Below are 47,331 nucleotides of genomic sequence, written 5' to 3'. Positions count from 1 at the left end.
CCAAAATAAAACCGATGGTTTCAAGTGAGTTTTGGTTTAAAACGTCTATCGTCGTCAAATAAAAGCTCTGTACGCATTGCCCGTCGTTCTAAAATTATTCTTTTGGCTGCAGATGGAAAAACCAATCTTGAAATTGCGGAAGCAWTAAATATCGAACGGGGACAAGTAAGCCRTTGGCGAGTTCGTTATGTAGCTGAAGGTTTTCGGGGAATAGAGAAAGACCTTCCTCGTGGTGGTCGTAACGAATAAGGATAGATTGCGCTTAGCCGCAATCTTATCCGGTTGTTGCACAAGCCCGGATTGATTTAACGAACAGATTGATGCTACGGAAATCGTTCGTTTGACCACTCAAACAAAGCCGGATAATGCTACTCACTGGAGCACTCGCTCTATGGCTGAAGCCGCTGGCATTAGTGCGACAAGCGTGCGTCGCATATGGAAAGCCCATGGCCTTAAGCCTCACCTCGCGATTCCACGTTCACTTTACACCGACATCAGCTTCATGGATGAACATGGTTGAGAGGTTTTTCCGAGATTTAACCACACAGCGTTTACGTCGAGGGGTATTCAAAAGTGTTCCAGAGCTTGTGGAGGCAATAGAGGAATATATCGAAAAACATAACGAGAAGCCCAAGCCGTTTATATGGACAGCCAAGGCTAATGACATACTGGAGAAGGTAGTTCGAGCTAATTGCCGCTTAAGCAGCAAAAAGAACGGCGCACTACACTAGATCACTCTGGTTTCCAAAGTGCAGTTGCGTATAGCGTATCTTTGTCCCATAAACTCTCTTACCTCTTCTTTCACAGTTTCCTGAATTTCTCCCTTACAAACGATGATCGCATCACAAAACAGGTGCCTGTCGTCAAGCTGCCAGATATGCAGCTGCTCTACCTGCTCAATGCCATCTAACTCCCCAATCTTCAATTTGACTCGATCAATATTGATACCTTTGGGAACCCCCTGCATCAGAATACTAATGCAACGCCTAAACAATTTTGTGCCATTGAACAGCACATATATTGAAATTCCCAACGTCGCAATCACATCAAAAATATGCAGCTGATAATTAATCATAAACACTGCTGCAATAATAACCACGAGAGAAGCCACAGAATCAGAGGCACTGTGAATAAAAACCGCATTAATATTGATACTGCCTCGAGCACCGGTCAGATACGTCAGAACGGCCGTTGCCGTATTGACCAGCAAAGCGACACCGGCAATCCAGAGCACAACCCAGCCATCAACATCCGCAGGAGAAAAGTATTTCTCAGCCGCTTCAACGATCAGATAGACGCCCACTGCCAACAAAATCAAACTGTTTGCCAGGCCACCAAGAATATCTGCACGACAATAGCCAAATGTCATGTGTGAATCCGGGGCTTTACGCCCAACCTTTCTGGCGATCAAAGCCAGTAAGATAGAGCCGGAATCACCAAGATTGTGTAACGCATCGGCTATCAAACAAAGGCTGCCCGACAAACTGCCACCAAGCATCTGAACGCCGCTTAACGCTAGCTTTATGATAATAGCGACGCACAATTTGCTGTCATTATCCCCAACACAATGATGAACGTGTTGTGCCATCAATATCTTCTCTTGGTGAAAGAAGCTGGTAATTCTAGTTCACCAGTGAAAATTGACACTCCAGATGCAGCAAAAAACCAAATGCATAACCAGTGTTCAATAGAATGCTTGGTTTTTTATGAGAAATCAGAACATAAAGCCATACCAACACTGTTAAAGAGGCAATTTATGATGTTATATTGTAAATTCCCTTCGCATGTAGACTGATAGATCAACCCCGACTCAGTCAGAAATGGAGGGATAAAGTGACACGGAAGACACTTTTGATTAATAACAATGAATAACCAAAAAAAACAACAACAAGGGTTGCAGTTTCTCAGCAGTTCCTTCAATGTAATATTTGAAGGTAAATAAGCTGTATGGAAGCGACCAAGAAGGAAATGGAAGCTATGCTGGTAGGTACAGTCAAATGGTTCAATAACCCAAAGGGTTATGGCTTTATTCAGGCTATGGAAGAGACAGAGAATCAGGATGTTCTGATCCATTACTCTGTTATTGATATGGAAGGCTTCAAGACTCTGAAAGCTGGCCAGGTTGTCAACTTCGAGATTGGACACGGCCCCAAAGGGCTTATTGCTACAAAGGTTGTGCCGGATGGCAGTAGCAATACTAATGAAGCATCTTCAGGCTCACCAGCCACTCAGGAAGAGTCCGTTTCTGCCTGACAGCATAAAAGCGCTCAGACAGGAACTGAAAGGGTATTCCTCCACAATGATCATCCTTAATGAATAGTCATTGTGGAAATATCTCTATTATGAAAAGAGAATAATAGTGACTATTATATCCTGTCAGATATGCAACAATTGGCAAACCTGACAACAAATAGTCAATCAAGCGATTTTCTTTTGGCCATTCTCTTTTAGCCATTGTCTCACCGTTTCAGCCTTGCATGTCTTCATACCCGCTTATGCGTTAAAATAAGTGGATTATTGATTCATAAATCCAAAACAAGGTAGTACAGTGCAGCTGGACAACGTATCACTTGCTCTTTCGGGCGTTTTTTTTCTATCCTTCCTTACTGCGCTCTTCTGGCTCTACTCAAGATCCATCACAGCCACCGTTCGCCAACAACTTTTTGATAACGAAAAGCGTGCGTTTCTGGGTCAACTGGATATAGCTGTCCATCGTCATCTTTTGATTCTGCCATCCCTTCCTGTGATCGATGTTTTTGAAACCAGCTGGCTAGACAAGTTGTCGCTTACCCTTTGTGCTCAAAGCTACCAGCGCTTTGATTTTACGCTCTACCATCGTAAGAATATGGAAATTGGTTGTGTTATAAACCTGATACCTTATCGTCAAAAGCAAACCGCCAAAAAGTACCGCGTCTTGCGCCAACTGTGTAAGTCAGCTGATTTGCCATTACTGGAATATGAAGCAAAACCCTGGAGAGACATAACAGAACTTAGCCGAACTGTTCTTTCCAGTTGTGGCATTGAAGACAATGATGGTCTCGACTTTGAAATCACCGCCCCCAGAGAAACAGTGAGAGAAGTAAAAGCAATTGTCGACCCAAATTGCCCGAAGTGCAAACAGCCCATGAAGCTGAAAACGCTGACCTCTGGACCAAAAGCCGGTCTAGAATGCTGGGTATGCACCAACTACCCAACCTGCAATGGTGTGAGAAAGGTTCATAGCTAACCTACAGCCAACGTCATTCGATAGAGGTATACACTGTCAGATATTCTCTGGCAGAATGCTCCCAAGAAAACGATGTCGACATGGCATTAGCTATCAACCTATCCATTATCTCTTGATCACGATAAACGACTTCCGTTTGATTCAGACTATTCAATAAAGCAGAAGGGGCTGCAGACCCGAACATAAAGCCCGTCGCCTCCATATTGCCATCCATAAAGCCGGTAACCGTATCAGCAAGACCACCAACCGCTCTGACAATCGGTAACGTTCCGTACCTCATACTGTAAAGCTGATTCAAGCCGCAAGGCTCGAAAAGAGAAGGCATAAGAAAGAAATCAGAGCCCGCTTCAATAAGATGCGCTAAACGATTGTCGTAAGCCTCAATGAACTTGCACTTATCAGGGAAGACCCGTGAAAGGTGATCAAGCTCTTTCGCCACAGCCTGATCACCTGACCCCTGAAGCACCACCTGTATATCCTTCTGCAAAAACTCCCAAAGAACCGGTACAAGGTAGGCAAAACCCTTCTGCTCACTTAATCGGCTGACCATCCCATATATCGGGACCTCGGAATCAACCTTCAAGCGTAAACTTTCCTGCAGCGTGCGCTTACAGATACTTTTCCCTTCTAAATTGTCTATGGAGTATGTAGCCGGCAATAAGGCATCTGTCGCAGGATCCCAGTGTTCATAATCACAACCGTTCAATATGCCGGAAAAATCCTGCTGCCTCCGCTGAAGAATATGAGACAAACCATGGGAGCCTTTTTCGGTAAGTAACTCCTTCGCATAACCGGGGCTGACTGTTGTTATTTTGTCTGAAAAGGCAATACCACCTTTTAACAGATTAATACGGTTGCCCTCTTTAAAATAATCAGGTGTAAAGTACTGCGGATCAATTCCCAGCTTACCCATCATAAAGCCATCAATGGACTGCTGGTAGGCGCCGTTATGAATAGTCATAACTGACCTTGTATTAAAGAAGAAAGGATTACTTCCCTCATGGACTTTCAAATAAAACGACAACAGCCCAGACTGCCAATCATGGCCATGAATAACATCAGGCTGAAAATCCACCATTTCACACACAGGGAGAGCGGCACGGCAGAAAAATGCAAAACGCTCCGCATTATCCCCAAACCCTTCCCCATCGACGGTATAAAGGCCTGCGCGATCGAAGTAGTGACTGTGTTCAATAAAATAAACCGGTATACCCTGAAAATCGCCCTCTCTAATCGCATACCCTGTTCGGAACCATGGGCTTACAATCACTTCGCCAACCCCGACAACATCCGTCGTTAAAGAGTCTAGAGCCTCTCGATAGCCGGGCATCACCACACGAACATCATGCCCAAGCTTTTTCATCCAGAATGCCAGAGCACTGGCAACATCAGCCAGACCTCCATTTTTGACAATACCAGCCAATTCTGAGACGGCTAACAGAATTTTCATTGCAAAAGAGACCTACCTTCGCCGGGAATCATTGCGGGTCATGATTCCTAAATTTGAATCCTTTCATGGCAAATAATAGCAACCATGCACATGATGATTAATTATCCTACGACAGTGAATTAGCTTTTAGTAGCCAAAAGCATGCCCTGAACACCTCCCACAGAATATCAATGAAACGACTGAGACTTATGTCTCAACAACAAAAAAAGCTGGCGCCCGATTGAAGCACCAGCTTACAAACAAGAAAGAATGCTCCAATCAATATTACACGCCGCTGGCCTTAAATACTTCTGCCACCATTGCTTTTGCTTCTTCTTGAAGACTTGCCAAATGTGCCTCCCCGTCAAAGCTCTCGGTATAAATTTTATAAACCGATTCAGTGCCTGAAGGCCGAGCGGCAAACCAACCTCGGTCAGTCACCACCTTCAAACCGCCGATAGCTTCCCCATTGCCTGACGCATGGGTCAATCTTGCTGTTATTGGGTCACCCGCCAACGTGCCCGCCTTAACCTGATCTGGGTGCAATGCAGAGAGCACCGCTTTCTGCTCACTGTTTGCCGGTGCCTCCAATCGCTGATACACCGGCGCACCGTATTTCTGTGTTAGCGCATGATAGTGCTCGCCGGGATCGTTTCCGGTCACCGCGGTGATTTCTGCTGCCAGTAGTGCCATGATGAAGCCGTCTTTATCAGTACACCAAGTACCGCCATCCTTTCGAAGAAAACTTGCGCCGGCACTTTCCTCGCCACCAAAGGCCATTGAGCCTGTTGATAGCCCGTCCACAAACCACTTAAAACCAACAGGCACTTCAATTACTTGCCTACCCAACCCTGCAGCCACCCGATCGATCATCCCACTGGAAACCAGTGTCTTGCCAATGGCTGCATCAGACAACCATAACGGACGATGTGAGTATAAATATTGAATGGCGACAGACAGATAATGATTCGGGTTTAATAAACCATGGCTGCGGGTGACGATACCGTGACGATCAAAGTCCGGATCATTTCCGAACGCAATATCAAAATTATCCTTCAGCTTGATCAAACCTGCCATTGCACATTCAGATGAGCAGTCCATCCGGATCTTGCCGTCTTTATCCAGATGCATAAATGAAAAGGTGGGGTCGACCTTTTTACTGACCATGGTTAAATTCAATCCATAACGCTCAGCAATCGGTTCCCAGTAATAAAGCCCTGAGCCTCCCAATGGATCAACACCGATGTTCAATCCAGAACCTGCAATGGCTTCCATATCCAACACATTTTCAAGATCCGCAACGTAGGGGGTTACATAATCGTATTGGTGCACTTTTCCGCTTTGCAGCGCCTGATTAAACGTCACCCGCTTAATACCGGCTAGCTTATCAGTTATCAAATCGTTGGCACGATGTTCAATCCATTTCGTCGCTTCCGTGCCCGCAGGCCCACCGTGGGGTGGATTGTATTTAAAGCCACCGTCTTCCGGCGGGTTATGGGACGGCGTGATGACGACACCATCCGCCAGTGCTGAATGCTCGCGGTTATAGCAGACAATGGCATGAGAAATAACGGGCGTTGGCGTGTAGCCACGATCTTTATCGATCATGATCTCCAACCCATTGGCGGCAAACACTTCGACCGAACTGATTAACGCCGGCTCAGAAAGCGCATGGGTATCCATGCCCACAAAGATCGGTCCTTCAATACCTTGAAGGTGTCGGTATTCACAAATAGCCTGGCTAATGGCAAGAATATGAGCTTCATTAAACGAGCCATTGGCTGCTGTGCCCCGATGGCCAGAAGTACCAAAGGCCACTTTCTGCTGACTGATGCCCAGATCCGGAGTGTCCAAGGGAATAACAGTGTAATAGTCACTGATTAACCGCGGGATATTGACCAACTGATCGTCGCTTGCGGGTTGACCGGCAAGTGGGTGCATAACCGTTCCTCAATCCATTAAATCAGCCTGCCCACTGCACACAAAACATCGGTGAACACCACTTAGCGACACCAGTAAAAACGCAGGATCGGAGCAGACTCTTCTTAGTTAAAAAAATCAGAATTACAAAAGCAGGTACAAAATATGCAAACATCATACCCACCCGCGGATACCGCGTCATATGCGACAATTGCTGACTTATTTTTATTTTCCTTGAGTGTGATAATTTGCGGTTTTCCCGCCTGTCACTACTGACTAAAAAACAGACACCCCAGTTCACAATATACGACATACCTATACGCTCTGAGCCGTCTACCTTACAAAGTGCGACGCACAAAAAACATCACCATTTTTTTGCCCTATTCTAGACCCTGAACTAAATTCTTAGGAGTCTCCGCAATTGTACGGAGCATTATAAACAGGATTACCTACAATTTTTCGTCGAAGCTGGCTAAACCATTCAGCCTGCTATTTTTAAACGGCGTTTTATTACTACTTACTGCACGGATGGCAGGCCGCACTTTTTACACATTCACACTTGGCTCTCTTTTTTATGTTGCCTTACTCTTTCAACCAGAAGGCGTAAGAGAGAGCCGGAGAACGAAAAGGTAGGCTAAACATGCTCTCCAGGCATTTATCCGAACGCCCTGACAGTACTGAACCACAGTTAAACCCTTTATCCGCTATTGTTGCTTCACTGACTCGGCTGACCTGCCAATGTTGTGGGGTGGTTGCGTTGGCTTCTGCTTCTGCGGGGGCGATGGCTTCCTATAGTGGCGATGATATCGACTTTTCAGCCTATGCGCGCTCCGGTATTGGCAGCACTAACAAAGGTGGCGAGCAGCTGTGCTTTAAAGCGGCCGGAGCTCCTTCAAAATATCGTTTGGGTAATGAGTGTGAAACCTATGCAGAGCTGAAATTTGGTGCCAACCTTTACGACCAGAACGGTATAAAGTTCTATCTGGATACTAATGTCTCCTATGTGACCGCTGGGCAAGCAGACGAGGGGAATACAGATACAACACTCCGCGAGATGAATATTCAAGCGACAAATGTGTTTGGTGATGCCTTACTTGGCGCAATGCTTTGGGCTGGTAAACGGTTTTATCAGCGCCATGATGTACATATGATCGATTTCTATTATTGGAATATGTCAGGGCCTGGTGCGGGTATTCAGAATATTGATATTGGGATGGGTAACTTAGATGTTGCGTGGGTGAGAAACGATAAAGGATCCGACTCAGGCACTACTCCAAAAACAAGCTCTGTAACAACTAACATCTTGGATGTAAGATGGAATGATATCAGATTAATGGAAAATCTCGCTCTAGAGCTAGGAGTCGATTACGGTAAAGGCAGTCCTGAAGATAAAAATCCAATAACAAAAAAAGACGACAAAGATGGCTGGCTACTCACCGGTGAGCTAACTTGGAACATTATGGGCGGAAGTAACAAATTTGTTGCTCAATATGCCACAGATGCAATGACTGCCCCTGGTATCGGTGCTTCTGGGACTGAAATAAAAACCAACAATAATTTTGATGGTGATAAGTTCTGGCGTATCTTAGATCACGGTGCAATCTCTCTAATGCCAAAGCTGGATGTTATGTATGTCGTTGGCTACACAGAAGTGAAGAATGACAAATATTTAGCCACTCAAGATGAAAACAAAATCAAGTGGATAACAGCAGGTATTCGCCCTTCATGGAATTGGAATGATATAACGAGTACAGCAATTGAACTTGGTTATGACCAAGTTAAAACATCGTTTCTGGCAGCTCCCGGTGCAACTAAAGAAAGAGATAAGAAAAGCAAGCTTACGAAGTTCACCATTGCCCAGCAATTCCACCCATCGTTTGGCAATATGGTTAGACCACAGATTCGTGCCTTCGCTACTTATGCAAAATGGGATGACATGTGTCATGGAGGTCCGAAAACATCAACATGTACTTCAGATGGCTTACAGTATGGCGGCTACACAACTCAGAATGAAATCATGAACACCTTTGGTAAGGATACCGATGGCTGGACATACGGTGCTCAAATGGAGATCTGGTTCTGACCTCGTTCCCACGCTCCCGCGTGGGAATGCATACCCCAACCTTCTGACCCCCATAAGCTAAAACCTGCATACCTGCTCACTCACGTATGCATTCCCACGCGAAGCATGGGAACGAGGTTTCTGGAGTCACAAGGTCGGTAACCCAAAGGGGTGCCGACAATCAGTACCTACAAGCCTGCGAGATGTCGGTAATTCTTTGACCTCGTTCCCACGCTCCCGCGTGGGAATGCATACCCCAACCTTCAGAATCCCCACAAGCTAAACCCTGCATACCTGCTCACTCACGTATGCATTCCCACGCGAAGCATGGGAACGAGGTTTCTGGAGTCACGTAGGTCGGTAAGCCAAAGGGGTGCCGACAATCAGTACCTACAAGCCTGCGAGATGTCGGTAATTCTTGGCCTCGTTCCCACGCTCCCGCGTGGGAATGCATACCTCAACCCTCTGAATCCCCATAAGCTAAAATCTGCATGCCTGCTGACTCACGTATGCATTCCCACACGAAGCATGGGAACGAGGTTTCTGGAGTTTTGCGACAGCCTCGGAGCATTGGAACTAGGTGCGTGAGGGCTCTTCAGAGAGCATCAAACACAACCTACCAAACCCCCAACCTCACCTGTTCCGCTTCAAACTTAGCTTGTCGCTTATCCCAATGTTTGAAACGTTTACGACAGTATTCGTCCAACTCATCAAAGGTCTGAAAATACAGCTCACAACCTTCGTCGATGGGGGAATCAAACTCACAGGCTTCATGGCTGTGTTCCCGGCAAATAATAGGCCGGCGTTCATAAATACCACAGCGGTTATCCGGCAATAAAAACTGACAACGGGTCTGGCACAATAGAAACCAGCCATTACTGTCTTTAAAAACATGAACACCCTGATGAGCCACTTGCCAAAGCAACGTATCAAAAGAATAAATCGATCGAGGGGTGTCTATTTCCTGGGTGATATAAGAACAACAAAGGGCAGTGCACTGCTCACATTTGTTGGCTTCGATCACATCCTTGATGGAGATTCGATTAGCCATAATGGGGATTTTTTGAGTTCATCCTGAAATCATTATTTTTATAATACGTTTCAGAGTGAATTAAGCAAACCAATCTATGAATGAAGCAGCGTAGACATCAACGCGAGCTGATAGTTCCAATCATGAAACCATTTTTATAGGAACACGACGAGTGCCCCATGTGCCAGGCTGCGATTCAAACACCCCGGCAACCGCTGCACCACAGTTCTGGCAAGCTCCCTTACCTTCTGAAGCATCAATCCCCCAGACTCCCAACACATACCAATCCCGCTCAAGCAGTACGCTGTTGCATTGGTGGCAGTGCGTGCTGCCGCCTTCACTGTCGTGAACATTGCCCGTATAGGCGTATCGCATATCGCTGTTCAGGGCAATCTGCCGTGCTCTGGTGAGTGTAGAAGCAGGTGTTCTGGCGTGATTCATCATCTTCCAGTCCGGGTGAAACGCGGTAAAGTGAATGGGTACATCCACACCCAGATTTTCAACAATCCACTGGCACATGGCGTGTAATTCCTGGTCGGAGTCGTTTTCTCCGGGAATTAATAGCGTCGTTAATTCAAACCACACCGAGGTTTCGTGTTTTAAATAGAGCAGAGTTTCTAACGTCGCCTGCAATGAAGCGCCGCAGATTTTTTGATAAAAACGTTCCGTGAAGGCTTTTAAATCCACATTGGCGGCATCCATGTATCGAAAGAACTTTTCTCGCGGTTTGTCACACATATAACCCGCCGTTACGGCGACGGATTTCAGATTCCTTTCCGCCGCGGCCTGGGCAACATCAATGGCGTACTCCATAAAGATCACCGGGTCGTTATAGGTAAACGCCAATGATCGACAGCCGGTTTTTGCCGCAACGGCTGCCAGTTGTTCCGGTGAAGCTTGATCTGCCAAGGTGTCCATTTGGCGGGATTTACTCATATCCCAGTTCTGACAAAATTTACAGGCAAGGTTGCAACCAGCGGTTCCAAAAGAAAGCACCGGAGTGCCCGGCAGAAAATGGTTCAGTGGTTTCTTTTCAATGGGATCAATACAAAAGCCGCTGGAGCGACCGTAACTGGTTAACACAATCTGGTCATCTTCACAGGCGCGAACAAAACAGAGCCCTTGTTGCCCTTCTCTCAGTTTGCACGCTCTTGGGCAAACATCACACTGGATTCTGCCATCATCCAATTTATGCCAGTAGTTAGTGATTACATTACCGGCAGGTGTTGTCTCTCTCTGGGCGATCATTGCCTGTGATCCTCAATCCATAAGACTATGATTATAGGTACTGCTATCGACCGCCGTTATTACAGGATGCACGTTTAATTCTTCCAAAACCGGGGAGTTACATCATGAACATTCGCCAACCCGCCGTTGCCGGGACCTTTTACCCCGGCTCGCCAGATACTCTTCAGGAAATGGTCACCACCCTGCTGGCAGAAGCGCAACCGCGAGATCTTTCACCGAAGGTGATGATTGTTCCCCATGCGGGTTTCATTTATTCCGGCCCGGTGGCCGCCAGTGCCTATCGCTTGCTGGAATCTATGAGGGATAAAATATCCAGAGTGGTATTACTTGGCCCTGCCCATCGGGTTGCGGTTCGAGGAATGGCGGCGCCTTCGGTCGAGGCTTTTGCGACGCCACTGGGCAATATTCCATTAGATACAGATGCCATTAAAACATTGAGCGCCAATCGCCACGTGCACATGATGGATAAAGCCCATCAGTTTGAGCACAGCCTGGAAGTGCAATGCCCCTTTCTACAACAATGCCTGAATGATTTTAAATTAATCCCCATCGTGGTCGGTGATGCCTCGCCTCTGGCGGTGGCAGAAGTGATTGATCAACTGTGGGGTGGCGATGAAACTCTGATTCTGATCAGCTCCGATCTCAGCCATTTTCATCATTATGAAGAAGCCTGCATTCGTGATAGCAAAACGGTAAAAGCCATCGAGCAATTAAACGCCAATCTAATGGGTGGTCAGGCCTGTGGCTGCTATCCTGTGAACGGCATACTGACAGTTGCACAGCGTCGGGGGATGGAAGTAATTACGCTGGATGTGCGCAATTCTTACGATACCGCGGGCGAGACTGTTGTGGATAAAAACAGAGTTGTGGGTTATGGCGCTTTTGTCATTCAGTAAATCCCTTTTCAGCAGATCTGTTTTCATTAGATTCCTTGTCAGCAGCCCCCCTTTAAGCAGATCAATGGACGGACGATAAAACTCATAATCAGAAGCCTGAATCAGGAATACTATTTTGCAGATTTCACCATCAGAACATGACAAAAGAGAACTATTGCGCATTGCCCGAAAAACCATCAGCAAAGGGTGTGAAGGTTTTCCACCAGAACTGGAAGCACAAGATGCCGAACAATCGGACTTTTTCAAACATCAGGGCGCTTGCTTCGTCACGTTGCAGAAACAAGGAAATTTACGCGGCTGCATAGGTTCGACTCAGGCTCATCGTGCATTACTGGACGACGTGGTTCAGAACGCCTTTGCCAGCGCCTTTCGTGACCCACGATTCCCTCCGGTAACAGAAAATGAACTCACTGAGATTTCTGTGGAGATTTCCATTCTCACCCCCCAGGAACAAATGCAAATTGACGATGAAAAAGATCTTCTGAAGCAGTTGCGACCAGGAACAGATGGTTTATTAATTCGTAATGCGGATTATTCAGCAACGTTTCTGCCCCAAGTCTGGAAGCAACTGCCAAACCCAAGACAATTTCTTGCGCATTTGAAAAATAAAGCGGGGATGTCGCCGGGCTTATGGCCTAAAGATATGGAATGTTTCCGGTATCAATGTATCAAATTTGAAGAGGCGTAAAGCACGCCTCTTCAAACACTGACGCTTAAATCACTTCAAACAAAAAGTGATTTTTCTTACCTAATTTCACCAAGAAGAAGCGGCCGTACATGGCTTTTTCTGCAGCAAAACATTCTGGCAGATTCATGTTATCTGCCGCGCCGCGAGCCTCACCATTGAAGAATACTGCATTGTTACCAAGGGCATCCTTCACCTGTTTGCCTGATTTCACCATGCCGACATCGGCGAACAGTTGAGTCATGGCTTTTTCTGCCAAACCTTCTCGCTCGATGGTAGCGCTTGGCAACCCATCCTGCTTCAGCTGTTCCATATCCGCCTCAGACAAGCTGGAGATATCACCGGAGAACAGCGCTTCGGTTATACGAATTGCGGCTTGTAAACCGTCCTCACCGTGCACCAGACGTGTGGCTTCACGGGCAAGAATCTGCTGGGCTTCAGGGCGTCCCTGACGTTCAGCATCGGCTTTCTCGATCGCATCAATCTCTTCCATGGACAGGAAGGTAAAGAACTTCAGGAAGCGATACACATCGGCATCTGCCGTGTTCATCCAGAACTGGTAGAACGCATACTGCGACGTTTTGCTCGGATCCAGCCAGATGGCGCCACCTTCGGTTTTACCAAACTTGGTGCCATCGGATTTGGTGATCAGCGGAACCGTTAAACCAAAGGTACGAGCTTTGTTCTGACGACGGGCCAGATCGATACCACCAACAATATTGCCCCACTGATCGCTACCACCGACCTGGAGGGTACAATCGTGACGACGATTCAACTCGGCAAAGTCCATTCCCTGCAGCAACGCGTAGGAGAATTCGGTGAAAGAAATACCGGCACCTTCACGGTTCAGACGCTGCTGAACGGATTCTTTGTTGATCATGGCGTTGACCGAGAAGTGCTTGCCAATGTCCCGGAGGAAATCGAGGACATTCAGTTCTGCCGTCCAATCCAAATTGTTAGCAACGATCGCTCCGCTATTAAAACCAGAAGCATCTCCACAATCGAAGTCGATAAACTGGCTGACTTGGCCTTTGATTTTCTCGACCCAGCCAGAAACCACATCTGGCGTATTCAACTGACGCTCAGCGGCTTTAAAACTCGGATCACCAATCAAACCGGTAGCACCACCCACCAGCGCGATAGGCTTGTGACCAGCCTCCTGAAAACGTTTAAGTACCAACAAAGGCACCAGATGACCCAGATGAAGGCTGTCTGCAGTGGGATCAAAGCCACAATAAAGCACCCGTGGCTGTTCACTGAGATGTGCATCCAGTTCTTCAACCGCTGTGGTCTGCGCGATCAACTGGCGGGCTTGCAAATCATTAAGCAACGGGTTCTGACTATCGGACATGAGCTTTTCCTGCACACAATCAATGTGTTCAACTGGCGCTGAACACTTAAAATCAAGCCGCTCAAAATACAACAAAACGCCTCAAGAACAAATGCCTGCTCAGCAATAATGGAAAAGAAGTAAGAAAAAGAAAGGGTAAAGAGGTCTGTTTTTTGGAAGATAACTCGTGATAAGGCCAGAGTAAACATAGTGTAATGGTCATCATCGGCGTTCTCAGATACTGTTTATGATGCGCACTTATGATGTGAGCCTGATCACACCTTCTGGCACTAGATGAAGGGGAATCAGTAACTTCTCAGACGTTTAGATCAAAAAATGATCTGGATCAGCATTTAACGAAGCTATCCTGACAGATCTTTATGTATATATGACTTCTGAGTTTTTTTATCGTTATAATTTGAATATGTACTATCAGATTTTGCATATTAAACACAGCGTTAACACCTTTAATGAATAAAGCCATCCTTAGAGGCGCTACTCGAACGAATGAGCGCCTGAAACAGTTTCCCAAGCGACACTTGCTACTGGCAAGCTCTGTCGCAATCGGGGTCATGGGAATGATGGCTCTGCTGCCTTCTTCAGACGTTGAAGCGAAGCGTTCCGAAATTCCGATGACCATCGACGGTGTTGAGCCCTCTGCTGACACTCGCCCTCTAACCCTTGGCAACCCTTTTCTGAGCAACAAAGAAGACAGCAAGGCTCAGGAAGAAGCGAAAGCTCTGGCAAAAACAGCCTACGACCCGGAAAAACAACTGGGTCAATGGCACAACGTCACGATCAAAAGTGGTGACAACGTCGCAGCCCTTTTCTCTAAGCAAAGTCTAAGCCCCACCGTTGTTTATCAGGTGGCGAATACACCAAAATACGGTGACCTTCTGGCACGAATCCGCCCTGGCCAAAGCCTGGAGTTTCGTATCAACGATCAGGGCATACTGACCCAACTGAGATATGTGCAGTCCAAACTGGACAGCATCTTCTTCACGAAAGGTGATGAGGGTTATCAGGCCGAGTTGGTATCTCTGTCTCCTGAAGTTCGCCCAACTTACGCCAGTGGAACTATCGAAAGCTCTCTATTTAGTGCCAGTCAGAAAGCCGGTTTATCAGACAACCTGACCATGGAACTGGCCGGTATTTTTGGCTGGGATATCGATTTTGTACTCGACATCCGCAGTGGTGACTCTTTTAACCTGATTTACGAAGAAAAATATCTGGATGGCGACAAACTGGGCGACGGTAATATTCTAGTTGCCAGCTTCACTAATCAGGGCACCACCTATACCGCCATTCGCTATACCGACAGTAATGGCGACTCGGGTTACTACACCCCTGATGGCAATAGTATGAGAAAAGCCTTCCTGCGAACGCCGGTTGATTTTACCCGCATCAGTTCCCGGTTCAACCCAAATCGGCTGCACCCGGTCTTCAAAACAAAAAGGCCTCATCGCGGTGTGGATTACGCAGCACCAACGAATACCCCGATCAAAGCAGCAGGCGATGGACGGGTAAAATTCTCCGGTCGTCAGAATGGTTATGGTAACGTCGTCTATCTTGAGCATCCCAACAACATTGTTACTATCTATGCCCACGCTAATAAGCTGGCGGGGCTGAGAAAAGGACAAAAAGTGCGCCAAGGCCAAACCGTTGCCTATGTTGGCCAGACTGGTTGGGCAACCGGGCCTCACTTACATTATGAGTTCCGGGTCAATGGCGTCCATCGTAATCCCATGACTGTTAAGCTGCCTGACGCGGCACCGATTGACAGTAAAGAGATGGCCAGCTTCAAGAAAGTGTCTGAGCGCATGGTTGCGCGGCTTGAGAAACAAACCGAAACATTGGTGGCTACCCAATAAGGAAAACCATGCCAGATATTTATGTGGGTCTTATGTCGGGTACCAGCCTCGATGCCATGGATGCCGTTGCGGTTGAATTCGATAAAGACCACCCCAGAGTTCTGGCAACACACTCCTTACCATGGCCAACAGAGCTTCGGGCTAACATCCAACAGCTCTGCCAACCTGGTGATGATGAAATACGCTTGATGGCAGAAGTTGACCCGGCCATTGCCCGGGTCGCTGCTGATGCCGTCAACATTCTCCTCAATAAAGCCTCGTTACAACCGGATCAAATCCAAGCCATTGGCAGCCATGGGCAAACCATCCGGCATATGCCAGAACTCGGTTACACCCTGCAAATTGGTGATCCAAACCTGTTAGCAGAACTGACCGGCATCACAGTGGTTGGCGATTTTCGTCGTCGTGATATGGCCGCTGGCGGTCAGGGGGCTCCTTTAGTGCCCGTTTTTCACCATGCCGTTTTCACCAGCGACAGTGATCGGGTGGTGGTTAATATAGGCGGCATCAGTAATGTATCCATTCTTCCTGCCGGTAGCAGTCAGGTTAGCGGTTTTGATACTGGCCCCGGAAATCTGCTAATGGATTATTGGTGCCAGAAGCATTGGCAAACACCTTTTGACGAGGGTGGTCGACATGCAGCAAAAGCAATGTTTAACGCGGAGCTCTTGGCGGCGTTACTGAGCGACCCTTTTTTCCACCAGGCTCCACCTAAAAGCACTGGACGTGAGCTGTTTAATCCGAATTGGCTTGAATCCCGATTAAACGACTTTAGTCATTTATCTCCGGAAGTGGTTCAGGCCACTCTGTGCAGCCTGACAGCGAGCTGCATCGCAGACGCTATTAAACAATACGCGCCAGACACTACAGAACTCTTCACCTGCGGTGGCGGAGCCTTCAACCTTACATTGATGGCTATGCTTCAAGAGCTGCTTCCAAATGTAGCCATAAACGCCACCAACGCCCTGGGCGTTGATCCACAATGGGTTGAAGCCATTGCCTTTGCATGGTTGGCAAAGCAGCGTATTCTTAACTTGCCAGGCAACCTTCCTGAAGTTACTGGAGCCAACAACCTTCGGGTTCTTGGTGGTGTTTATCCTGCCTGACGCTCCATCCCCATTTAACTATACTGGCAATACACGACACTTTTCTAAAGTTTCAGTCTGCAGGTAACCCTCCATGAACATGAATAAAATCGGCGTTATAGGCACAGGGTTTGTGGGTATGGCCGCCGCCTACTCTCTCTTCCAACAAAAACTGGCCAACGAAATTGTTCTTGTGGATAAAAATGAAGGCCGCGCCCGTGGAGAAGCATTGGATCTGATGCACGGTCAGCCGTTAGTCGGGCGCTGCGAAGTCAGTGCAGGCGATTACTCCAGCCTGAAAGGTGCCGGTATTATTGTGATTTGTGCGGGCGTTGGCCAATCCAGCCCGGATGAAAGTCGCTTAGAGCTGCTTCAACGAAACATCAAAGTGTTTGAGAGTATCGCAAAAGAGCTGGACCACCATGCGCCAGAGGCCATGCTGCTGATTGCCAGTAACCCGGTGGATATTCTTACTCACGCGATGCAGAACTTAAGTCAGCGGCCAAATAACCTAGTCATTGGTACAGGTACGTTGCTGGATACCTCTCGCTTTCGCACGCTGCTTTCTTCCCACTACCACGTATCGCCTCAGTCGGTGCATGCCTATATTCTTGGCGAACACGGCGATTCAGAAATTCCGGTCTGGAGTTCTGCCCATGTTGCCGGTCTTGGCATCAGAGGTAACACCATCAACGGAGTAGACTATAACTCGCAGGCTCTGGCTGAGATTGCCTCCCAGGTTAAAACCGCCGCCTACGACATCATTGCCAACAAAGGTTATACCAACTGGGCCATTGGCCTGGTGATCGCCAATATCATCCGCACTGTGCGTAACAATCAACGTGCAGTTCTACCGGTAACGGTTCGCTTGAATGGAGAATACGGTATCGAGGACGTCTGTCTGAGCTTGCCAACGATTATTGGCAGCGATGGCGTGGAAAGCACCATCACACCAACGTTGGACGATTATGAACTGGCGGGKATTCAAGAGTCTGCCAGTACATTGAAAGCATCAATGGCGAAGCTGGTTTAATACCCATAAAAAAGGCCTGATGAAAAATCAGACCTTTTTTATTACTTATGGGGGGGTGTCGCAAAACTCTCAACCAACTCGTTCCCATGCTCCAGCGTGGGAATGTATACACTAAATATTCAAATAGTTAGAAGTTTGGGTTCCCACGCACAGCATGGGAACCAGAGCTTTGGCAACAACCTCTTATACGGTTATATGGAAAAAGACGACCCACAACCGCAGGTGGCTTTGGCATTCGGGTTTTTCACCATAAATCGGGAACCTTCCAGCCCTTCTTCATAATCCACCTCAGCGCCCACCAGATACTGATAGCTCAACGAATCAATCACCACCGGAGCGCCATCTCTGAGAATCAAAGTATCGTCTTCCGCCATTTGATTATCAAAGGTAAAACCATACTGAAAACCAGAGCAGCCACCGCCGGTGACATACACCCGCAGCCGCTGGTTTTCATCAGTTTCATCCGCCAGCAGCTCACAAACCCGCTTGGCCGCAGCGGCTGTAACACTGATTGGATCAGGCATCACTGTTTCTACTACGCTCATTGACCCTCCCGCGCCGCCGCAAATTATACCCATCGCCTTTCAAGTTGCTACGCTGTTGTCAGCGTTCGCTCACCCCGATCACCACTACTTGTAGGCTCACGGGACCCGAGGGCCTAAAGGCTTCGCTCTCTTTTCGCCTAGTAGCAACTTGAAATCCAATGGGTATATTAAGTGCAGCAGCCCGTTAATTCCTCATCTGGCGGACATTATCAAAGTAACCGACTATTTTAGTCAACTACCAATCACTACTCATCAACCTTCAGTCTCACTCTCAACGTCAATTATCTGCTTCAAGCACGATATCCATTTCATGCTCGGAGCTTTGAGTATTTTCCAGCAACTGAGGCCCTGCAAAACCGCCATTCGGGTGATACTCAAGGCTACCGTTCACTTGAGAACCCTTGGTCATTTCAATCACACTGTAGAACACATTACCCGTGATCACCGCGCGGGATGCCAGTTCCAGATGCTCCTCAGCAAATACATTGCCGCGGACATGACCATCAATCACCACACGCTGGGCACGGATATCACCTTCAATCGCTGCACTGTGAGCGATGGTAAGAATACCGTGCTCCGCAGAGATATTACCTTTCACCCGGCCTTCGATATGTACGGTGCCAGAGAAGTTGATATCACCTGTAATAGCGGTTTCAGCAGATATCAGAGTCGTGCTGCCACTTTTTACATTACTAACCGTTTCTTTGCTCTTGCTGAACATCCGCTACCAGCTCCTTATCCCATTGATAAACTTGCTCAAAACTTTGTTTGATGCCGCTTGTTATTTGTACCACAACCTTTATATCGGAAGGCTCAAACCCTTTCGGAAGGGTGAAATCCAAATAATCCCGATCTGCTGGCAATGCCTGGAAATAACGAAAACCCAATCGAGTAGAGACCTCACTGTCGCCGGCCAACTGCTTTAGGGTTAACGTCTGCTTCTTGCCATCCTTTTGACCTATCACGGTTAAAGACAGCGTACCTTTCAGAAAAGGATTACTTCTAGCTACCTGAGACACCACCAGCCGCATTCTAAAACTGTCTGGTACTTCGCCCTGTTGCAGGCTGAAATCGGCAATCCGAACACCGGTAGAAGAATCCTCTGGCGCCAGAATATTTCTGAAGAAGGAGAGCTCTTTATGCAACTGTTCCTTCTCTTCTTCCAGCTTGCGAACCATCAGCCGGACATTATTCACAGCATCCTTATCCATTTTTCCGGAACTTTCCAGAATGGTCAGACGTTGCTTTAATTCAACATTTTCTTCCTGAAGTGCCTCAGCCTGACGCACCAACAGGTCATTCTTCGCTTGAACTGCATCCAGAGTCTGATCGGCATCGCTGCCACCGTACCAGTAGGCAATCCCCCCCAGAACGGTAACCAATACCAGCAGCACCAGACGAATCAGTCGGTCGCGTTTAGGGTCGTGTCGTACAACCTTGAGTTTGCTACTGTCGAAGTGCAAGGAAGTCCACCTTTTCAACCTATCGAATTCTATCCAGCTGTCTCGCTGCATCTATTGTTTAGACGAGCATTATTATGAAAACTTTAACCGTGGCAATATACACAAGCTAAAACGACTTAACAAACAAGCTGATAGCAAATTCAATTCAGCGCATTATTCTAACAAGCTGGGTTATGATACTGATCACTAAAACCTTAAAGAAAAGTATTCGAAATGTTCGATAAATGGACGGCGTCACTGGTACAAATACCGCTCAAACAGATTGCTCTGAAAGCGGGCACATTCGGCATCACTCCCAATCAGGTCACTGTCGCTGGTTTTTGCATGGGCATGCTGGCCATCCCTTTACTGGCAATGAATGCCTACTCATTGGCATTAATAGCCATTGTTATTAACCGTATTTTGGATGGGCTCGACGGCGCTCTTGCCCGGCTCAACCAGCCAACAGATGCCGGCGGGTTTCTGGATATCACTCTGGATTTTATTTTCTATTCCGGGATCGTTGTGGGTTTTGCTCTGGCCGACCCAACGAATAATGCACTGGCAGCTTCCGTCCTGATTTTTTCATTTATGGGTACAGGTTCCAGCTTTCTGGCGTTTGCTATCATGGCTGAAAAACATCAACTTACCGAGCCACATTTTAAGCACAAATCACTGTACTATCTCGGTGGTTTGGCTGAAGGCACTGAAACCATACTCTTGTTTGTGCTTTTCTGCCTGTTCCCACATTACTTTTCCATTTTGGCCTACAGCTTTGCGGCCATTTGCTTTTTAACCACTTTTTTACGAATCATGGGTGGCTACAAAAGCATTTCTCTCGCCGAAAACGAATGATTGCTGGTATTAATTGAGCATGGTTTCCTAATATAATGGCGCCCGATAACAATACTCAAAAAGACAGCTGAAGCCAGAGAAGCTGAAGCTCGCAATAAGAAAAATAGAGACAATGTCATGGAAGTAGTAGTAAGACATGCCGAACAATCGGACCTCAAAGCCATTGGTGAATTATTAAGCCATCCGGATGTCACCCGCAATACCAGTCAAATCCCTTATCGATCGCAGTCCTATTGGGATAACATGTTCGATATAAACGACAAAAACCACATACAGCTGATTGCTCATTCAGGTAACGAAGTGGTTGGTCACCTTGGGTTAATCATTAACCAGAATCCAAGGCGTAAGCACTGCGCCAGTTTCGGCATTACCGTTCGCCACAACGCCCAGGGCAAAGGCGTTGGTAAACAGTTAATGACCACGATGGTAGACCTGGCCGATAACTGGTTGAACCTGACCCGTATAGAGCTGGATGTGTATACTGACAATCATCACGCCATCACACTCTACGAACGCTTTGGTTTCGAAGTAGAAGGCGAAAGCCGTTTTGATACCTTTCAGGATGGTAAGCTGGTGAACAGCTTCCGTATGTCCCGGATATCTCCCGATTATAAATCGGAACTATCCCATCCGCTGCCAAGCAGAATTAAAGACCAAAACCTCACCATTCGAAATTTTGACATCGCCGATACAGAGTCAGTGCTCAATCTCTGGCAACAGTGCAATCTCACGGTGCCACAAAATAACCCGAAGAAAGACATTAAACGCAAAGTGGCCATAAACGACGGTTTGTTTCTAGTAGGCCTGATCAACGGTGAGATTGTTGCTTCCGTAATGGGTGGCTACGAAGGTCATAGAGGCTGGGTTAATTATCTGGCTGTTTGCCCACAGTGGCAGAGAAACGGTTTTGGCAGAGAACTGATGGCCGATCTGGAAAAACGCCTTATCGCCATGGACTGTCCAAAAATTAACTTGCAGGTACGAACGTCAAATCAGCAAGTGATCGCATTTTATCATTCTCTTGGTTATAAAACCGATCGGGTAACCAGTCTAGGAAAGCGGCTCATTGATTGAGCCGCACATCATTGTACGTAATATACCAGCATGCAAAGATTCTTAGCTGGTATATTGTGCTCAAGACTTACGCATCCACCCCTACTTTTTTATTCCCAACATTACATGAACCTTAGCTTCAACCTTGTTTTTTTCTTCTCGTAATTCTTGAATCCTAAGCCTAAGTTCCTCATTATCTTTGTTTAACTTATGAACTTTCGTTTCTTGTTCTTCTCTGTGTAGTTTTGTTTTCGCCCGCCACCCTCGGCAAGTGGCTTTGTTCTTGCCTCTACTACGTTTGTATTTTTCCTCGTTCGTCAAGCTTGAAATGGAAGGCACATTCTCTTCATTAACTTTTAAATCAATCACTGGCCTTCTGACTGTCAAATCCATAGCCCTGGCAGAATGATCATCGAATGCATTTTCTGGCATAGAGCTTTCAGCCCCCGGATAAGATTTATTCAGAGTAACTGATTTTTCAATAGCTTGATTATACATAGGGGGAACCGAGGCTTTAGCTACTGAAGGCATATTCAAGCTCATTGACAGTGCCGATGAAGCATGTTTTTTATCTACAGGTACGGAAACAGGAAATTGCTGATCAGCCACTTGGAATGCTTCCATTCCTACAACGTTATATGAGTTGTGTGCCTTATCAGGAACAATATGAACAGTTGAATTATTCCATCTTCCAGAATGATAATCACTTGCTTTTTTCACACCACCTTCGGCATTCAATCCACTGACCGAACCTACCTGATAGCACTTGTCATGCGTACCATGAATATTTGATAATCCATCCATAATCAGCACCCCTTTAAATTTCTAAATTATTGATTAGACCACGTGACCCGACAACTAAAATCTATCACCAATACGGTACGAGGCCATACATACCAGTCAAAGAGTGAAGTTTTTCAAATTTAGTTCCAATTAAAGATGAATTAATTCAATACCACATGAAACTACCCAGAATGAAAAGACTCTAACTTTCAATCAAATCAAGTAAAAAGTGGTGATTATGCTTATATTTCAGAGGCTTTCGTTATATCTATTACTGGCACTATTATCCATTAACATCTGTGCTAACGCGCCTCCCGAATCGGAAGCCCTGGATAAAGCATATTCCCATCAGCATGAAGTACGCTTTAGCCCAAGAAAGCTAAGGCTGGTTGACATAAACCATCATCACAGCAATTTCCTCTTTCGAGGCAATATGCCCCTTTCCCATAACCACTTTGCTTATGATGAGCTGATGGATTCTATGTCCCATGAGCTTGAGAAAATCCATGGTGCTGAGCTGCCACCCAATCTTTTAATTCTTGATATTTCTTTGCTCAACACAGTGGTGGAATCTTCACTTCTCCGCATAGAAGAACATTACGCCAGAACCCACCCAGACCGCTTACTCCTGATCCATCACCCAGTTTACGGCGCCCTTTCCAGTCCTGACCATCATCACCACGCACTGGCACACCATCTGGCACACATCCCTTTTCTAGAGGGGACATACCGACTGGTGGAATCACTGCACGAGCATATGAACCGCGACTATGGCAGACCTGTTGCTGTTTTTGTGCACTGCAAGGCTGGAAGCGATCGAACAGGTATGATTATTGGTGCTTACCAGATGTTGTATCTGGGCATGAGTTATCGTGAGGCGATACAGCGGGCCGAAGAAGTGGCACGCCGCCCTATCAAATATCTACAGCATAACGGCCTGAAGTGGATGGCTCACTATTACCGAGATGTATTAGGCATTCATACCGTTGGAGAGATCTAGGAGCCTGTCGGACTTAGCACTGACCTACTGCGAAAAAGCCGGATTTGGCCAGTTTTTATGCTCCTTTTCGTTGAATAGCTCGCTATTCGCCTCAAACGAGCATAAAAACTGACTCAAACCGGACTTTTTCTCGCTACGGTCGGCTAAGTCCGACAGGCTCCTAGCTTCTTATTTTGTGTACGCCCCATACATAGTAGAATGGTGGCCTTTCAATCGACCAAAGACGCACTGAACCATGGCAATCAACTGGTACCCCGGCCACATGCACAAGGCCAAAAAAGAGATCCGAGAAGAGATTCCCAAGATGGATCTGATTATTGAGGTACTGGATGCCCGACTGCCCTTCAGCAGTGAAAACCCCATGGTGCCATCACTGCGTGGCGATACACCGTGCATCAAAATACTCAATAAGAGCGACTTGGCAGACCCGGCTATTACCCAACAGTGGGTCGAGCATATCAACAACACCTCCGGCATGAAGGCCATCGCGGTCAACCTGAAACAGCCGGATAAAATCCGCAGTATTCTGGACATGGCGCCCTCCATGGTGCCGGATCGCAATCTGGACGTTAGCCAGTTAAAAGCGTTAATCCTCGGGATTCCCAACGTCGGCAAATCCACCACTATTAATATCCTTGCCAACCGAACCGTAGCTAGAACTGGTAATGAGCCAGCAGTAACCAAACAGCAGCAGCGGATAAAACTGCCCAACAACATTATCCTGCTGGATACCCCCGGCTTCCTATGGCCCAAACTGGAACCGGAAGATTGCGGCCTTCGTCTGGCTATCAGTGGTGCCATCAAAAACACCGTGATTGAGTTTGAAGATGTGGCGATGTATCTGGCAGAGTTTATGCTGGAACATTACCCAGAAAATCTCAGCAAGCGTTACCAGATAAAAGACCTGCCGCAAACGGGCATAGAACTGTTCGATATGATTGGACAGCGTCGTGGCTGCATGCGCCGTGGTGGGATTGCGGATACCCACAAAGTGTCGGAAATCCTGATCAATGAATTTCGTGATGGTCAGCTGGGTCGTATCACCCTCGAAACCCCTGCCATGGTCGAACAAGAGCAAGCACTGCTGGCTGAAACAAGAGCGCGGAAAGCCGCCAAAAAATGATTTACTCGCCCCTGAAATTCACACCGTTAAAAAGTGTTAAGATCAAGGGCTGATTTTTACAGGACTAACGGACAATAGAATCAATGAAGAAGTTTTTTTCTGCCCTTTTCTTCCTACTGCCGATGATGGCATTTGCTCAGGCTGCACAAAGCAGTGCGTCACCATTTCAGGAAGGCACACATTACACGACGATTGAAGGCCTTCAGGCCAGCTCACAACCTGCAGTAACTGAGTTATTTTCTGTGTACTGTGGTGGATGCTATAGCTGGGAATATGGCCCACTTAACGAATTAAAGACTTGGTTAAGCAGCCAGAATATCGGGTTTAGCCAAGCCCATATGGACTTTATGGGCGGCTACGCCAAACAAGCCAGCACCGCTCTGGCGATTACCCAAAACACACCACAGTTTGCAGCAGTAAAAAAAGAACTGTTCAACCGCATTCATGTAGAGCGTAAAGGGGATTGGACGAACGATGCCGAGTTTTTCCAGAGTATGGAAAAAGCGGGATTAAGCGAAGCGGATTTCAACGCTAAGAAAAACAGCTTACCCGTTGGCATGACACTGATGCAGTGGAACCGCTATGGAGAGTTTGTGCATTCAGTTCCAAGTTTTATGGTCAACAACCGTTATCTGATTAACATGGGCAGCCTTAAGTCTTATGATGAGCTGAACGGTTTGATCACCTATTTGTCATCGCTTCCTGTGAACAGTCAATAACAAAATGCTAAGGCCTCCTGTTCATGGAGGCCGACCAACCAAGGACCTGACTTTTGGCAGACACAACCCCCTCTATACTGAGCAAAACCCTGCAGGACATAAAAAAAAGCCCCTTGCAGACCGTTCACAACTGGCAGAATTCCCGTATCACCTGGCTCATCATGCTGGGAACCGCACTTTTCCTTGAGCTCTGCGCTCTTTATTTCCAGTACGTGATGAAGCTGGACCCCTGTGAGAAATGCGTTTATCAACGACTAGCCGTGATGATGCTGGTTATTGCGCCGGCGCTGATTATTATCTCACCAAAAATAATGTCTCTCAGGCTAGCGGGTTACGGTATTTGGATTGCCGGTGCCGTCTATGGTTTGAAAGAAGCCCTTGGCCAACTGGCCGATTACGGCGAATTCAACCCCTTCACATCCAGCTGCAGTTTAAAACCAACCTTCCCGTTTGACCTGCCATTATACGACTGGTGGCCAGGTATGTTTATGCCAACCGGACTTTGCGGTGCAGATGACTGGAGTTTGCTGAGCCTGAATATGGCGGAATGGATGGTGGTGATTTTTTCGATCTATCTAGCGGCAGCGGCAGTTTGTGTGGTGAGTTGGATTTATTGTGCGTTTTTTAAAGAAGCTTGAGAGTTTACTCCTCGTTCCCATGCTTTGCGTGGGAATGCATACCCCAACCTACCGCCCCTCCCACAAGCTCAAAACTGCATACCTGTTACCTTTCGTATGCATTCCCACGCGGGACCCAAAGGGCCTAAAAGCATGGGAACGAGGTTTCTGGAGTTTTGCGACAACCTCGAACCGTGGGAACGAGAAACAATTACAACGTCGGCCAACCTTGCAGGTTTACCGACCTACTACAGTTAGCAAAAACCATCACCAATGAGTCGACGGGGTTTTCACACCCAGATGGTTAAAAGCAATATCCCCATCTCCCGCCTGAGCATCCTGAGCCGTAGCCGTCAAAGTAAAGCCTGTCACGCAGTTGCTGGATGGACATGTGGCAGCAATAGAATAAAAACCATTCTCCGTAATAAACGGCGATGCACTCATACCCACATCGGTCAACGTGGTGCTATAGGTTTTATTATCCATAAAATACTGCTCCTGCAGAGCAGCTATTTTCATAAGGGCGGTCTGAGCTTCCGTACGACGACCTTTCTTTACATATTCCTGGTAAGAAGGCAGGGCGATAGCGGCAAGAATGCCGATAATAACCACCACGATCATTAATTCAATTAGCGTAAAGCCTTTTTCCCGAACAACCATAATCTATTCCTAATCAAAGCGGCTCCATATAAAGAACCGCCTTGTGAACTTATTTTATTTTTCCTGCAGCCAGCTGTAGGTATGAAAGCCTATCTCTGAATCCAGATCAACAGAGCTTGGAATTGCCACAATTTTGTCGTTTATCGGCACAAATACCTGCCCTCCAGAAACGCCGGAAAGCTCAGAAACCACCCGATCGCCCTTATCCAGCCCATTTTGGTCATCATAATTTTTAACGGCGGTGGCATCCTGAAGGCTGACAAAATACGCACGACTTGTGCCCGCACTTGGCGTGCATTCATAACTGCCAGCTGGTTCCCAAGTCGTAATACTGGCCACACCTGAGATAATGTCTGCTCGGGAAAATGCTTTCTCTCCGTAGTGCGATGAGCCTGTGGCCGTTTCAAAATTCATGAACCAGCCTTTACTGGTTTTCAATTTCGAGATCTCGCCATCCTTGTCTGAACCCTGTTGAATCAGGTTAGCCGTCGCATCATAAAGATCACTCCCTTTGATAGGGGCTGGCTCACAGGTTTCACCAGGTTGAGCAGTTTTACTGCCTGAACAGTCAACATACTTGGTATAGGCAATCTTCGTATCCCGGAGCATAAAAAAGCGATCCTGAACACTGTCATCTTTAGTTTCGGTATCATTGTTTACATGGGTTCCTTTATAAGTAGGATTCGCCCGGTTACCACTGCCTAACAGCACTGCGTCATAGGCTTTCCCATTATATTTAGTATTCGCCACAGCTGGTTGATAGAAAAACCTGCGATCGTTTTTACTATCAGGATGATCAAGGTTCAAATCGGTGTTTGCATCCATTCCCAGTACTGCCAGAGTAGAGACTGACCAGGCTGCACTCTCTGACGTATCATCCCCGGTTAATCGACCAATATCCACACGGAAGACATTACCCCCGGTATCTGCAAAATAGAGGCGATCATGGAGCCCGTCACCGTCAGCATCCAGGGCAATAGGAGGTGCAGCAACGCTCCATTTAAAGCGGCTATCCTTTATCTGCGTGGCGTCACTAACAGGACTTAGACTGGAATTATCCGCAGTCATTGAACTGACCAGTTTACCGGTGCCTGCATCAATGATGTACAAACCTCTACCACGAGTTGAACTGCGCCGATGATCTTCATTCGTTGCCTTCAGCTCACCAGGCCTTACATCATCTTTGCCCTGTGAAGAGCCTGCATCGTCTGCACCATCATAGCCAGCACCAAAAGCCAGCGCGTACTTGTAACTGGTTATTTTTGTGTCTTCATTTACTGATCTATGACCAGGCAAAACAACCGGAATCATCTTGGACCAACTCTGCCCGAGCTCTTCGAATCCAGGGGTCGAACTGTCTATCTGCCACAGGAGTTTTGGCTTATGGTCCGGTCTGGTCACATCCATTCCGTAGTAAGTAGTGCCACCACGACGCATACCAAAGAAAATCAACATCCGATCGCCGTCTGAGTGAATGATATTTCCATCACTGTTGGCATCAATCCGAATCACGCTGACCGGGCCGTCCAGACCATAAATTCGATGATCCGGAGATGTGTTATCCATCAGGTCTGACAAATTACCTATGGTTTCTTTGGCAAAGAAGCTCCACTTTTCTTTAACTGTCCCTGTGGGCGTACTCAAGTCATCCTGAAGAAAGTGCAGCACTCCGTGATTTGTACCAAAGACGACTCGAAGATCCGGTGCATCGTCAGTATATTTCGTACTGTCGCCATCCGTATCACCATAATTCAACGTCACCGGGCTGCTGTGCTGTATATCACCCATAACCCAGGGGCGCACTGTGTTACCTTGCTTATTCTTTCCACGTACCCAGTTGGCAATATTAGACGATGTTAAGGTGCCCGAATAACTTGGTAACTTCAGGGGATTACCATTTTTGGTGACATAACCGTAATTCAAGCCAGATGAGTTGATTTCCGGATGAATAATCCCCCAACCTGCGGCATTTAAGTTATGTTTTGGAACTGTTGCTGTACTGATGCTCTTCATTTTTGCAAGGCGCTGCGCGTTAGACAAATCATCCCACCCGCTCTTGCTTCTATCCACTTCACCGATCCCGCGGGCTCTCACTTTAATCGAGCCTGAGCCATTGGACGCAGTATCAAGCCTTACGACTCTGACTTTATTATCACCATCATAGGTTTGGTAAATATAGAATTCATCACCCACTGTATATGAGCTTGAAAACTGATACGTCCCTGATGTTCTGAAATTTGTCAGATTCTGATCAGACCCTTCTTTCTCAAACTTATAAGAGAACGTTTTCAACAGGCCAGTGCTACTGACAGAAATATCCTCGAGGTCAATCAGCTCTGGCTTACCGTCATCATCCATCTGGTTTGTATAAATGACCCGGCTATTCACGTCACTTTTCAATACACTACCAAAACCGCCTACGGCAACATCTTTGTCGTTATTCCCACCCCAGAAGGTGTGAACATCATCAACAAACTGAGTAGAGCCATCCTTAAACGCGTTTTTACAGGCACTATCCACCAAGGTTCCATCTTTATGACCATTGGCGTTGCTTGTACTCATGGCTTTGCCATAGCAAGGATCACCCGATTGATAACTGCCTTTTTTGAATATCCTTAATTTCTTGAGGTTGCCACTCCAATCAGCTTTCTCAGAAGCTTCAAACATTGCAAGGTAAGTGTATTGAAGTACATCAGTACGATTACTGGTATTTACTGATACCGAAGGGCTTACAAAACTGTTGGAACCTTCGAGAACTTGTTTTAGTGCCTCGTCCAACGCCTCTCTTAAATCTGTGACCGTTTCACAGCCGGTATTACTGCTCGGATTTTCTGTTGTGAAACATTTTCCTTTGCCCTTTTCTGCTGTATCTGAAAGCAAGGTGGAGGCTTTCCCATAGGAAATGGTATAAGTGCGCGCCTCTTGGTAGCCTGTAGCTTTCTTACCATCCACACCGTTTTTTCCCGGGTTTGCCATATATTCAGCCAGTTGAGGCATACAGCTTTCATTACCCCCGTACTTCTTACAATTTTTTCCTGTTAGCTTCTTTATTGTACTATTATATCCTGTGTCATTTTTTGGCATCCCAGCTGAAACAATAAATATGCTGATATTTTGGCATTTTTGTCTGACAGGCGAGTAATAATAGTCCTTACCATAACCACCATAAGGTTCACTTCTATAGGTAAAGTTAAGGCTCTGTATATTCCCATTACCTGATAGATTTTCATCCGATCGTTCATCTCCTTTTATGTACTTATAGATTTCATGATAAGCAGTACAGAGCTGTGCGCTCTCATTTGCGTTTTGTAGCTGGGTTAGTCTGGTCTCAAATTTATCCCACCTGTCTGTGATACTCGCATGACTGGTAATCAGCTTGTGCTGCTCAATGTATTTATCAGCGCCTGAAGTATTTGCCCTCGGTAACAACGGTGACTCAAATACATAAGGTGGTAATGTCGCCAAGCCAAATTCTATATCAGGGTTTGCATCAAAAAAGTCCTCCATAATTTTAACGGAAGACTTCAGCCGAGAGTTACCCATGGCTACAGAGTCATCCATTAAAATCATAACCTGCGGAGCATAAGCGCCGCCGTCGCCCTTGCCAAAGAAAATATCTGTATCATCAGCAACCGCTGACAACGACAACAGTAACAAAAGAGAAATTGAAGTCCGCCGTTTGAGCAACCTGTTGATCACTTCCATACAACCCATCATGATTAATTGCTCCCCGCATCTACAATAACATCAGTGCCAGAGCTCTGGCCGGTATCCCCACCAACCCAGTAGGCTTTATACATGTCCTGTAAGAGGGTTGTAGATATATCTTCCCTGGTTTTTGTTGTTCTTATATGAAAGTAATCACTCTTAAGTGTATTCGCTCCGCTGGCGCCTTCTTGACGTTGGGCGGCTACGCCCAGTGCGCGTAGTTTCACTACAGGCTGTTCTACAGTCGATGACTTTGTACATTGACGCACTGGCGGTGTTACGGATAAATCCAGGTAATAAGGGTCTGTCTGTTTTGCAGTGGCTTCACCAACAACGCAACTGTTTGGGCCGATCAAAGCATCATCCGCCGCCGCTTGAATAGTCGCCAACTCACCCTGCGCATCATTAAAAGTCAGTATTCGTATTTCTGCATTCACCAGCATTCGTGGAGACATTGTCGTTTGGTTAACACTGACGGCAACTACAGTGGTGAGCAATAAAAGAAAAAGCAGCGCTGAAATCAACACCACTCCCTGGTTTTTTTCTCTGATGATGACTGGCTTAATCATTGGGTCTGCCCATAACTCAGATTATAAAGATACACCGTTTGGGTGAGCAGCTTACGCCTTCTATTCTGACTGGCAGACACGGCCTTCACCTTCACATCCCCCATCTTATATTCCCTGGTATCGCTATATCCTGGCTCAACCTCTGTTGTGGCAAGAATACTCAACTCTATACTGCGAATAGTGTTCCACTCAGCGGCAGTCCAGCCATCTGTTGTACTCGAAAGGCCGATTAATTGAGTAACGCCGCTTTCGTTATCAGCGGCCTTACCGACACGAACTCTCATGGCTTCGACATTCTCAGCAAGAATTTTCGTCACAAGACCAGCACCGGATAACTGCAGCAAGGCAAGCTGATCGTCTTTAGTTATATAAAAAAGACTAAAGCCGTATTTCCGGATCACACCGTCTTTTATACCGCCCGGTGCTTTAGGATCTGTACTTGCAGTACGGAACACCTTGCCATTATTAACCCCGGAGATCATATAGTTTTCGCTGGCTGCCAGGCTTGCTTCGGCAATTTCCTCGCCTATCGCACCTTTAACCAGAACCCAGTCCGTTGGTGTTTTAAAAGTACTGGTATAATCCCCGGTTTTTGCATCCGACACACAGTCTTTAATCGACGCAGATGTTCCGCGACCTGCTAAAAACCCGGCCTTCATATCAATGGCTGATGCTATGCCAGAACAATCATCCGTTACCGACATTCCGGTCGTAACCAATGACTCCATCGTTGCACCATTGGCGTAACCGGCCGACGGAATATCTCGCACAAGCACAGTAAAAGCATTTCGAGCACCGTGTTCCAGTGCGACATTTCTGCTGTCTGTAAGCTGTGAAGTGAAACTATTGATATAAAGGTTCCCAAGCACCACCATCAACAACAGTGCCAGAGCCATGGAAATCATCAACTCAATTAAGCTTAAGCCCGATTGAGTTGATAATGGGCGAATGCGATTATCGTTTTCCACTACTTATTAACTGCCTATTGTCGTAGTTACTTCCAGAAGCCTGCGCAGATCGTTATTTACGACCTGTTTAAAATTGGCGTCATCTTTGCCGCAAGGCCTGGTACCCCTTCCATCAAGTACGGGATTGCCATCGGTATCCAACACCGGGTTACCATCAGCATCGTTGACCGGTTCGGTGGTTTCCTTCTGCGCCTGCTTGCCTCGCCAGGCGATAGACAGCGTCACGTCCTGCCCGTCAACGTCAATACAGGCAACAGGAGTTACGAGGCCGCCAACGCTATTATCACCCTCCTTGATCGTACGCCCCACGAGACTCCGGCTCCATTGATTCAAGTCATAGGCAGCCATTTGATCCGCATTGCAATCCGTGCTCGACTGGCAATTCTTCGTCAATGAAACAATGTCTTTAATCTCGGCTTTTTCGTATTTTTCCAGTGCGCCGGGGTTTGCTGTCATTCGACCAATCAGGTCATTTGCCAGATTCAGAGCAACACTTCGTTGCTGCACCTCCTGAATTTGTTTGCGCGATTCAAACAACAGACGCGTCATCCCCATAAAAGCCACTGAGACTAATATCAGAGCCACCAGGACTTCTATTAAAGTAAAACCGTTTTTCTTCATCTATATCCCCCAAGCATATCCCTACGACTACTGCCGTGAAATGCTGCCCCCCGATGCTATTTTGATGGTGGATTTGATGGTTGTATCATCATGATTGATTGTTAGATTTACAGCAGAAGTTGCCAGCTGTCCCCGCTGAGTAAATACTATATCGTTGCCATTACTAATTTTGGTGTCACCGTCAAAAGCGGGAAGTTGACGAATGGTATTATCAGCAACTCTCACTTGCACCCCACCCTTCCAGGTATTCTGCGGTGAAACTGTTACGTCAGCACCTCGGCTAATCGCCTCAGAGCGGGCAAAATTCAGAATATTCACGATATCCTGCCCCTGAGAACGCACCCGGTTAGAGGCAATAGAAGATTGCATGGATGGAAAGGCAATGGCCATAAGAACACCAAGCACTACCATAGTGATCAGCAACTCAACAAGAGTAAAACCTTTCTGGGAACAACCACGCCACGGCATCGTGCCAGCAGCAGGCTGCTTTATTACGGGCTTAATCATAACGTGTATACAACTGTGAGAATTCGAATATCTTTACACGACGAATAGTATGTAGCTGCACAGGGAAGTACAACGAGTTACGGACAGAGGGTCATAAGAACGTGATGCTTGTCACGTAAACGACCTCATGCTTATATCGAAAGATGATAAGTATAAGGATTCTTTGCCAGTGCGTACATAACTACTGGCAAAGTATTAAGGAAGGGTTAATAGTCTCTCAACAAACGACTACGTACTAATAACTACCTTGCATACTGCATTTCTACAATGGTTCTCAATACTGCCATCGCAGAAATGGCAGCCTTCTCTCCACTAGCACTGCCCAGTGTCATCGTTGGGCGATATAGGCAGTTGAGGGAGTGATCATAGACTCGCTTCATACCACTTTCTATGATCTGATTGTTTTTGAAGGTCAGATACCGAGTTTCTAGCTGCAGCCCTCTTGCGGAGCCACCCAGTCGACAAAGCACTGCGTTGAACCCCAGCTCCTTAACACCTCCAGACAGGCTATCATAACTGAAATGTCGCCTTAGCTGTCGTAAACGCCCGAATGTGTTTAAACCCACGCCTTCAACTTCCACATCATCGACAGTGATTTGAAACTGGTCGTTAACTGTTGTTATATTCGGGTTTATCTCTGTGCCATACACATTGATCACATGATCAACTTGCTCATACTCACCTGTATCATCATAAATATGGTCGCTGGTGATGTATTTCATACTCAGCAACAATGGCATATTCGTATCAAATGCGCTGGCTTGTTGCACAAACAACAACATCACGAAGGCTTGCAGTAGTTTCTTCATTGGTAGCTCTCTGTTTTCAGGGTTTACTGAACCATAGAGTCACTACCTGCGTAAAAGTTTCATTCTTTCTATACGTCCGTAATAAAAAAGCCGCTCGAATGAGCGGCTTTAGTGCACTTTAGTACATTTATGGTTTATACCCGAGCCGTTTCTCCATCTGCCACAGGGTCTGATGCCTGCCCGTCCTTCCGAGGAATACGGATATCATCCACCATATCCTGAACTGATTGAGGTGGTGCTTCGGTCACATGACAAACCACCATGGACACGGTGAAGTTGATCAGCATACCCAGCGTACCGATACCTTCTGGAGACACGCCAAACCACCACTCATCCGCCGTTCCACCGAGGAACTTAAAGTAGATGATGTAAGAGGCCGTGAATACCAGACCAGTCACCATACCAGCAATGGCACCTTCACGGTTCATCCGCTTATAGAAGATACCCAGCAGAATCGCAGGGAAGAAAGACGATGCCGCCAAACCGAAGGCAAAGGCCACCACCGAGGCCACAAAGCCTGGGGGATAAATCCCCGCCAGCCCTGCAATACCGATCGCAGCCGCTGCAGCCAATCTTGCGGCTAACAGTTCCTGTTTATCGGTGATGCCGGGCATCAAGTTCCGCTTCAGCAAATCGTGGGAAATGGATGTAGAGATGACCAGCAACAAACCTGCTGCCGTGGACAATGCTGCAGCAAGGCCACCAGCCGCCACCAGCGCAATCACCCAACCTGGCAGGTTAGCAATTTCTGGATTGGCCAGCACCATGATATCCCGGTCAACATAGAGTTCGTTGTTGTTGTCCGTCTGAGAGTTACTCAACAGGCGCTCACCACTTTGACCACGGGCATCGATAAACGACGGTTTACCGTCAATAGGTTTACCAGGATGGTATTGAATCTTGCCATCGTCGTTTTTGTCCACCCAGGCCATCAAGCCGGAGTTCTCCCAGTTAGCAAACCAGTCCGGCAGGTTTTCGTATTCCGCTTCGGACACCGTATTCAATAGGTTAATACGGGCAAAGCTGGCAACCGCAGGTGCAGTGGTATACAGCACAGCGATAAACAGCAGCGCATAACCGGCAGATTTACGAGCATCACGAACCGTTGGGGTTGTGAAGAAACGAACAATAACGTGAGGTAAGCCAGCAGTGCCGACCATCAGCGCCATGGTGATAAAGAACACATCAATGATGGATTTTGAGCCATCCGTGTACTGGGCAAACCCGAGCTCCGTTGATAAACCATTGAGCTTCTCCAGCACCGACATATCCGTGCCTTCTACCGTGCTACCAAAGCCCAGCTGTGGAATCGGGTTACCGGTAATCATCATGGAGATAAAGATGGCTGGTACCAAATAGGCAAAGATCATCACACAGTATTGAGCCACCTGCGTGTAAGTAATCCCTTTCATGCCGCCTAACACGGCATAGATGAAAACGATGCCCATGCCGATCATAACGCCGACATTGATATCCACTTCAAGATAACGGGAGAAGACAATACCCACACCACGCATCTGCCCCGCCACATAAGTGAAGGAGATAAAGATAACGCAGATGACCGCCACAACCCGAGCCAGCTGGCTGTAGTAACGCTCTGCCACAAAATCCGGCACGGTAAATTGTCCGAACTTACGCAGGTACGGTGCAAGACACATGGCAAGTAATACATAACCGCCCGTCCATCCCATGAGATACATGGCGCCGTCACGCCCCATAAAGGAGATGATGCCTGCCATGGAAATAAACGACGCTGCCGACATCCAGTCCGCTGCCGTTGCCATTCCGTTAGCCACAGGGTGAACGCCACCACCGGCGACATAGTATTCTTTGGTGGTGCCCGCGCGGGACCAGATAGCAATGCCTATGTAAAGCGCAAAGGATAAGCCCACAAAGAGGAAGATCAGTGTTTGAGTTTCCATATTACTCCTCCTCCTGGACGTTATATTTGCGATCCAGCTTATTCATCATTCCGATGTATACGAAAATCAGAATCAGGAAGGTGTAGATGGAACCCTGCTGGGCAAACCAGAAACCAAGAGGGAAGCCAAAGAAGGTAAACTGATCCAGATAATCCACAAACAAGATACTGGCTCCGAAGGAGACAGCAAACCAGATGACCAGTAGAGACAACAGTATTCGTATGTTCTCCCGCCAGTAGGCGGCAGCTGCCCTTTTGTTATCGGACATAGGGGGTGCTCCTGACATTATTATTGTTATTAATGGAAGCCAACTTAAGGCTGTACGCCTTACGTACAATAACAAAAGGTCTGATCGGAGCATCTTAGACTTTAGGCTAATACGGTATTAGTCCATATACTCAATAGTCTGGGTGATGGCTATATTGTGTAGCAACTCCATATATCAGGAAGTACAAACTTGTCCGCTATCGCACTACTCCCCCGTATTTTGGGTACCCTTTTCTATTATTCACCGACATCTGAAGAAGCCAGCGCCTCGATGGAACAGCTGGATCAGCTGCCAGAGCTGCTGGATTGGTCTACCCCTGCCATCATTCTGGAAGCCACAGACCACCTCTGCGGATACACCCCTGAAGAACTCTCAATGCCTTTTTCCATCCTTTTTGAAGGCCAGGGGCCAATGGCTGCGCCTCCTTGGGGATCTGTTTATCTGGATAAGGAAAATCTACTGCTGGGTGAAACCACGCTGGCTTACAGGCAGTTCCTGATCGCCCATAAAGTGGAGTTGGATACCAAGCTGAATGAACCGGAAGACCAGTTTGGCCTGATGATTCTGGCTATGGCGTACTTTATGGAAGCGGAAAATGATGAGGCAGTTGAAGTATTGCTATCGGATCACCTGCTTCCCTGGGCGAGCCGTTATCTGGAACTATTGGCTAATGCTGATGAAAGTGGATTCTATAGCAATCTGTCTATTGTTGCCGGAGAGTTTCTGAAAGAGGTTGCAGCGGCTTATGAAGTGACAGCAAAAACGTACACTCTGCACCGCTGAGCCAAAATACTGACAAGGATGCAGTATCTTATGACGTCTGTTCAAGGCGTCATAAACAGCAACGATACATTAACCCAATACCATTTTTGCATGGATAGTTATTATGGCTGGAATTGACCCTCACAACACAAACAATCGCCACCCTACTCAGAACTTGAGTCGTCCGCCTGTTCATCCCAATTCAATCAAAGCTTCACTGACGAAATTTGCAAGAAGAGCCGTGTCAGCATTTCCGAATATGGATCAGTTACTCAGCCTATTCAGACCGGGTGTAATTAAAAGTGTTCAACAGTCTGTAATTTTGTGAATTTTCTATTTTTGATACCGAGTATTCATGCGGGGTAACAGCTGATGAAATTTGAATTTTCACCACATCGGGAACACTTTTAATTACACCCATTCAGACCAGCAAATGAACAAGACACAAATCTATCCGAAAGAACAGTCGCCCAATCATCAGACTCTGAAGAGCCTGAAACCATGAGACACCTTAAACTATTTGCCAAGAACAAAATCACTCAAGACAGTTTCCTGGAACTTGTGGAAAATGAAGTTAAGGAATCCCTCACAAAACTTCAAGTTTATAATGACTTATCTAAACTCCAAAAAAAGCTCGATAACCTGCTCTCTCACCAACCCACCGACGAGATACCAATAAACAACACCCCATCCCTTGCAGAGATTGCAGATAAAGCACTGACTGATAAGTCCCCCGAATTGAATCTTACCCCCGCAAATTATCCTGACGCTTCAATACTTAACCACATGGACAACACATATCAATTAGCCAGAAATTTAAGCGACAGACTAGAAAAATTTAACAGCCTTCCAGACCCTTTAGATTCGGTGAAAAACTTATTATCCAACTTTACTGATTCTTACGTCTCCGATATTAAGGAATTTGAAACAAATATAGAACAGCTCAAGCTGAGAGAGGTCATTGCCGCTGCCAGTACAGAGATGAAGTCCATCATCGAAAATACTGGGAGAGAAGCCATTATAGACAGCGAACTGCCCGCTGAGTTAAAACTTCATCATGTTTTTTCAAACTGTCAGTTCAACAAAGATCAGATTTATCTTCTCAACTCCCTGAAAAAACTGAAACTAACACCTCGTATACTTCAACTTCAGGGACAGTTGGTTGAGCCTTATATTGAAGAGAGCATGAATATAGAATCGCCCATCAATAACCTGGCCAAAAGGGATGATCAAACGAAACTAGAAGCCCTTAAGGCAAGAAGAGAGTGGCTTATCGAAAATGATTTTTCTGAACGGAAACTAATAAAGCACATCCTTGGGCGCCCACAATGCCTACGTCAGGATCTCTTAACTATCACCGACTATATGCAAAGCCATTCAACTGCGCCAATACCTCATAAAACCTGGGAAGCTATTGTAAAGCAGGCTACAAAGTTCAATAAAAAAACCAACAGCAAAGCAAACGTAATAGAAATCAGTTTACTGGTCGCTAATATCAAAGAAAAACTCAACCAGCTACCACTATCAGAGCACCCTGAGTTAGAGTGCTGGCCTTCGAAATACAAAACCTATATCCAGTAAAAAGAATAAGCCCTCAGTTCAAGAGATTTCTGATTAAACCGTACCCTTTATAGCATGCAACAACACCTGCACAGGATGCAGAAGCTTCCCATCACCATAGCGTTTCACCTGACTCCGGCACGAATAACCGGTTGCCACAACCTTCCCCTGATTTTCAGGCTTCTGAACAACGGCCTTCCAGCTTAAATCGTACAACTTACGGGACACTTCCTGATTACGGCTTTCATGCCCATAAATACCCGCCATGCCGCAACAGCCGGTTGGCTTGTAGGTCAATTTCATGCCCAGATCCGTGAACAACTGCTGCCATTGCGCTGGAGCAGCGGGAACATTACTGATTTCGGTGCAATGCCCCAGCAAGGTAAAGCCCGAATCATCGTCAGTGGCAAGGTTCAGGTTCAGCTTACGCAACGACTCCGATTGACTGGCAAACCACTCCGACATCAACAACACGTTAGGTGCCGCCTCACCCATCACTTCTTTGTATTCATCTCGATAGGTCAGCGTCACGGCGGCATCAATCCCCATCAGGCTGATGCCACTGTCTGCCAGTGCCTTTAACTCCTCGCCATTGGTTTTGGCCACCTTTTCAAAGCGACCAAGAAAACCATAGACGTGTAACACCTTGCCATTGGGCTTGTAGGGTGCAACCAATGGACGATAGCCAAGCCGAATCAGCAGTTCAACTAGATCCGTTAACAGTGGCGTATCAAAAAAGCTGGTAAAGGCATCCTGAATAATCACCACGGTTTTGTCCCGTTCACCAGCAGGTATGGCATCCAACAATGAGCGACTAGCAATGGCTGCTCCGGCACGGCACATATCACGCTCCGGTGATGTACTGGTAATGGCTGGAATCTCCTGCAAACCCACGGTTTTCGACGCGACGGCATTGGTGAGCGACCAACCCATGACCAAGTTATAAGCCGGTTTCATTTTGGCCAGTATCGGCAGCATGGGCTCCAGCAAACCAGCAACGTGATGTTTCAATGGCCTTGGGTAACGCCCATGATAAAGCTCAAAATAACGGGAACGAAGATCCGGTACATTCACCTGAACAGGGCATTGCCCGGCACAGGATTTACAACTCATGCAGTTATCCAATGCACCATAAACATCGTGACTGAAATCATCTTCGCCGCGCCATTTATTCACCAGATTGATAAGCTTCTGACCACTGTTGTATAACGCGCCGCCATGACGAATATTTTGACTTTCAGCAGAAATATCAGCGCCGGCGGCCGTTTGAAGCCTCAGCCATTCCCTCACCAAACCCGAACGCCCTTTAGGCGATTGAGTACGATCAAAGGTCGCCTTCCAGGTTGGGCACATGGCACTGTTCGGGCTGTAATTAAAACAGGCACCGTTACCGTTGCAATAAAGTCCGCTGGTAAAGGCTTCAAAGGCATTTCGGCCAATCTCCCGATCCTGCTGACCACGGGTTGGCACTTCATCAATTTTCAGCAACTCAATGGGTTCAGGCATTGTAGCTGGCGTTGCTATCTTCCCGGGATTTAACTGGTTATATGGATCAAAGACACCTTTGATGTCTTGCAACACGGGATAAAGATCCGCAAAAAACGCCGGCGCATACTCCGAGCGAACCCCTTTGCCATGTTCGCCCCACAACACACCACCATGGCTCTTCGCCAGCGCAGCGACATCATCGCTGATTAAACGAACCAGTTTCTCCTGATCCGGATCTTTCATATCAATGGCTGGGCGAACATGAAGCACACCGGCATCCACATGACCGAACATGCCGTAGGTGAGACTGTGCTCATCCAACAGCGCTCTAAAAGCGAGAATAAAGTCTGCAAGGTTTTCCGGCGGGACGGCAACGTCTTCGACAAAAGGTATTGGACGGGCGTCGCCTTCCATATTGCCCAGCAAGCCAACCGCCTGCTTGCGCATATTCCAGATTTTTTTAACATTGCCAGTGCCCATCACCACCTGGCTACCAACACGCCCAGCCTCAGTAAGCTTTGCCAACTCGGCATTCAGACGATCAATACCCTGCTGCACTTCAGCTTCGCTATCGCCGGTAAATTCAACAAAATTGATGCCATCGATCTCGTCACTTTGTTGTGGAAAGAAATCTTTCACGCTTTCCCAAACGCTATCAGCGCGAGCCAAACCCAGAACCCGTGAATCAATGGTTTCTATGGAACCCGGCTCCGCCGCCATTAATGACTGAGCATCCCGCAGTGAATCCTGAAAGCTTTTATAGAAAACCAGAACCAGCGCCGATTGTTTGGGAATAGGCAACAGATTCACTTTAACTTCACTGACAATAGCCAACGTGCCTTCGGAGCCACAGAGAATGGCGTTCATATCCAGCTGGTTATCTTTGTTGCGGATATTGGCAAGATCGTAGCCGGTAAGGTTCCGATTCAAATGGGGAAAGACTTCAGACACCCGATCTTTATGTTGCTCATGGGTGTTTTTTAGCGTGTTGTATATCTCACCGATTCGATCGTCACGTTGGCAAAGCTCATTCAACACATCGTCGTTCACTGGCGCAGAATTCCAGACCGTGCCATCCGCCAGAACAGAAGTTAGCTCAAGAACATGATGTCGTGTTTTGCCATAGACCACCGAACCCTGACCGCTGGCATCGGTGTTTACCATACCGCCGACGGTCGCCCGGTTACTGGTAGAGAGTTCCGGCGCAAAGAACAAACCTTCTTTTGCCGCCAACTCGTTCAGGTAATCTTTCACCGAGCCGGACTCAACCCGTGCCCAACGCTCTTCCACATTAATTTCCAGCACCCGGTTCATATAACGACTAGTGTCCACCATAAAACCGGACGTCAGTGACTGACCATTGGTGCCGGTACCGCCACCACGGGGAGAAACAACCACCTGTTGAAAGTCGGTACGATGGGCGAGGGTGAGAATTTTGCTGATGTCTTCGGTACTGCGGGGATACAACACACCTTCTGGCAACACCTGATAAATAGAGTTATCCGTTGCCAGCACCATCCGCTCGGCATAGCCCAGCTCGATATCGCCAGAAAAGCCTGAAGAATCAAGCGCTTCGGCAAAGAGACGATAATGATTATTTGTTGTTTTCTGGCTCAGCCTGCTGATCACAGCGCACTCCCCATCAGTGTTGGCCCATCTGTCCCGGCAGGTATTGTACGTAAAGCGCTGCCATCAGGGAACAAAAGTCATTGATCACAATGTTTTAACAAGCTCCATCACAAACTGGGAAAATGCCCGTGACTTTTCAGGCAGGTAGCGGTTATTGACATATAGAGCATTAACCGGAAACTTCTGCTTCTGGTAGGTGAGCTCTGACATCAAGCGAACTAATGACTTCCTTTGCAAACAGTCCGCCACAGCAAAGGATGGGCAAAGTCCAATCCCTTCGCCACGGAGCAGCATTTCTCTGACCGCTCGGGCACTGTTGATTTTTATCCGGCTATTGATGGGGATTTGCTGCGTCACGCCCTGACTATCAAAAAAACTCCAATGAGTGCCTGCAACATTGGTAAACCAAAACTCATTTGAAACATACGGTTCTAAATGAGCAGATAAATTGATCCAAAGCATGAAACGAAAAACGATTCAAGACGTATAATTACAGATCATTTTTTGCCATAACTATTCGATTCATGCTTAAAGTCCTACACGATAAATGGAATTAATCCCCAGAATGCCTCTATCAATCTGGATTATCAGAACCTCACCATAGGACGCGCGAGCGCTTTATGGCCCTTTATCAAGTCTGTTGTGAGCAATCCGCTTCACAGGTGGCCTTCAGCACCAAACGCGCAACACACACCTTGTGGAAATGGATCAAAGCTTATAATGAATTCGGCCCAAAGGCTCTGCAGTATAAGCGTACAGGCGGACGCCCCCCTTTTGTCTAACCGTTACCTCAATCATCACTCAAGCCATCCACCGTTCGGCTGAAGCCGCTGCAAATACTGAAAAGTCGTCACTCCCTCGCTGGACTCTTAAAAGGTTAGTAAACTGGTGCAAGGTGAAATGGAACTTTACTTGCTCCCGGGAAACTATTCGCCGTGTTTTGAAAAGGAATAATATCTCCTGGAAAAAGGCGAAGAAGCTCCAGAATCGTGCCGATCCTGAAAAAAAGCAGACTTTCTGAAGCAGCTTGAGCCGTTACTTCAGCAGGCAACCAGGCAAGAAAAACTGATCGTTTATATTGACGAAGCGCACATTCATCAGGATACGGATATCGGTAGTGGGTGGTCAGCTAAAGGCGGTAGACTCTTTGTGTCTTCTTGCTCTCCAGGGCTATCCAAAGTCACGTTTTACGGGATTTATTACTACAACGAGGGCCAGGTTAGGATTTGGCCATACCCCAAAGGCAATTCACAACATACTGTGAATGTTCTGGAGCGTATTCGACAGGAGAATCTTGAACGACAAATTACTGTTATTTGGGATGGTGCGTCCTATCATCGGTCATTTGACGTCTGCGAGGCTGCAAAAAATCTAAAAATAGAGCTAGTCTGGCTACCTCCGTACAGTCCTGATTTTATGCCAGTTGAGGCTCTTTGGCGTTGGTTGAGAGAGGAGGTAACTTATCATTATTGTCATAGCACCCAAGATGAACTGGTGAAGAATGTCAAAGCCTTCTGCGTGCAGATTAACCAAAAACCAGTCGAGTTAGCCGACAGACTCCATACCAAGACGTCTCTTGACGAGGAGGAAGAGGTGCTCAGAAAACCGGTTAAGCCAAAACCAAAATAAAACCGATGGTTTCAAGTGAGTTTTGGTTTATCAAAAATCAGCCGGTGTTTTTTTAAATCTGAGAGTGACTCAGGAGAACCGTACTTGTCCAGGTACGCTGGTGATGCACAAAGATAATGCCCAATTATCCCCAGTGGTTTGGCGATAACACTGGAATCCTCTGGTTCGCCAATTCGGATAGCCACATCAATATGCTCATCAATAAGGGACACATTGCGGTCATTCAGACGAAGATCAATCGACAGTTCCGGATGCTGCTCCAGAAACTCATAAAGTCTGGGCGCAATGAACATCTCCCCAAACGTGACAGGCGCAGCAACACGAAGAGTGCCTTTGATGGTGTTCTGCATCGATGCCAGTTCCGTTTCCAGCCGATTCAGCTGATTCAGAATATCCATGCAGCTTTGGTAATACACCTGTCCAGCTTCGGTCATGGAAATGGCGCGGGTGCTGCGGTTGAGTAGCCGGGCACCCACACGTTTTTCCAATGCGCTAATGTATTTACTCACCACCGCCCTTGAAAGGTCCAGCTGATCTGCCGCTTTACTAAAGTTGCCAGCTTCGATGACTCTGCAGTAAACCTGCATCATGCCTAACGTATCCACGTTCACCTCTGTTCACATTTCATGAACATTCCTATTCCGCTGGCAGTCTAGCTCAAGCTTCACGAGAAAACGATAATACAAACAACGATAACGAAGACAGGAACAGCATCATGAAACCCACTGCCAATGATTATGGAATTTTAATTATCCGCCTGACCTTGGGCGCCGCTCTTCTGGCTCATGGTCTTCTTAAATATTTTGTATTCACTCTCGCCGGAACCGTTGGCTTCTTTGAATCTCTTGGGCTTCCCTGGTTCACCGCTTATCTGGTCTTTCTGGGCGAAGTTGGCGGCGGCTTGTTGTTGATTGCCGGCTATCAAACTCGCCTGATCGCCGCTCTGATGACGCCTATATTGATTGGTGCCTCCGTCGTGCATATCCCGAATGGCTGGGTTTTCTCCGCTCAAGGCGGCGGTTGGGAATATCCGATATTCATGACAGCCACCAGCATTGCCTTGGTGTTTATGGGTGATGGCGCAATATCCGTCAAAAGGTTACTCGCATCAAAGTGATCTAGCGGAAAGGCGCAAGCCTTTCCCCGTTGGTGAACAGGAGAGTCCGCATGTCAACAATTCATGGTTATCATGCTCATATCTATTTTGATAATAACGACGCTGACAAAGCAGAAACATTGTGCAAGGCAGCAGGAGAAAAGTTTCCCTTACGGGTAGGAAGAATGCATTTACAACCGGTAGGCCCTCACCCAAGAGGGAGCTGCCAATTGGCATTTAAAAGCGCCCTGTTGGGCACCGTGCTTCCCTGGCTGATTGAGAACAGAAATGGGCTGACTATTCTGCTTCACACACTTACCGGCGATGATTACTTGGATCATACCGATAATGCTTTCTGGCTGGGTAAAACAGAGGCTCTAAACCTCAAAGGCTTGTAACGGCTCACACCCCAAAGCGAGGTTGTCAAAAAAACCTATACACCTCGTTCCCATGCTCCAGAGGCTGTCGAAAAACTCCAAACATCTCGTTCCCATGCCTTGAGGGTGTCGCAAAACTCTAGAAACCTCGTTCCCATGCTCTGCGTGGGAATGCATACCTCTTGATTTTCAAAGAGATAGATGTATGGGTTCCCACGCCAAGCATGGGAACCAGGGCTTTTGCGACACCCTCCGAGCATGGGGAACCAGAACTGTACTCTCTGGCTGGGAACAGCCGAACCCTTAAATCTAGACGGCTTATAGCACTAACCAAATTATTTACTGAGCCAGCGCCATCTCATTGTAACTCCATTGCGCAGACTGTATGGGATAGTTACCACCAATCAAACCTAAATCCTGATACGCACTCTGAATACGGGCTGTCAGGTTGGGCAGATTGTGCTGGTAATCCTCACTCTGCAAGAACTGGCGGTTAGCGGCTAGATCGACGAACTCAGCATCCAGAATCAGTTCCTCCATAGGTCCCAGAGCAGTTTTATCATCCAGCAAATATTCAGCTGCTTTGGTCAACAGCTGCACTCGTTGTTTGGTGTTCAACTGATCCATAACGGCTAGCATCTGGCGCTGGCCTTCCATTAATGCTGCGACTAACTTTTTAACCTGCCCGCGGTTACTGTCAAAATAATCACTTCTGACCACATAAACATCAGCAATAATCCGTTTGAAGAACATGGTTGAGGTAATCAATCGAGCCCCTTCCACTGAACCATCACTGCCAGAGCCAATGCTGCGATTCGACGTTAACACCAGCGCATCCGGAAGTACCATAAAGGCCGCATCCACATCGGTGTTGAGAAATGAGGCGGCCGGCGCATTATCACTTAAGGTGAGATCTGGCTGCCAATCGAGAGTCACTTCATCCACGCCGATTTTCTGATCCTGCAGCATGGTAGTGAGAAAATCCACATGAGGGCCATAGGCCTGAAGTGAAATGGTTTTTCCGCGAAGGTATTTGGTATGACCAATACCCTTTTTTGCAACAAGACCGTCGCCGCCTTTTGACCAGGTCATCTGATAAATAACGACAGGTTTCGTACGCTCATCTTTCGACAATAACTCAATAGCCTGATTACACATGCCAACGGTGCAACGGAGAAAAGGCGTTTCACCGGAAAGATATTCTCGTAACTGTTGTTTAAAATCATCCTGACGAACCAGATTGACATCCAACCCCGCCTGATCAAAAAGGCTGCCCTTTTGAGTTCTGGTGCTCAAACCATTGGTGAAGATCGTAGCCGCATCACCGCCCCAGGTAATCATGGGCAGCTTAATGGTGCTGGACTCTTTCACCGGGCCAACCGGCGTTGTAATGACCTCACTCAAAGGCTCGAAGGCAGCAAACGCCCGAAAGGAAAATCCAAACAGGATCAGAAGAAACAGAAAGGGTTTGTACAGCTTATTATTCATATTTATAGCCAGTCAGGTTGCACGCTACGGGATGGAGTTTGCACACATAATCAATCTCCCGGGCTTTTATCCCTCCGTGTAACCTCGCCAGACAGCCAGGTCGATAACTCTCGGACCTGACGCCAATATGACCGGAACCCTAGTTATCTATTTCTGGTGACTACACCACCGCAGCAAATTGTGTCATCAACACATTGCCTTAACGCGTTTATCTCCCTCTAAACTCGGCAAATGACTTATATCCTTTTCAGCTCGCCATTATTCACAGGAAAAATGACGATGTAAAGGCGAGAGTCACTGCCTGCAATCGTCGCCTATGCCAATAAAAGAGACCTTTACTGTATTTAATCCGCCGAAAGCGCTTCCTGCAGCAGGCTCAACTCATGCTCACTAAAAGGCAGTTCCAGTGCCATTGCCTGTGCGGTTTCTGACATTTTTTCCCACGTCTTCTGGACAATGGCAATAATCTTTTTTTTATCATGCTTGGCAGCAAAGCTGGAAAAATCCTGAGTCAAAAATACCAGACAGGCGCAGTCTTCTAGAGCTTGAACATCCGGATTTCGTTTAATACCCTGCTTGCGAATAATCGTCGATGTTACTTTACAACTGTCTTCTGAATACCCTTGTGCTGTCATAACCTCAAGGGCTTTTTGTGCATGGTACTTTCCCAGCTCCGTGCGCCATTGCAGATAACCTGTTCTACCCAGCGGATAATCCGAACGAGGAATACCCCAACGACACAAATGCTGACTGCGCACCGCTATTTGTAATTCCTCTGATGCGTCCGGCACCAACTTCTGCAGCCATTGTGTCATCTGCTGCGCATAGATCAATTCAGCGGCAACGCCATCCACCTTTTTTGGGTCTTGGTGATGCAACTGGTCAATAGCGGCCAATGTGTCTGTAATTCGTGTCATATAGCAATTTCCGCATAATATTGTCGTTATGCTGAACGTTTTACTTGATTTACATTGCTATTTCGACTGGTATTTAACATCAATTTTGTTGCCGTAGATCCCATGAAAACAACAACAGTCTCTAAAACAGCCATGGTTATTGGTGCCACCGGAGCCACCGGCAAGGCATTGATGAGTCTTTTACTGAACAGTGATCAGTTTAATAAAGTCATCGTCGTGCACTATCGACCACCGCCATGGCACAACCACCCGCAAGTCAACGAAGTAGTTATGGACTTTGATCAGCTAGTGTAGTGCCCCGTTCTTTTTGCTGCTTAAGCGGCAATTAGCTCGAACTACCTTCTCCAGTATGTCATTAGCCTTGGCTGTCCATATAAACGGCTTGGGCTTCTCGTTATGTT

General features: G+C 47.0%; 47 protein-coding genes, 2 pseudogenes and 1 riboswitch. Of the genes and pseudogenes, 25 read left to right on the top strand and 24 right to left on the bottom strand.

The genetic code is table 11. The annotated features are described in order from the left end of the window. The first annotated feature begins 24 nt into the window (after positions 1–24). From AKL11_RS26025 to AKL11_RS26305, 3 genes and pseudogenes are all read left to right on the top strand, one after another. On the top strand, positions 25–249 hold the full coding sequence (locus AKL11_RS26025; RefSeq protein ID WP_067519389.1) for a helix-turn-helix domain-containing protein: 225 nt from the start codon (positions 25–27) through the stop codon (positions 247–249). Positions 250–340: 91 nt separating this feature from the next. Then, entirely contained in the window at positions 341–520 is a 180-nt protein-coding gene (locus AKL11_RS26020) for a hypothetical protein (protein ID WP_216636614.1), read from the top strand. Continuing rightward, positions 468–731: pseudogene (locus tag AKL11_RS26305) on the top strand (IS630 family transposase); the annotation flags it as partial. The gene AKL11_RS26020 and the pseudogene AKL11_RS26305, both read left to right, overlap by 53 nt. On the opposite strand, the gene AKL11_RS16455 reads toward AKL11_RS26305, so the two are convergent. After that, on the bottom strand, positions 728–1,588 hold the full coding sequence (locus AKL11_RS16455) for a cation diffusion facilitator family transporter (RefSeq protein WP_067519387.1): 861 nt from the start codon (positions 1,586–1,588) through the stop codon (positions 728–730). The pseudogene AKL11_RS26305 and the gene AKL11_RS16455 overlap by 4 nt on opposite strands. Positions 1,589–1,947: 359 nt before the next feature. Here AKL11_RS16455 and AKL11_RS26505 point away from each other — a divergent pair, with 359 nt between their 5' ends. Together AKL11_RS26505 and AKL11_RS16445 are read left to right on the top strand one after the other, a co-directional pair. Continuing rightward, positions 1,948–2,253, top strand: coding sequence for a cold shock domain-containing protein (locus AKL11_RS26505; protein ID WP_281180494.1), 306 nt, complete (start codon positions 1,948–1,950; stop codon positions 2,251–2,253). Between the two features lie 295 nt (positions 2,254–2,548). Beyond that, entirely contained in the window at positions 2,549–3,226 is a 678-nt protein-coding gene (locus AKL11_RS16445; RefSeq protein WP_067519384.1) for a DUF2726 domain-containing protein, read from the top strand. Positions 3,227–3,239: 13 nt separating this feature from the next. On the opposite strand, the gene AKL11_RS16440 is transcribed toward AKL11_RS16445, so the two are convergent. Both AKL11_RS16440 and pgm read right to left on the bottom strand, forming a co-directional pair. Continuing rightward, positions 3,240–4,676, bottom strand: a complete 1,437-nt coding sequence (locus tag AKL11_RS16440; protein ID WP_067519382.1) for a glycogen synthase — start codon at positions 4,674–4,676, stop codon at positions 3,240–3,242. A gap of 264 nt (positions 4,677–4,940) precedes the next feature. Beyond that, complete coding sequence (gene pgm, locus AKL11_RS16435) at positions 4,941–6,596, bottom strand: phosphoglucomutase (alpha-D-glucose-1,6-bisphosphate-dependent) (protein WP_067519380.1); 1,656 nt, start codon at positions 6,594–6,596, stop codon at positions 4,941–4,943. A gap of 619 nt (positions 6,597–7,215) precedes the next feature. Here pgm and AKL11_RS16430 point away from each other — a divergent pair. Next, on the top strand, positions 7,216–8,658 hold the full coding sequence (locus AKL11_RS16430) for a maltoporin (protein WP_095210444.1): 1,443 nt from the start codon (positions 7,216–7,218) through the stop codon (positions 8,656–8,658). Positions 8,659–9,253: 595 nt separating this feature from the next. Here the strand turns inward: AKL11_RS16430 and AKL11_RS16425 are convergent. Together AKL11_RS16425 and amrS are read right to left on the bottom strand one after the other, a co-directional pair. After that, a complete protein-coding gene (locus AKL11_RS16425; RefSeq protein WP_067519378.1) occupies positions 9,254–9,688 on the bottom strand; it encodes a YkgJ family cysteine cluster protein in 435 nt (144 codons plus the stop codon). A 120-nt stretch (positions 9,689–9,808) separates the two neighbouring features. Then, positions 9,809–10,915 carry an AmmeMemoRadiSam system radical SAM enzyme gene (amrS, locus tag AKL11_RS16420; protein WP_067519375.1) on the bottom strand — a complete coding sequence of 369 codons (1,107 nt, stop codon included), beginning with the start codon at positions 10,913–10,915 and terminating at the stop codon, positions 9,809–9,811. Positions 10,916–11,019: 104 nt separating this feature from the next. Here amrS and amrB point away from each other — a divergent pair, with 104 nt between their 5' ends. Further along, positions 11,020–11,811 (top strand): AmmeMemoRadiSam system protein B, encoded by a 792-nt coding sequence (gene amrB / locus AKL11_RS16415; RefSeq protein WP_172807308.1) that lies wholly within the window; start codon positions 11,020–11,022, stop codon positions 11,809–11,811. 115 nt (positions 11,812–11,926) lie between these two features. Beyond that, a complete protein-coding gene (gene amrA / locus AKL11_RS16410) occupies positions 11,927–12,499 on the top strand; it encodes an AmmeMemoRadiSam system protein A (protein WP_067519370.1) in 573 nt (190 codons plus the stop codon). 25 nt (positions 12,500–12,524) lie between these two features. On the opposite strand, the gene tyrS is transcribed toward amrA, so the two are convergent. Continuing rightward, positions 12,525–13,847, bottom strand: coding sequence for a tyrosine--tRNA ligase (gene tyrS, locus AKL11_RS16405; protein ID WP_067519367.1), 1,323 nt, complete (start codon positions 13,845–13,847; stop codon positions 12,525–12,527). A 449-nt stretch (positions 13,848–14,296) separates the two neighbouring features. On the opposite strand from tyrS, the gene AKL11_RS16400 reads away from it, so the two are divergent. From AKL11_RS16400 to AKL11_RS16390, 3 genes are all read left to right on the top strand, one after another. Further along, complete coding sequence (locus AKL11_RS16400; RefSeq protein WP_067519365.1) at positions 14,297–15,697, top strand: OapA family protein; 1,401 nt, start codon at positions 14,297–14,299, stop codon at positions 15,695–15,697. 8 nt (positions 15,698–15,705) lie between these two features. Further along, complete coding sequence (locus AKL11_RS16395) at positions 15,706–16,803, top strand: anhydro-N-acetylmuramic acid kinase (RefSeq protein ID WP_067519363.1); 1,098 nt, start codon at positions 15,706–15,708, stop codon at positions 16,801–16,803. A gap of 73 nt (positions 16,804–16,876) precedes the next feature. Continuing rightward, the gene (locus AKL11_RS16390) at positions 16,877–17,815 is read left to right on the top strand and encodes an L-lactate dehydrogenase (protein ID WP_067519360.1); all 939 of its coding nucleotides are present in this window, start codon (positions 16,877–16,879) and stop codon (positions 17,813–17,815) included. A gap of 191 nt (positions 17,816–18,006) precedes the next feature. Here the strand turns inward: AKL11_RS16390 and erpA are convergent, their stop codons facing one another. The 3 genes from erpA to AKL11_RS16375 form a co-directional block, all read right to left on the bottom strand. Then, positions 18,007–18,360, bottom strand: coding sequence for an iron-sulfur cluster insertion protein ErpA (gene erpA / locus AKL11_RS16385; protein ID WP_067519358.1), 354 nt, complete (start codon positions 18,358–18,360; stop codon positions 18,007–18,009). 277 nt (positions 18,361–18,637) lie between these two features. Then, on the bottom strand, positions 18,638–19,081 hold the full coding sequence (locus tag AKL11_RS16380) for a bactofilin family protein (RefSeq protein ID WP_067519355.1): 444 nt from the start codon (positions 19,079–19,081) through the stop codon (positions 18,638–18,640). Then, positions 19,053–19,823 (bottom strand): DUF6776 family protein, encoded by a 771-nt coding sequence (locus tag AKL11_RS16375; protein WP_067519353.1) that lies wholly within the window; start codon positions 19,821–19,823, stop codon positions 19,053–19,055. Before AKL11_RS16375 ends, AKL11_RS16380 begins: the two co-directional genes overlap by 29 nt. Before the next feature lie 213 nt (positions 19,824–20,036). Between AKL11_RS16375 and AKL11_RS16370 the strand changes: the two genes are divergently transcribed. Then, the gene (locus AKL11_RS16370) at positions 20,037–20,657 is read left to right on the top strand and encodes a CDP-alcohol phosphatidyltransferase family protein (protein ID WP_067519351.1); all 621 of its coding nucleotides are present in this window, start codon (positions 20,037–20,039) and stop codon (positions 20,655–20,657) included. A gap of 117 nt (positions 20,658–20,774) precedes the next feature. Further along, positions 20,775–21,731, top strand: coding sequence for a GNAT family acetyltransferase (locus tag AKL11_RS26300; protein ID WP_095210443.1), 957 nt, complete (start codon positions 20,775–20,777; stop codon positions 21,729–21,731). Between the two features lie 81 nt (positions 21,732–21,812). Here the strand turns inward: AKL11_RS26300 and AKL11_RS16360 are convergent, their stop codons facing one another. Next, entirely contained in the window at positions 21,813–22,514 is a 702-nt protein-coding gene (locus tag AKL11_RS16360) for a bZIP transcription factor (RefSeq protein WP_067519349.1), read from the bottom strand. Positions 22,515–22,731: 217 nt separating this feature from the next. On the opposite strand from AKL11_RS16360, the gene AKL11_RS16355 reads away from it, so the two are divergent. From AKL11_RS16355 to AKL11_RS16340, 4 genes are all read left to right on the top strand, one after another. After that, positions 22,732–23,493, top strand: coding sequence for a tyrosine-protein phosphatase (locus AKL11_RS16355; RefSeq protein WP_095210442.1), 762 nt, complete (start codon positions 22,732–22,734; stop codon positions 23,491–23,493). Between the two features lie 235 nt (positions 23,494–23,728). Further along, entirely contained in the window at positions 23,729–24,616 is an 888-nt protein-coding gene (gene ylqF / locus AKL11_RS16350) for a ribosome biogenesis GTPase YlqF (RefSeq protein ID WP_067519344.1), read from the top strand. Between the two features lie 83 nt (positions 24,617–24,699). Beyond that, on the top strand, positions 24,700–25,335 hold the full coding sequence (locus AKL11_RS16345; protein ID WP_067519342.1) for a thioredoxin domain-containing protein: 636 nt from the start codon (positions 24,700–24,702) through the stop codon (positions 25,333–25,335). 53 nt (positions 25,336–25,388) lie between these two features. Further along, positions 25,389–25,973, top strand: coding sequence for a disulfide bond formation protein B (locus AKL11_RS16340; RefSeq protein WP_095210441.1), 585 nt, complete (start codon positions 25,389–25,391; stop codon positions 25,971–25,973). 246 nt (positions 25,974–26,219) lie between these two features. On the opposite strand, the gene AKL11_RS26500 is transcribed toward AKL11_RS16340, so the two are convergent. From AKL11_RS26500 to AKL11_RS16295, 9 genes are all read right to left on the bottom strand, one after another. Beyond that, positions 26,220–26,612 (bottom strand): type IV pilin protein, encoded by a 393-nt coding sequence (locus tag AKL11_RS26500; RefSeq protein ID WP_067519340.1) that lies wholly within the window; start codon positions 26,610–26,612, stop codon positions 26,220–26,222. Positions 26,613–26,666: 54 nt separating this feature from the next. Beyond that, on the bottom strand, positions 26,667–30,329 hold the full coding sequence (locus tag AKL11_RS16330; protein ID WP_067519338.1) for a pilus assembly protein: 3,663 nt from the start codon (positions 30,327–30,329) through the stop codon (positions 26,667–26,669). 2 nt (positions 30,330–30,331) lie between these two features. Further along, positions 30,332–30,889, bottom strand: coding sequence for a hypothetical protein (locus AKL11_RS16325; protein ID WP_067519336.1), 558 nt, complete (start codon positions 30,887–30,889; stop codon positions 30,332–30,334). Next, entirely contained in the window at positions 30,886–31,857 is a 972-nt protein-coding gene (locus tag AKL11_RS16320) for a PilW family protein (protein ID WP_067519334.1), read from the bottom strand. Before AKL11_RS16320 ends, AKL11_RS16325 begins: the two co-directional genes overlap by 4 nt. A gap of 6 nt (positions 31,858–31,863) precedes the next feature. After that, positions 31,864–32,478, bottom strand: a complete 615-nt coding sequence (gene pilV, locus AKL11_RS16315; protein WP_067519331.1) for a type IV pilus modification protein PilV — start codon at positions 32,476–32,478, stop codon at positions 31,864–31,866. Positions 32,479–32,505: 27 nt separating this feature from the next. Next, positions 32,506–32,985 carry a GspH/FimT family pseudopilin gene (locus tag AKL11_RS16310; protein ID WP_067519329.1) on the bottom strand — a complete coding sequence of 160 codons (480 nt, stop codon included), beginning with the start codon at positions 32,983–32,985 and terminating at the stop codon, positions 32,506–32,508. 242 nt (positions 32,986–33,227) lie between these two features. Then, complete coding sequence (locus AKL11_RS16305) at positions 33,228–33,794, bottom strand: hypothetical protein (RefSeq protein ID WP_067519327.1); 567 nt, start codon at positions 33,792–33,794, stop codon at positions 33,228–33,230. Between the two features lie 134 nt (positions 33,795–33,928). After that, positions 33,929–35,716, bottom strand: coding sequence for a sodium:solute symporter family protein (locus AKL11_RS16300; RefSeq protein WP_067519324.1), 1,788 nt, complete (start codon positions 35,714–35,716; stop codon positions 33,929–33,931). Position 35,717: 1 nt separating this feature from the next. Continuing rightward, on the bottom strand, positions 35,718–35,984 hold the full coding sequence (locus tag AKL11_RS16295; RefSeq protein ID WP_067519322.1) for a DUF4212 domain-containing protein: 267 nt from the start codon (positions 35,982–35,984) through the stop codon (positions 35,718–35,720). A gap of 189 nt (positions 35,985–36,173) precedes the next feature. Here AKL11_RS16295 and AKL11_RS16290 point away from each other — a divergent pair, with 189 nt between their 5' ends. Together AKL11_RS16290 and AKL11_RS16280 are read left to right on the top strand one after the other, a co-directional pair. After that, positions 36,174–36,767 carry a molecular chaperone TorD family protein gene (locus AKL11_RS16290; RefSeq protein ID WP_067519320.1) on the top strand — a complete coding sequence of 198 codons (594 nt, stop codon included), beginning with the start codon at positions 36,174–36,176 and terminating at the stop codon, positions 36,765–36,767. 540 nt (positions 36,768–37,307) lie between these two features. After that, entirely contained in the window at positions 37,308–38,327 is a 1,020-nt protein-coding gene (locus AKL11_RS16280; RefSeq protein WP_157673608.1) for a hypothetical protein, read from the top strand. Between the two features lie 33 nt (positions 38,328–38,360). Here the strand turns inward: AKL11_RS16280 and ydiJ are convergent, their stop codons facing one another. Both ydiJ and AKL11_RS16270 read right to left on the bottom strand, forming a co-directional pair. Continuing rightward, positions 38,361–41,423, bottom strand: coding sequence for a D-2-hydroxyglutarate dehydrogenase YdiJ (ydiJ, locus tag AKL11_RS16275; protein WP_067519313.1), 3,063 nt, complete (start codon positions 41,421–41,423; stop codon positions 38,361–38,363). 84 nt (positions 41,424–41,507) lie between these two features. Continuing rightward, complete coding sequence (locus AKL11_RS16270; RefSeq protein ID WP_067519311.1) at positions 41,508–41,885, bottom strand: LysR substrate-binding domain-containing protein; 378 nt, start codon at positions 41,883–41,885, stop codon at positions 41,508–41,510. Between the two features lie 149 nt (positions 41,886–42,034). Here AKL11_RS16270 and AKL11_RS26795 point away from each other — a divergent pair. From AKL11_RS26795 to AKL11_RS24670, 3 genes and pseudogenes are all read left to right on the top strand, one after another. After that, positions 42,035–42,205: pseudogene (locus AKL11_RS26795) on the top strand (hypothetical protein); the annotation flags it as partial. 11 nt (positions 42,206–42,216) lie between these two features. Then, complete coding sequence (locus AKL11_RS26495) at positions 42,217–42,444, top strand: helix-turn-helix domain-containing protein (RefSeq protein WP_095210440.1); 228 nt, start codon at positions 42,217–42,219, stop codon at positions 42,442–42,444. After that, positions 42,441–43,052, top strand: a complete 612-nt coding sequence (locus tag AKL11_RS24670) for an IS630 family transposase (protein WP_095210439.1) — start codon at positions 42,441–42,443, stop codon at positions 43,050–43,052. The genes AKL11_RS26495 and AKL11_RS24670 overlap by 4 nt, the downstream gene beginning before the upstream one ends. A gap of 11 nt (positions 43,053–43,063) precedes the next feature. On the opposite strand, the gene AKL11_RS16260 is transcribed toward AKL11_RS24670, so the two are convergent. Then, positions 43,064–43,657 (bottom strand): LysR family transcriptional regulator, encoded by a 594-nt coding sequence (locus tag AKL11_RS16260; RefSeq protein ID WP_067519306.1) that lies wholly within the window; start codon positions 43,655–43,657, stop codon positions 43,064–43,066. Positions 43,658–43,767: 110 nt separating this feature from the next. Between AKL11_RS16260 and AKL11_RS16255 the strand changes: the two genes are divergently transcribed. Together AKL11_RS16255 and AKL11_RS16250 are read left to right on the top strand one after the other, a co-directional pair. Next, positions 43,768–44,169, top strand: a complete 402-nt coding sequence (locus AKL11_RS16255; protein WP_067519304.1) for a DoxX family protein — start codon at positions 43,768–43,770, stop codon at positions 44,167–44,169. 50 nt (positions 44,170–44,219) lie between these two features. Beyond that, complete coding sequence (locus tag AKL11_RS16250; RefSeq protein WP_067519301.1) at positions 44,220–44,546, top strand: DOPA 4,5-dioxygenase family protein; 327 nt, start codon at positions 44,220–44,222, stop codon at positions 44,544–44,546. 318 nt (positions 44,547–44,864) lie between these two features. Here the strand turns inward: AKL11_RS16250 and AKL11_RS16245 are convergent, their stop codons facing one another. Beyond that, positions 44,865–46,013 carry an ABC transporter substrate-binding protein gene (locus tag AKL11_RS16245; RefSeq protein WP_067519299.1) on the bottom strand — a complete coding sequence of 383 codons (1,149 nt, stop codon included), beginning with the start codon at positions 46,011–46,013 and terminating at the stop codon, positions 44,865–44,867. Between the two features lie 53 nt (positions 46,014–46,066). Then, positions 46,067–46,167, bottom strand: a riboswitch (guanidine-I (ykkC/yxkD leader). 190 nt (positions 46,168–46,357) lie between these two features. After that, positions 46,358–46,930, bottom strand: coding sequence for a DUF4202 domain-containing protein (locus AKL11_RS16240; protein WP_067519296.1), 573 nt, complete (start codon positions 46,928–46,930; stop codon positions 46,358–46,360). Positions 46,931–47,032: 102 nt separating this feature from the next. Between AKL11_RS16240 and AKL11_RS16235 the strand changes: the two genes are divergently transcribed. Further along, positions 47,033–47,224, top strand: coding sequence for a Rossmann-fold NAD(P)-binding domain-containing protein (locus AKL11_RS16235; RefSeq protein ID WP_067519294.1), 192 nt, complete (start codon positions 47,033–47,035; stop codon positions 47,222–47,224). Positions 47,225–47,331: the final 107 nt, after the last annotated feature.

Origin of the sequence: Endozoicomonas ascidiicola (genome assembly GCF_001646945.1) — a bacterium.
Classification (GTDB): Bacteria; Pseudomonadota; Gammaproteobacteria; order Pseudomonadales; family Endozoicomonadaceae; genus Endozoicomonas; species Endozoicomonas ascidiicola.
This window is presented reverse-complemented; position numbering and strand designations above follow the sequence as displayed.

What these genes read in the sequence shown, in the direction of transcription:
- AKL11_RS16255 (WP_067519304.1), top strand. Translation starts at nt 43,768, where the DNA reads ATGAAACCCACTGCCAATGATTATGGAATTTTAATTATCCGCCTGACC.
- AKL11_RS26505 (WP_281180494.1), top strand. Translation starts at nt 1,948, where the DNA reads ATGGAAGCGACCAAGAAGGAAATGGAAGCTATGCTGGTAGGTACAGTC.
- AKL11_RS26500 (WP_067519340.1), bottom strand. Translation starts at nt 26,612, where the DNA reads ATGGTTGTTCGGGAAAAAGGCTTTACGCTAATTGAATTAATGATCGTG.
- pgm (WP_067519380.1), bottom strand. Translation starts at nt 6,596, where the DNA reads ATGCACCCACTTGCCGGTCAACCCGCAAGCGACGATCAGTTGGTCAAT.
- AKL11_RS16345 (WP_067519342.1), top strand. Translation starts at nt 24,700, where the DNA reads ATGAAGAAGTTTTTTTCTGCCCTTTTCTTCCTACTGCCGATGATGGCA.
- AKL11_RS16355 (WP_095210442.1), top strand. Translation starts at nt 22,732, where the DNA reads ATGCTTATATTTCAGAGGCTTTCGTTATATCTATTACTGGCACTATTA.
- AKL11_RS16430 (WP_095210444.1), top strand. Translation starts at nt 7,216, where the DNA reads ATGCTCTCCAGGCATTTATCCGAACGCCCTGACAGTACTGAACCACAG.
- pilV (WP_067519331.1), bottom strand. Translation starts at nt 32,478, where the DNA reads ATGAAGAAAAACGGTTTTACTTTAATAGAAGTCCTGGTGGCTCTGATA.
- AKL11_RS16310 (WP_067519329.1), bottom strand. Translation starts at nt 32,985, where the DNA reads ATGATTAAGCCCGTAATAAAGCAGCCTGCTGCTGGCACGATGCCGTGG.
- AKL11_RS16270 (WP_067519311.1), bottom strand. Translation starts at nt 41,885, where the DNA reads ATGCTTTGGATCAATTTATCTGCTCATTTAGAACCGTATGTTTCAAAT.
- erpA (WP_067519358.1), bottom strand. Translation starts at nt 18,360, where the DNA reads ATGAGCGTAGTAGAAACAGTGATGCCTGATCCAATCAGTGTTACAGCC.
- AKL11_RS16305 (WP_067519327.1), bottom strand. Translation starts at nt 33,794, where the DNA reads ATGAAGAAACTACTGCAAGCCTTCGTGATGTTGTTGTTTGTGCAACAA.
- tyrS (WP_067519367.1), bottom strand. Translation starts at nt 13,847, where the DNA reads ATGTCCGATAGTCAGAACCCGTTGCTTAATGATTTGCAAGCCCGCCAG.
- amrS (WP_067519375.1), bottom strand. Translation starts at nt 10,915, where the DNA reads ATGATCGCCCAGAGAGAGACAACACCTGCCGGTAATGTAATCACTAAC.
- AKL11_RS16235 (WP_067519294.1), top strand. Translation starts at nt 47,033, where the DNA reads ATGAAAACAACAACAGTCTCTAAAACAGCCATGGTTATTGGTGCCACC.
- AKL11_RS26300 (WP_095210443.1), top strand. Translation starts at nt 20,775, where the DNA reads ATGGAAGTAGTAGTAAGACATGCCGAACAATCGGACCTCAAAGCCATT.
- AKL11_RS16330 (WP_067519338.1), bottom strand. Translation starts at nt 30,329, where the DNA reads ATGATGGGTTGTATGGAAGTGATCAACAGGTTGCTCAAACGGCGGACT.
- AKL11_RS16295 (WP_067519322.1), bottom strand. Translation starts at nt 35,984, where the DNA reads ATGTCCGATAACAAAAGGGCAGCTGCCGCCTACTGGCGGGAGAACATA.
- AKL11_RS16240 (WP_067519296.1), bottom strand. Translation starts at nt 46,930, where the DNA reads ATGACACGAATTACAGACACATTGGCCGCTATTGACCAGTTGCATCAC.
- AKL11_RS16440 (WP_067519382.1), bottom strand. Translation starts at nt 4,676, where the DNA reads ATGAAAATTCTGTTAGCCGTCTCAGAATTGGCTGGTATTGTCAAAAAT.
- amrB (WP_172807308.1), top strand. Translation starts at nt 11,020, where the DNA reads ATGAACATTCGCCAACCCGCCGTTGCCGGGACCTTTTACCCCGGCTCG.
- AKL11_RS16370 (WP_067519351.1), top strand. Translation starts at nt 20,037, where the DNA reads ATGTTCGATAAATGGACGGCGTCACTGGTACAAATACCGCTCAAACAG.
- AKL11_RS16380 (WP_067519355.1), bottom strand. Translation starts at nt 19,081, where the DNA reads ATGTTCAGCAAGAGCAAAGAAACGGTTAGTAATGTAAAAAGTGGCAGC.
- AKL11_RS16400 (WP_067519365.1), top strand. Translation starts at nt 14,297, where the DNA reads ATGAATAAAGCCATCCTTAGAGGCGCTACTCGAACGAATGAGCGCCTG.
- ylqF (WP_067519344.1), top strand. Translation starts at nt 23,729, where the DNA reads ATGGCAATCAACTGGTACCCCGGCCACATGCACAAGGCCAAAAAAGAG.
- AKL11_RS16425 (WP_067519378.1), bottom strand. Translation starts at nt 9,688, where the DNA reads ATGGCTAATCGAATCTCCATCAAGGATGTGATCGAAGCCAACAAATGT.
- AKL11_RS16300 (WP_067519324.1), bottom strand. Translation starts at nt 35,716, where the DNA reads ATGGAAACTCAAACACTGATCTTCCTCTTTGTGGGCTTATCCTTTGCG.
- AKL11_RS16250 (WP_067519301.1), top strand. Translation starts at nt 44,220, where the DNA reads ATGTCAACAATTCATGGTTATCATGCTCATATCTATTTTGATAATAAC.
- AKL11_RS16455 (WP_067519387.1), bottom strand. Translation starts at nt 1,588, where the DNA reads ATGGCACAACACGTTCATCATTGTGTTGGGGATAATGACAGCAAATTG.
- AKL11_RS16245 (WP_067519299.1), bottom strand. Translation starts at nt 46,013, where the DNA reads ATGAATAATAAGCTGTACAAACCCTTTCTGTTTCTTCTGATCCTGTTT.
- AKL11_RS16395 (WP_067519363.1), top strand. Translation starts at nt 15,706, where the DNA reads ATGCCAGATATTTATGTGGGTCTTATGTCGGGTACCAGCCTCGATGCC.
- AKL11_RS16360 (WP_067519349.1), bottom strand. Translation starts at nt 22,514, where the DNA reads ATGGATGGATTATCAAATATTCATGGTACGCATGACAAGTGCTATCAG.
- AKL11_RS16325 (WP_067519336.1), bottom strand. Translation starts at nt 30,889, where the DNA reads ATGATTAAGCCAGTCATCATCAGAGAAAAAAACCAGGGAGTGGTGTTG.